General features: G+C 43.8%; 48 protein-coding genes (2 of these 48 cut by a window edge). 30 read left to right on the top strand and 18 right to left on the bottom strand.

Features of this window, described 5'->3' with window-relative positions; all coding sequences use genetic code 11:
* The 3 genes from BSZ04_RS02485 to BSZ04_RS02475 all read left to right on the top strand — a co-directional run.
* Positions 1-196 carry the 3' portion of a DUF6434 domain-containing protein gene (locus BSZ04_RS02485; protein ID WP_088879410.1) on the top strand. It extends 44 nt beyond the left edge of the window, so 196 of the gene's 240 nt are visible here — the last part of the coding sequence; the start codon falls outside the window, past its left edge; it ends in the stop codon at positions 194-196.
* Positions 197-348: 152 nt separating this feature from the next.
* A complete protein-coding gene (locus BSZ04_RS02480) occupies positions 349-804 on the top strand; it encodes a GNAT family N-acetyltransferase (RefSeq protein ID WP_088879409.1) in 456 nt (151 codons plus the stop codon).
* 287 nt (positions 805-1,091) lie between these two features.
* A complete protein-coding gene (locus BSZ04_RS02475) occupies positions 1,092-1,808 on the top strand; it encodes a carbonic anhydrase (protein WP_088879408.1) in 717 nt (238 codons plus the stop codon).
* Between the two features lie 85 nt (positions 1,809-1,893).
* On the opposite strand, the gene BSZ04_RS02470 is transcribed toward BSZ04_RS02475, so the two are convergent.
* The 5 genes from BSZ04_RS02470 to BSZ04_RS02450 all read right to left on the bottom strand — a co-directional run bounded on the left by BSZ04_RS02470 (position 1,894) and on the right by BSZ04_RS02450 (position 6,893).
* Positions 1,894-2,733 (bottom strand): energy-coupling factor transporter transmembrane component T family protein, encoded by an 840-nt coding sequence (locus tag BSZ04_RS02470; RefSeq protein ID WP_088879407.1) that lies wholly within the window; start codon positions 2,731-2,733, stop codon positions 1,894-1,896.
* Positions 2,730-4,511: an ABC transporter ATP-binding protein gene (locus BSZ04_RS02465; protein WP_088879406.1), complete on the bottom strand. Its 1,782-nt coding sequence runs from the start codon at positions 4,509-4,511 to the stop codon at positions 2,730-2,732. The genes BSZ04_RS02470 and BSZ04_RS02465 overlap by 4 nt, the downstream gene beginning before the upstream one ends.
* Positions 4,512-4,517: 6 nt before the next feature.
* A complete protein-coding gene (locus BSZ04_RS02460) occupies positions 4,518-5,066 on the bottom strand; it encodes an ECF-type riboflavin transporter substrate-binding protein (RefSeq protein ID WP_005432209.1) in 549 nt (182 codons plus the stop codon).
* Between the two features lie 310 nt (positions 5,067-5,376).
* A complete protein-coding gene (locus BSZ04_RS02455) occupies positions 5,377-6,507 on the bottom strand; it encodes an HlyD family secretion protein (protein ID WP_088879405.1) in 1,131 nt (376 codons plus the stop codon).
* On the bottom strand, positions 6,507-6,893 hold the full coding sequence (locus BSZ04_RS02450; protein WP_005438987.1) for a DUF3302 domain-containing protein: 387 nt from the start codon (positions 6,891-6,893) through the stop codon (positions 6,507-6,509). The genes BSZ04_RS02455 and BSZ04_RS02450 overlap by 1 nt, the downstream gene beginning before the upstream one ends.
* Positions 6,894-7,039: 146 nt before the next feature.
* Between BSZ04_RS02450 and BSZ04_RS02445 the strand changes: the two genes are divergently transcribed.
* On the top strand, positions 7,040-7,930 hold the full coding sequence (locus BSZ04_RS02445; RefSeq protein ID WP_088879404.1) for a DMT family transporter: 891 nt from the start codon (positions 7,040-7,042) through the stop codon (positions 7,928-7,930).
* Positions 7,931-8,026: 96 nt separating this feature from the next.
* Here BSZ04_RS02445 and BSZ04_RS02440 read toward each other — a convergent pair whose 3' ends face one another.
* The 4 genes from BSZ04_RS02440 to deoD all read right to left on the bottom strand — a co-directional run bounded on the left by BSZ04_RS02440 (position 8,027) and on the right by deoD (position 13,478).
* On the bottom strand, positions 8,027-9,610 hold the full coding sequence (locus BSZ04_RS02440) for a diguanylate cyclase (protein WP_038887443.1): 1,584 nt from the start codon (positions 9,608-9,610) through the stop codon (positions 8,027-8,029).
* On the bottom strand, positions 9,611-11,077 hold the full coding sequence (locus BSZ04_RS02435) for a tetratricopeptide repeat protein (RefSeq protein WP_088880221.1): 1,467 nt from the start codon (positions 11,075-11,077) through the stop codon (positions 9,611-9,613).
* Positions 11,078-11,229: 152 nt separating this feature from the next.
* Positions 11,230-12,699 carry a hypothetical protein gene (locus BSZ04_RS02430; protein WP_010451034.1) on the bottom strand — a complete coding sequence of 490 codons (1,470 nt, stop codon included), beginning with the start codon at positions 12,697-12,699 and terminating at the stop codon, positions 11,230-11,232.
* Between the two features lie 68 nt (positions 12,700-12,767).
* On the bottom strand, positions 12,768-13,478 hold the full coding sequence (gene deoD, locus BSZ04_RS02425; RefSeq protein ID WP_005375140.1) for a purine-nucleoside phosphorylase: 711 nt from the start codon (positions 13,476-13,478) through the stop codon (positions 12,768-12,770).
* A 397-nt stretch (positions 13,479-13,875) separates the two neighbouring features.
* Here deoD and BSZ04_RS02420 point away from each other — a divergent pair, with 397 nt between their 5' ends.
* Genes BSZ04_RS02420 through BSZ04_RS02405 form a run of 4 tightly spaced genes read left to right on the top strand, consistent with a single transcriptional unit; the run spans position 13,876 to position 17,991 of the window.
* Entirely contained in the window at positions 13,876-14,826 is a 951-nt protein-coding gene (locus BSZ04_RS02420; RefSeq protein WP_088879403.1) for a YbgA family protein, read from the top strand.
* Positions 14,816-15,619 (top strand): MerR family transcriptional regulator, encoded by an 804-nt coding sequence (locus BSZ04_RS02415; protein ID WP_038887438.1) that lies wholly within the window; start codon positions 14,816-14,818, stop codon positions 15,617-15,619. The genes BSZ04_RS02420 and BSZ04_RS02415 overlap by 11 nt, the downstream gene beginning before the upstream one ends.
* 23 nt (positions 15,620-15,642) lie before the next feature.
* Positions 15,643-17,058 carry a deoxyribodipyrimidine photo-lyase gene (gene phrB, locus BSZ04_RS02410; RefSeq protein WP_088879402.1) on the top strand — a complete coding sequence of 472 codons (1,416 nt, stop codon included), beginning with the start codon at positions 15,643-15,645 and terminating at the stop codon, positions 17,056-17,058.
* A 6-nt stretch (positions 17,059-17,064) separates the two neighbouring features.
* The gene (locus BSZ04_RS02405; RefSeq protein ID WP_081641259.1) at positions 17,065-17,991 is read left to right on the top strand and encodes a L,D-transpeptidase family protein; all 927 of its coding nucleotides are present in this window, start codon (positions 17,065-17,067) and stop codon (positions 17,989-17,991) included.
* 26 nt (positions 17,992-18,017) lie between these two features.
* On the opposite strand, the gene BSZ04_RS02400 is transcribed toward BSZ04_RS02405, so the two are convergent.
* Entirely contained in the window at positions 18,018-18,272 is a 255-nt protein-coding gene (locus BSZ04_RS02400) for an Lpp/OprI family alanine-zipper lipoprotein (RefSeq protein ID WP_010451046.1), read from the bottom strand.
* A 425-nt stretch (positions 18,273-18,697) separates the two neighbouring features.
* On the opposite strand from BSZ04_RS02400, the gene BSZ04_RS02395 reads away from it, so the two are divergent.
* From BSZ04_RS02395 to BSZ04_RS02365, 6 genes are all read left to right on the top strand, one after another.
* A complete protein-coding gene (locus BSZ04_RS02395) occupies positions 18,698-20,041 on the top strand; it encodes a DEAD/DEAH box helicase (RefSeq protein ID WP_010451048.1) in 1,344 nt (447 codons plus the stop codon).
* Positions 20,042-20,784: 743 nt separating this feature from the next.
* Positions 20,785-22,797, top strand: a complete 2,013-nt coding sequence (locus BSZ04_RS02385; RefSeq protein ID WP_088879400.1) for a prolyl oligopeptidase family serine peptidase — start codon at positions 20,785-20,787, stop codon at positions 22,795-22,797.
* Positions 22,798-24,939, top strand: a complete 2,142-nt coding sequence (locus tag BSZ04_RS02380; RefSeq protein WP_088879399.1) for a TonB-dependent hemoglobin/transferrin/lactoferrin family receptor — start codon at positions 22,798-22,800, stop codon at positions 24,937-24,939.
* 9 nt (positions 24,940-24,948) lie between these two features.
* A complete protein-coding gene (locus BSZ04_RS02375; RefSeq protein WP_088879398.1) occupies positions 24,949-27,201 on the top strand; it encodes a proprotein convertase P-domain-containing protein in 2,253 nt (750 codons plus the stop codon).
* 25 nt (positions 27,202-27,226) lie between these two features.
* Positions 27,227-28,660 carry an Lcl domain-containing protein gene (locus tag BSZ04_RS02370; protein ID WP_088879397.1) on the top strand — a complete coding sequence of 478 codons (1,434 nt, stop codon included), beginning with the start codon at positions 27,227-27,229 and terminating at the stop codon, positions 28,658-28,660.
* A gap of 1 nt (position 28,661) precedes the next feature.
* Positions 28,662-29,231, top strand: a complete 570-nt coding sequence (locus tag BSZ04_RS02365) for an Lcl C-terminal domain-containing protein (RefSeq protein ID WP_088879396.1) — start codon at positions 28,662-28,664, stop codon at positions 29,229-29,231.
* A 93-nt stretch (positions 29,232-29,324) separates the two neighbouring features.
* Here the strand turns inward: BSZ04_RS02365 and BSZ04_RS02360 are convergent, their stop codons facing one another.
* A complete protein-coding gene (locus tag BSZ04_RS02360; RefSeq protein WP_088879395.1) occupies positions 29,325-30,968 on the bottom strand; it encodes a methyl-accepting chemotaxis protein in 1,644 nt (547 codons plus the stop codon).
* A gap of 333 nt (positions 30,969-31,301) precedes the next feature.
* On the opposite strand from BSZ04_RS02360, the gene BSZ04_RS02355 reads away from it, so the two are divergent.
* From BSZ04_RS02355 to BSZ04_RS02335, 5 genes are all read left to right on the top strand, one after another.
* Positions 31,302-32,123 carry a phosphate ABC transporter substrate-binding protein gene (locus BSZ04_RS02355; protein WP_010451068.1) on the top strand — a complete coding sequence of 274 codons (822 nt, stop codon included), beginning with the start codon at positions 31,302-31,304 and terminating at the stop codon, positions 32,121-32,123.
* 98 nt (positions 32,124-32,221) lie between these two features.
* Positions 32,222-33,154 (top strand): phosphate ABC transporter permease subunit PstC, encoded by a 933-nt coding sequence (gene pstC / locus BSZ04_RS02350; RefSeq protein WP_009704934.1) that lies wholly within the window; start codon positions 32,222-32,224, stop codon positions 33,152-33,154.
* Between the two features lie 22 nt (positions 33,155-33,176).
* A complete protein-coding gene (pstA, locus tag BSZ04_RS02345; RefSeq protein WP_005441059.1) occupies positions 33,177-34,040 on the top strand; it encodes a phosphate ABC transporter permease PstA in 864 nt (287 codons plus the stop codon).
* A gap of 60 nt (positions 34,041-34,100) precedes the next feature.
* The gene (gene pstB / locus BSZ04_RS02340; protein ID WP_005432159.1) at positions 34,101-34,850 is read left to right on the top strand and encodes a phosphate ABC transporter ATP-binding protein PstB; all 750 of its coding nucleotides are present in this window, start codon (positions 34,101-34,103) and stop codon (positions 34,848-34,850) included.
* Between the two features lie 370 nt (positions 34,851-35,220).
* Positions 35,221-37,296 carry a sensor domain-containing diguanylate cyclase gene (locus BSZ04_RS02335; RefSeq protein WP_162531044.1) on the top strand — a complete coding sequence of 692 codons (2,076 nt, stop codon included), beginning with the start codon at positions 35,221-35,223 and terminating at the stop codon, positions 37,294-37,296.
* A gap of 186 nt (positions 37,297-37,482) precedes the next feature.
* On the opposite strand, the gene BSZ04_RS02330 is transcribed toward BSZ04_RS02335, so the two are convergent.
* The 6 genes from BSZ04_RS02330 to BSZ04_RS02305 are packed head-to-tail and all read right to left on the bottom strand — an operon-like array spanning position 37,483 to position 44,423.
* Positions 37,483-39,129, bottom strand: a complete 1,647-nt coding sequence (locus BSZ04_RS02330; protein WP_088879393.1) for a BatD family protein — start codon at positions 39,127-39,129, stop codon at positions 37,483-37,485.
* A gap of 4 nt (positions 39,130-39,133) precedes the next feature.
* A complete protein-coding gene (locus tag BSZ04_RS02325; RefSeq protein ID WP_088879392.1) occupies positions 39,134-41,011 on the bottom strand; it encodes a VWA domain-containing protein in 1,878 nt (625 codons plus the stop codon).
* Positions 41,004-42,008, bottom strand: a complete 1,005-nt coding sequence (locus tag BSZ04_RS02320) for a vWA domain-containing protein (protein WP_009704930.1) — start codon at positions 42,006-42,008, stop codon at positions 41,004-41,006. The genes BSZ04_RS02325 and BSZ04_RS02320 overlap by 8 nt, the downstream gene beginning before the upstream one ends.
* Positions 42,001-42,477 (bottom strand): DUF4381 domain-containing protein, encoded by a 477-nt coding sequence (locus BSZ04_RS02315; protein ID WP_088879391.1) that lies wholly within the window; start codon positions 42,475-42,477, stop codon positions 42,001-42,003. The genes BSZ04_RS02320 and BSZ04_RS02315 overlap by 8 nt, the downstream gene beginning before the upstream one ends.
* A gap of 48 nt (positions 42,478-42,525) precedes the next feature.
* Positions 42,526-43,452, bottom strand: a complete 927-nt coding sequence (locus tag BSZ04_RS02310) for a DUF58 domain-containing protein (RefSeq protein WP_088879390.1) — start codon at positions 43,450-43,452, stop codon at positions 42,526-42,528.
* Positions 43,453-43,466: 14 nt separating this feature from the next.
* Positions 43,467-44,423 (bottom strand): AAA family ATPase, encoded by a 957-nt coding sequence (locus tag BSZ04_RS02305; protein WP_005432145.1) that lies wholly within the window; start codon positions 44,421-44,423, stop codon positions 43,467-43,469.
* 319 nt (positions 44,424-44,742) lie between these two features.
* On the opposite strand from BSZ04_RS02305, the gene BSZ04_RS02300 reads away from it, so the two are divergent.
* The 9 genes from BSZ04_RS02300 (at position 44,743) to BSZ04_RS02260 (ending at position 54,054) form a co-directional block, all read left to right on the top strand.
* The gene (locus BSZ04_RS02300) at positions 44,743-46,659 is read left to right on the top strand and encodes a methyl-accepting chemotaxis protein (protein WP_088879389.1); all 1,917 of its coding nucleotides are present in this window, start codon (positions 44,743-44,745) and stop codon (positions 46,657-46,659) included.
* A gap of 55 nt (positions 46,660-46,714) precedes the next feature.
* On the top strand, positions 46,715-46,915 hold the full coding sequence (locus BSZ04_RS02295; RefSeq protein WP_038886694.1) for a restriction endonuclease subunit S domain-containing protein: 201 nt from the start codon (positions 46,715-46,717) through the stop codon (positions 46,913-46,915).
* Between the two features lie 174 nt (positions 46,916-47,089).
* Complete coding sequence (locus BSZ04_RS02290) at positions 47,090-47,761, top strand: LuxR C-terminal-related transcriptional regulator (RefSeq protein WP_088879388.1); 672 nt, start codon at positions 47,090-47,092, stop codon at positions 47,759-47,761.
* 222 nt (positions 47,762-47,983) lie between these two features.
* On the top strand, positions 47,984-48,628 hold the full coding sequence (locus BSZ04_RS02285) for a LuxR C-terminal-related transcriptional regulator (RefSeq protein WP_088879387.1): 645 nt from the start codon (positions 47,984-47,986) through the stop codon (positions 48,626-48,628).
* Between the two features lie 198 nt (positions 48,629-48,826).
* Entirely contained in the window at positions 48,827-49,420 is a 594-nt protein-coding gene (locus BSZ04_RS02280; RefSeq protein ID WP_088879386.1) for a calcium-binding protein, read from the top strand.
* Between the two features lie 43 nt (positions 49,421-49,463).
* Entirely contained in the window at positions 49,464-51,194 is a 1,731-nt protein-coding gene (locus BSZ04_RS02275) for a type I secretion system permease/ATPase (protein WP_088880220.1), read from the top strand.
* On the top strand, positions 51,169-52,509 hold the full coding sequence (locus tag BSZ04_RS02270; protein WP_088879385.1) for an HlyD family type I secretion periplasmic adaptor subunit: 1,341 nt from the start codon (positions 51,169-51,171) through the stop codon (positions 52,507-52,509). The genes BSZ04_RS02275 and BSZ04_RS02270 overlap by 26 nt, the downstream gene beginning before the upstream one ends.
* 126 nt (positions 52,510-52,635) lie before the next feature.
* A complete protein-coding gene (locus tag BSZ04_RS02265) occupies positions 52,636-53,190 on the top strand; it encodes a sugar O-acetyltransferase (protein ID WP_088879384.1) in 555 nt (184 codons plus the stop codon).
* 138 nt (positions 53,191-53,328) lie between these two features.
* Positions 53,329-54,054: an SDR family NAD(P)-dependent oxidoreductase gene (locus BSZ04_RS02260; RefSeq protein ID WP_088880219.1), complete on the top strand. Its 726-nt coding sequence runs from the start codon at positions 53,329-53,331 to the stop codon at positions 54,052-54,054.
* A gap of 73 nt (positions 54,055-54,127) precedes the next feature.
* Here the strand turns inward: BSZ04_RS02260 and BSZ04_RS02255 are convergent, their stop codons facing one another.
* On the bottom strand, positions 54,128-56,266 hold the full coding sequence (locus tag BSZ04_RS02255) for a sensor domain-containing diguanylate cyclase (RefSeq protein ID WP_088879383.1): 2,139 nt from the start codon (positions 56,264-56,266) through the stop codon (positions 54,128-54,130).
* Between the two features lie 233 nt (positions 56,267-56,499).
* On the opposite strand from BSZ04_RS02255, the gene BSZ04_RS02250 reads away from it, so the two are divergent.
* Both BSZ04_RS02250 and BSZ04_RS02245 read left to right on the top strand, forming a co-directional pair.
* Positions 56,500-56,979 (top strand): DM13 domain-containing protein, encoded by a 480-nt coding sequence (locus BSZ04_RS02250; protein WP_088879382.1) that lies wholly within the window; start codon positions 56,500-56,502, stop codon positions 56,977-56,979.
* Between the two features lie 149 nt (positions 56,980-57,128).
* Positions 57,129-57,671 carry the 5' portion of a mechanosensitive ion channel family protein gene (locus tag BSZ04_RS02245; RefSeq protein ID WP_038884694.1) on the top strand. Its footprint extends 306 nt past the window's final position, so only the first 543 of its 849 coding nucleotides appear in the window; it begins with the start codon at positions 57,129-57,131; its stop codon lies beyond the right edge, outside the window.

The following is a 57,671-nucleotide window of genomic DNA, read 5'->3' as shown; positions in this document are numbered from 1 at the left end:
CAAGAATACTATTAACGATGATACTATTATCACGGCAAGCTATAAAAATACACAAAACGTTCGTGCCTATTTTAGAGCTAAGCTTGGACATGACTTTAAGTTCGATCGCGGCTTCATGGAATGGATGAAAGGTGCAATAGGCTTAACGATGAGAGAAGCTTGTAGAGAATGGAAGGTTCGCCAACACTTAAAATAGAAGCTTATTAGGTCATGTGATTGGAAATCAAGAAGCTAAAATACACCGTTCAGAAAGTGCTCTACATTCGCGTCCTGAACCAGAGGCATCTTCCTAGATTATATTTTTACCTGATGACGTGGTTGTACGCCAAATAGTGATTCGGAGGAGAGATGAATATTTCCTATGAAAAGGTAACCTATGAAGATCAAGAATCCGTTTTAGCGCTTGGTGAAGCTGTAAACGAAGAGTTTGTTATTCCTTGTTTGAGTCCTGAGGGGCAAAAGAATATGAGAAAGGCTCGTCAAGTCGATATCAAGCGAGCCATAGATACCGATATTTATACTTCTGTTAAAGCGGTTAAAGATGGCCAAATAGTGGGGTATGTATCTTGGCGGCAAGGAAATTATATTGCGCAGCTCTATGTCAGTTCGAAGTACCAGAAAAAAGGTATTGGTAGAAAACTAGTGTCTGAAATGCGAAGACGTAGCGGATCTTCAAGTATAGAACTGAAAGCATCGGTTAATGCTGTGAGTTTCTACAAGCGCTTAGGCTTTAAGCCGATAGATAAAGAGCAAGTCAAAGATGGAATTCGATACCTGCCGATGCTTTTAATTTCTGATGAGTAACAAAGCGCGCTCCTAGCTGGTATTAGATATAAAGCCTTAAACATCTCCGGTTTAAAGATGGAGGAGCTTTGAATGTTAGTCAGGTCTACTTATACCTAACAATAATATTAGTTTCATATTTAGAGCATTTGCTTCCAATATTTCGCTGAAGTTTATGGTGAAAATAATCCTCTGACAGTCCGATAACATTTGTTTGCTATCAACGCGTTCACTTATCGAAGTATACGGTATGAGTTGATATACCGTTGCATTTTATGCCAACCCTAAAACGATATTAGGAACCCGTTATGAACAAGTCACTGACTGCCATTGGATTATCTTTAGTGCTAGCAGGAACTGCAAATGCAGCAAACTGGGGATATGAAGGAGAGCATGGTCCTGCCCATTGGGGAGAGTTTGCTTCTGAGTGTGCAAAAGGCCAAAACCAAAGTCCAATTAATATTGATTCTACAATTGAGGCAAAGTTAGCTAAGTTACAGTTTAATTATGATGGTAAAGTGATTTCATTGTTAAACAACGGTCACACTTTGCAAACGAGTTTGGAAGGCAACAATACACTGAAGGTTGATGGCAAAGACTTTACTTTGAAACAATTCCACTTCCATACGCCATCGGAAAACCATGTTGATGGCAAAGAGTACCCACTGGAAGCGCACTTTGTACATTCTGACGAAGACGGTAACTTAGCTGTTGTTGCAGTATTCTTTAAAGTTGGTGAAGCAAACCCTGCTCTAGCTAAGCTTTTACAAAATATCCCTGATAATGAGCAAAATGTGGCAATTAAAGCTCCATTTGATGCAGATGCTCTGATCCCAATGGATAAAGAGTACTACCGCTTCAATGGCTCTTTGACGACGCCTCCGTGTTCTGAAGGGGTGCGTTGGTTGGTGCTTAAAGAGGCACAGAGTATCTCACCAGAGCAAGTCAAAGAGTTTGCAAAGGTTATGGGAGCTAATAATCGTCCGATTCAAGCGTTGAACGCGCGTATGGTTCTTGAAAACTAGTGAGAGTTTGAAGAGCAAGCTAGATTTTAGCTGTAGAGAAGTTGAATGAAGCAATTGGCTCCCTAGTGAGCCAATTGCTGTATTTTTAGAATGGATACCAGAACAGGTGAGTGTCTATGACTCGCTTGCTAATCGCAGCTGCAACAATCACGGCAATGCCTGCCATACAAATCATGTCGGCTTTGGTTAACGGTTTTAGGCTGTACCAAGTACGAGATGAGTGGCGACCAAAACCGCGTAATGTCATCGCGTTAGAAATTTGGTCTGCTCGATCTAGGCTAGAGAAAATCAATGGCCCTAAAATCTTAGCGACGTTCTTCATACGCGTAAACAGAGGGGCTTTCTTACTCAGTTCTACCCCGCGAGCTTGTTGAGCGTGCATGATGTTCACGAAGTCTTTCTTCACTTCTGGCAAGTAACGTAAGGTCAAACTGACTGCGTAAGCGATTTTGTAAGGCACACCTAAACGGTTCAAACTTGCTGCAAATTCAGTAGGATGCGTGGTAAACACAAACACTAACGCAATCGGGAACATACTGAAGTATTTCAGTGTCACCGTGACTAGGTAGAACAGGGTCTCTTGGGTAAGTGAGTAATTACCCGGTAACGACAACAACACCGTCGTCGAGCCTATGTATTCAGTGCCTTGCTGCGGCGCTAATGCAAACATAAACAAGGCGTTAATAAGCAATACACTACCAGTACCAATTAGGAGTGGTTTGTAGACACGAAATGGCACCTTGGTCATTTTCAGCAGAGCCAAGCCAACAATGATCAGTAGAGCAATAATGCGCAGGTCAAAGGTCGTAAGCACTACCGTTACCCAAGCGATGAACATCAAAAACTTAGTGATGCCGTTCAACTGGTGCAGTGGTGATTGGGTATCGATGTAGTTGATACCAAACTTCATCTTGTTGTCTTTCATGCCACTACTTTCTCAATGTTTTCAGCATCATTATTTTGTGAATCTTGAGCTTCTGAAGTTTGTACATCGGCTTTGTTTTCACCCTCTCGACGTGCTTTTTCAACGTCAATAAAGTGCTGCATAAAGTCGTTCGTGTTCTCAATGCCTAACTCAGTCGCCAGTTCATATAAGCTAGTTGTCGCCAAGTTCGCTTGGTCTAACAGTGCTGGGGAACTAAACACTTCGGTCATTGGTGCGTCAGCAATCAACTTTCTATCAGCAATCACGATGGAACGAGTGGTGTATTCCAAGACCAAGTGCATGTCATGAGAGATGATCATCACCGTAATGCCAAGTTCACGATTAAGCTTCTCGATAAAACTCAGCATTGATGTGTAGTTACGATAATCTTGACCTGCAGTAGGCTCGTCCAGAATCAAAAGCTCAGGCTCTAAGGCAAGAATTGATGCAATCGTCACACGCTTCTTCTGACCGTAGCTTAAGGCCTCAATCGGCCAATGGCGGTACTTGCTCAAACCACACAGCTCAAGGACTTCCAATACCTTCGCTTCGATTTGGTTCTCTTCAACGCCACGGTTACGCAGGCCGAAAGCCACTTCGTCGAAAATCATGTGATGCGAAATCATATGATTTGGGTTTTGCATTACCACGCCAACCTTTTGGCTGCGCTCGAAAATGGTTAGCTCGTTTAAGTCTTGGCCGTTCAACATCATCGAACCTTGGTCTGGTTCAATCACGCCCATCACAAGCTTAGTGATGGTGGATTTGCCGGAACCGTTTTTACCCAAAACCGAAACGAACTCGCCGCGTTTTACATCGAAGCTAACGTCTTCAAGCGCGTTTTTCTCACCATCGTAGGAATAGGTAAGGTTACGAACAGCCAGAAGAGTCTCGGCTTGCTTTTCAACGTTGGTTGCTTTTGAGGCTTCAAACCATGTGCTGACGGCGGTTTGGTATTGCGTCAATGGCAGTGTGCTCAAGCTCGATGGCTTTGCATCGCCTTCAATCGCGCAGCCCGCTTCTTTCAACGCGGAAAGGTAAAGTGGCTCACGAATACCGTATTCCTCAAGAAGATGGGATGCCAATATCTCATCCGGTGTGGTGTCTGCGATGATTTCACCGCTTTCCATTAGGATGATGCGGTCAACAGAGCGGTGCAGAACATCCTCAAGACGGTGCTCGATAATGATGATGGTTTTACCCGTTTCACGGTGCAGTTCATCGATAATCTCGATGGTCTTCTTACCCGTTTTCGGATCAAGGGCTGCCAATGGTTCGTCGAACAATAAGATGTCAACGTCATCGACTAAAATACCCGCCAAAGAAACGCGCTGCTTTTGACCACCGGATAAATCGTGAGGAGAGCGATCTAACATCTGTTCCAAATCGACCATTTTGGCTGTAGCTTTGACCAAAGGGTACATGTCGATGTTAGACATCAATTGGTTTTCCAACGCGAATGCGATGTCTTCACCAATGCTCAACCCAACAAATTGGCTGTCCGTATCTTGCAGTACGGTACCAACTTGTTCGGTGAATTGGTGCATGTCAAAAGGGGCGGTGTCTTGACCATTGATGGTCAGTTTGCCACTGGTTTCCCCTTTGATAGCGTGTGGGATCAGTCCGTTAAGACATTGGCCAAGGGTAGATTTACCACTACCACTTGGACCGATAATGACGATTTTCTCTCCTTTCTCTATCCTTAGATTGATATTTTTTAGCGTCGGTTTGTCCAGCGACTCATATCTAAAAGAGAAGTTAGAAAATTCGATTGTCATTCGACATTAAGCCTCTGTTAAGTTGCGGCTTTGCTTGTTACGTTTTGCGACAGACTTAAGAATGAAAAAGCCCACAATAGCAATAAGAATAGTGTTACCCAGCGCGATGATCGACAGCTGTGTGAATACCTTAGTGAACGGTTCTGCGTACAAAATGGTGTCTAGGAAGGCTGAACAGCCATAACCGAATACGTTGCCCAACAGAGCAAGCACCACGAACAACGCGAAGTCTTTCATATTGAAGTCACCTTTCTCTAAACGGTTGCGAGTCAGAGAAGGGAAAAGACCGATAATTAAACCAACAATACCTGAACCAAGTACCCAAGTGAGCCATACGCCCCAGCCTGCAAATAGGTCGGTAACCCAGTGGCCGATAAAGCCAACCAAGAAGCCTACCAGAGGGCCGAATAATACTGAGAACAATGCCAATACCGCCATTGCTGGTTTCAGCGTCGTGTTTGCAAACACAGGGATGCCAAACATTGGCAAACCGCCGATGCCGTATAGTGCAGCACCGATTGCAATAACCACCACGGTTTTAGCAGAAAGATTCATAGATAACCTCAGTTCAATTGTCGATTTTAAAGAACGTTCACTTGCTTTGTTTTGCAGCGCTGATTGTGTAACAAAGTTTGGAAACAACCAAGCTGCTTATTGTTTGCTCTATTTTTCTTCAAGAAATGTGTGACTGAATTCACGCACCTCATTGACTGGCTTAGTTTTTCAGCAAGCATCAAAAATAAGGCGCGCATTATACAGAATATTGATAAAAGTGGGAATGCTATCTGTCTGGATGGCTAGAATGAAAACAGGGGCTGACTGTCAGCCCCTGATTACACCTTGTGATGGTTTTTTCACCTATAAATTAATGGTCTAGGTATAGGTAGTTTTGCCAGCTCTTCATACGAATAAGTACTTTGCGCATGATAGATACGTGGGTAAAGCTATCTGAGTAAACGGCGACTTCAACTGCTGTACCCATCGGCAGATGATACTCTTCTAGGTCATCCGTGATTTTTAAAGTCACGAACACGCGACCGCTGGTGCGCAGAGCTTCTGTACCAAGCAGTGAACCTCGCGCTTGGAATTGGCTCTCACCAATCGCTGGTAGCACTTCAACGACCTCGCCTTTAAATACGTTGCCCGGTAGAGCTCGGAACATAAACTCGGCTTCAAATCCCGGCTCAAGACGTTGCAGTGAGTTTTGACGAAATGCTGCTGTATATAACTTTTCTTCTGTATGAACGAAGGTCATTACTGGTGCAAGCGGTAAAGGTACAGCCATCACACCTGGACGCAGTGCCAATTGCGTTACATAGCCATCCGTTGGTGCGGTTACGACGGTTTGCTCTAAATTGAACTCAGCTTTTCTTAACTCGGCCAATAGTGACGCGACTTGCGTGTTTTCTCCGCCAACTTCAGAGTCGAGTGCGATTTGCGCTTGTTCTTGCTTTGATTGCGCAACATCTAAAGCGGCTTGGGCTGCTTTGAATGCTTGGCGACGAGTATCCAATTGTTGCTCAGTGAATGCGCCACGATCGAAACCACGTTGGTAACGATCAAATTCGCGCTGCGCTTTATCACGTTCCGCAAGTGCTTTGAGCACGGCAGCTTGAGCTTCTTGAACGCTAGACTCAAGACCAAGTGCGCCTTGGCTCGCTTCTTTTACTTTCGCTCGTAGTTTGTCTACTTCCGCTTGGAATGGAATTGGGTCTATACGGAAAAGTACATCGCCTTTTTGTAGCGGTTGGTTTGGTTGAACCGGAACTTCAATGACTCGGCCACGAACGCCAGAAACGACAGGGGTGGTTGAGAACACTTGGTTGCCGATCTGGGTAAACGGGTGGTTGTAGTTCATCAATAAGATGAGTGTACCGACCAACACAACACCACCAAGTACGGCTGTTGGCACTGTCCATTTATTGAGTGGTATATTGAAAATTTTGAAAATCGCGATACATAAGGCGGCGTAAGTCAGAACCAGTAGTAAATCCATTATTGTTCCTCCTTACCTTGTTCTTTTTGTGCTGGAGTGCTTGATGCTGGCTTTTCACCTTTCAGCGTAGAGACTTCTTTTTTCAATTCGTTGACTTCATCTATTAACTCTTCGAGGCGATGATGGATATCATGCGTTTCTTGTTCGAGTTGTTTGAAGCCCCAGCCTCGTTCTTTGCGCCATAATGTCGCCCAAATCCAAAGGAAAGGCCAAAGGGCGTGAAGTGTGAAAAGGCTTACCCAGCCAGCGTAATGAATAGCGTCTTGGTGGGGATGCTCGCGCTCTTTTGCTATTTCATAAGGAATATCATGAATCACAATGATTCCGTAGAAGATAACCAAAGCAACGAAAATGAGTAACCCAAGTGCAAAATAGTCTAGAAACATCTTACTTCCCTGTGCTTGTTGCTAAATAGAAAAACTTACGTAAATTAACTGTTTAAGTATTTGATGAAACAATAAGTGAATCAAGTTATTTATAACTCGATGCGCTGTTATTGAGAGATACGGCATGCAATACGAAGGAGTAAGCAGTGCAATATTCAGGTGAGATTGCCGCGATAAGCGCCGCAATCGTTTGGGCATGTGCGACATGGATATACAGTCAATTCAGCCATCGTTTTTCCGCGATGCAGTTGAATATAGTCAAAGGCATTATTGCGTCGGCGATGATGCTGGTGGTTATGCCGTTTTTGCAGCAAGGTATACCAACACAAATTGAACCAATACATCTCGCTGTATTAGCGGTTTCCGGTGTGATTGGTATTGCCATTGGTGATAGTGCTTACTTCGCCGCGTTGAAGCGCATTGGTCCGAATAAAACCTTATTGCTGGAATCTCTTGCTCCACCGTTATCGGGTGTGCTTGCTTTGGTGTTTCTGGGTTCGGAGCTGACATTACAAAGTTGGCTTGGCGTAGTGGTGACAACCGCAGCAGTGACTTTTGTTGTCTTTCAACCTTCTTCTTCAGGCGAAGAAACAAATTGGAGTGGCATTGGGTTTGGACTGTTGGCGAGTGTATGCCAAGCCTCGGGCGTGGTGATTTCTCACTATGCATTGGTGGCAGGGGATCTTCCACCTTTGTTGGGTGCATTAATCAGACTCAGCATTGGTGTGGTTGCGGTTTGCTTGGTAATTAAAGTTGTTGAGCCTGCACCGTTTAAAGGCATCAAGCAACATATTCAAGAGATGGGTAAGAAGGTCATGGGATGGCTGCTATTGGCGATTTTTGTCGGTACCTTCCTTGCGCTTTGGCTACAACAAATCGCTTTGAAATACGCGAACCCAGCGATCGCACAAACCTTAATTGCCACTAGCCCGCTGTTTATCTTGGTGATTTACGCCATGAAAGGCGAAAAGGTAGGAGCGAAGAGCGTGATAGGGACATTAGTCGCGCTCGGTGGTATTTCGCTGTTCTTCCTTTAAGCTTTTCATTAGTAAGTTGAAGAAAGATGCAAAAACGCCCCAGTTATGGTTGGGGCGTTTTTGTTGTTCAGGGATTTTTATCGCTGAGGACTTGGCTTATAGCTCAGTGCACACTTGGTTTCGACCATTCGCTTTGGCGCGGTAGAGTGCTTTATCCGCTCGGTAGAAGGTACGTTGAGTGTTTTCTCCTTCGTGGTGAGTGGTTATGCCAATAGAAACAGTTAAGCCCCGTTCCCCCAAGATCTCGTGCCAGCCAAACTGATAAATACGCTCTCGATAGTTTTCGGCGTGCATTTCGGCCATTTCGAGTTCGTGGTTTTCAAGAATGACCAAGAACTCTTCACCACCGAATCGGACACAAGAGGCTCCCCGGAATTTGAAATAATTTGCTAGTTCTTTTGATACATTTTGAATCGCTTTGTCGCCTACTAAGTGGCTTAGCTCGTCATTGATCGACTTAAAATGGTCGATATCAACCACCAAAAGTGCAAAAGGGGTGTCGTGGAGCAACAAATCCTTCAGCTTCACCTCCAACCAACGACGGTTATGCAGTGATGTGAGTGGGTCGGTAAACACATCTTGTTGAAGCTGAGCCACGGTATTTTTATGTTGCTGTGTTGTCTCTTTTAGCTCTTTGTTCTCGATTTCAGATAAAATGAGTTTAAGCTGTAGCTCAAAACGTGAGAGCCTTCTTAGTTGTGCGGAGCCTAGTTCACTTATAGGAATATGTTTGACCAAATCGGATTCGATTTGGAATGCTTTTTTTTCATATGTGAGGGCATCTTTGAAATAAGATTGAGATGCACACACATTGCTCATAGCGTTATAAAAATACTTCGCCAAAATAGGTGACGATTGAGTGGGAATACGCTTAGCGAGCGATGAAAGCAACATGTTTGCAAGTTGTTTGTGACCAAAATAGCTCAAGCAACTTGCGACCTCCATTTTCACCATTGTAGACAGCCATGGGGTGTGAAGGTTGCCCACTGTGTATTGGATTTTAGCGAGAGCGAGCAGTGCTTTATCATATTCTTGGTTCAAGCGGTGTATTTTGGCCTGATACAAGCGAATTTGTCCTGTTAGGTTTTTATCACTAACAAGAATACTCAGCTCTTCACACTCAACCAAAAGCTCGGCTGCCGCGTTACTCCTACGTAGCTTGATGTAACATGCGAGCATATAAAGCTTGTATCTCAGTCTCAATGAACGACTGCTAATAGCATGATCAATGGCATCGATCTTTTGGTAGTACCGCAATGCTCGGTTGTGATCGCCATACGCATCGCATAAGTTGCCCATTCCGATGACTGCTTTCACGTATTCATCAATAAATCCATAGTCCACCGCAATCGTAGTGGTGGTGGTGTACTCATTGAGCGCTTGAGCATACTCTCCGATTTCTACCATTCTGTTACTCAAACTGGATTTTATTGTTAGGATGTCTTCGGCATCTTCAGGCAGACTCAACAAGTCTAAAGCAAGTTTTAATTCCTGAATGCTCTCTGTTACTTGCTTTATTTCGGCTCGGTATTCAGCACTGATAATATAGCAGTGAGCTTTTTCTCTATTTGTTGATGCAACGTGTTGACGAACGTGAGACCAGAGAATTAAAGCTTCTTCACCATTGACAGAAGTTGGGTCTAGTCCAGCATCGGTGACTTTATTTAATAGTTGTTCCATCTATGATGCCTCTGCACGATTTTCTTCAAGTTGTTCTAATGTGAACGGGAAAGTAAGAATATCCTGTAGATACATAATTGGTTGCTTTACAGCTAGGCCTTTTCTTGCCCAAGGGTAAATTTTTATCATTGATTGGATGACATGGAATATTTGCTCGGCGGCATCACCTTTATCCGCGACTAACATTGCTAAGCGATTGGTGCTCAATCGAGAAATCAGGTCGTTCGTCGTGGTAAGTGAATGAACGAGTTCGGTGCAAATATCAAGGTATGCGGGGTCATCATGTTCAATCATAATGACGGCGTGGTTGGAACGTGCTAACTCGGTCTTAAATAGAACGAGCTTCTCCCACCAGTAAGTCTCTGATACCACGTTCGAAAACTGCTTTTCAGGATTGTATTCATACTGAGCTTGAATTCGATTGATCAATTTGCGAGCCCGTTGCTCCAGTTGTCGTTTTGAGCTGCGCGCTTTGTCCATGCTGAGGCGGTGAGTTTGTTCTTTGAGCATTTTTAACGCGTACTTGCGATATTTTTTGAATGCAAGAAATGCCGCTTGGTGGTCACCTTGTTCCTCTGCTACACGAGACTGCTGGAAACAAATCTGGCTCAGTAACTCACCGTTATCAAAAGCGAGCGCTGACTGCTCAGCAGCTTTAAGCAATTCGCTAGCAGTACATGTATTCTTGCGTAGCAACTGCAATCGCGCTTGGCTTATACAAGAATGCGCTTTCATCCAGACAAGATCATGTTCCATTGCGAGAGTATGAGCGCGTTGAGTTGCTTCTTCTGCGGCATCGAGTCTCTCTAGGCCTAACAGTGCTAGCCCTTTAAAATCCCATATCTCTGCCTGCCATGTTTTGTCGTCGTGATCTTTAAGGACTTCAGAGGCCCCGTCTAAAACGGTGAGCATCTCAACAAATTGGTTAAGAAGGTAGTAATCCCAAGCCAACAGAATACGGGCTTTTCCTTCTAGAGGGGCATTGCGCACACTATTTGCCACTTTGACGGCAAGTTCATGCGTGGAGGCGGCAAGGGCGTGATCATTGGTAATTCGCCATACATTTCCGAGACCAACGAGGGCTTCAATTTGAATTGCGGTGTCGTCAACCAAGGCTGATTGCTCTAACGCGTTGATCCAGTATTGCTGTGCTGAGTAATACTTTGCTTGGCCCCAGTACTGTAGAGCAAAGACATGGAGGATTTCAGGTAGGAAGTCGTCGGTATCGAGTTGGTTTTGTATATTGTAGGCTTGCTTGATGAGCTTTAGACCTTTTCGATACTCCATCACGCACCAGCAACAGTGAGACATGATGAGAAGGGACTGGATTTCGCCTTCTGGAAACAGGATTTGTTCCGCACGCACTCTACATTGCTCTGCAAGCTGCAATGTTGCTGCTGGGCTAGGCTTGATATGCCTTCTTAGCTCATTGAGTTCAGCTTCTAACTGAAACTGGTTTTTATCCAAAGTCCACATCCATGACTATCGAACAGACAACGTGCCTAATGATGTCTACATATATGAGTGTGCATTATGTAAACAGAAAAGGTATCGAATACTGTAATGTATACCTAAACGTTGGGACATTACCACTCATAACTGAGTAATATGTCAAATAATTAGGACAACAGCTGTTTGATAGTGAGTGGCGCATCCGTTACTTCTAATCGCTGCGCCGCTGTCAGTCCTTGTTTATCCTGATAGCACAAATTATGCCAAGCTCTGAAAATATCTAAAAGAGGCAAAAGCCCCCCAGGTCTCAATTTGCGACGTGGCTCGTTGATGAAGCTCTCAAATAACAATTGAAAACGGTTTTGATAAAACTGAATATGCTTCGTCGTTGCAATGTTGAACCACGATTCAGGGGTATTTCTGTCCCCTGCTAAATAGCAAATGCCTTTGTGTGCGCTGTTTTGAGATGAAATAGCCCAACGATCCCGCCACCAGCTCATATATGCAATATCTACTTTGCCAAATGGTGCCGACATGTCCCATTCTGGATCTTCTTCTACGTATAAAAGATCAACATTTTTTTGTTGAATACGTGATAGACAAACGCTCAACGCTGCAGAGCGGAGCAGTGGGTCTTGTGGCATGTAGATAGACACGCGTTTTTCTGAGCTACACATATCCAAAACGTGGAGATAATGTGCGTAAGACGTATAAGGAGGCCTGATCAATGCCCCTTTGGATGGGTAATGGAATACTGAGAAATTACCAAGAGGATCTTCCACATTGCCTCTCGCCAAAATGGTTTGGTATTTTTGGTCGATACGTTCACGTAGCTTTGTTGAAGGCTCTGGTAGTGCTTCGCTGGCCTCTGCTGTGTAATCTTGAGACACAAAACGTGAAATGTCTTCGTAAGGGTTATGATCAATAGAGCCAACAGGCTCTTCATTCGAGGAATAGTTTACGTGTTGACACAGGATGTACCCCGAGTGCGCTTCCCCTGAAACGATCCAATAAACGCCATTGTTGCTTTGTGGCTGAAGAGAGACAAAGTTAGAGGCAAGTTCATAGTGGTCAGCATGATTGACCCAGCGAGCGTCAATAGTCGCAAGCTTACGGCGACAACGACTAGCAATATGATCAACATGATCGTAGAACGTTTTTGGGTTGATACTGAGCTTACGGCAGATTTCACGTACGGAATAACCTGTAAACAACAAACCCATCAGGTTTTCTTGAAACTGTAGCTTCTTGTTAGCACCAGACCATTTATCTACAAAGGTGCTTTGGCATTCTTTACAACGGTAACGCTGACGATCGCCGCTGTAGCCAAAAGCATGGTAAAGGTGTTTGTGGGTGTGGACTGAAAGTCCGAAGTTGTCACATTCATCGTTGCGACATGCAGGCAAGCCATCACTGTGTACGTGACGAAGACGATGAAGTTCATTCACTACATCGCGATTGTTAAGTAAGGGGGGGAAAGCTCCACATTCACGGCAGACCATCGCCGGACGTTTAGGGTTAGCATGTTGCAACACATAACGTTTTGCATCACTCAATCCAAAGTTGTCACACGCCAATGTTTTACAAAAGTTGAGTTGTAACCCATCTGCGTCTTTTGGCAGTTCGCCGTTAGACACAATCGCCCCCTCGGGATAATTCAGGCAGCCGGTCAGGCCCCGGCTGCAAATTACTACTTAAGTATTTCTTAGATGTTGATTGCTGTTTCTAGAGCAACTTTCATCATGTCGTTGAACGACTTTTGACGCTCTTCAGAGCTTAGTTTTTCACCACGGATGATGTGGTCAGAAACTGTTAGGATAGTTAGAGCTTTCGCACCTAGGTCTGCAGCTACGCCGTAGATACCTGCTGCTTCCATATCTACACCTAGGATGCCAAGTTTTTCCATCTTCTCGAAGATGTCAGCTTCTGGTGTGTAGAATAGGTCTGCAGAGAATACGTTACCTACTTTAACTGGTACTTCTTGAGCACGCGCTTGGTTAACAGCTTCTTCTAGAAGGCCGTAATCAGCGATTGCTGCGAAATCGTGGTTGTTGAAACGGATACGGTTAACTTTTGAGTCTGTAGAAGCACCCATACCGATAACAACGTCCATTAGTTTAACATCGTCACGTACTGCACCACAGCTGCCTACGCGGATAACGTTTTTCACGCCGTACTCAGCGATTAGCTCGTGTACGTAGATGCAGCAAGATGGGATACCCATACCGTGACCCATAACAGACACTTTCTTGCCTTTGTATGTGCCAGTAAAGCCGAACATGTTGCGAACGTCACAAACTTGTTTTACATCTTCCAGGAAAGTTTCTGCGATGTATTTAGCGCGCAACGGGTCGCCTGGCATTAGAACTGTTTCAGCGAAATCACCTGGTTGTGCGTTAATGTGTGGGGTTGCCATAAGTGCTCTCCAAAGTCTTGTTCTGATAAATCGCCTTTATTATAGAAGGCTATTACCAATTCTGTTGAACTTGTTCGTTTTCGTTGGGGTAATAATATCGGGACACGCAATACACCCTTGAGAGATAAGTCACAAAATCATGGGTTTTAGTGTTCAATTATTCTGTTGATAACTAAATCTGTTGAAAGCAAAAAGGCAATCGATTTGCTTTTGAGCAGTTTGTCGATTGCGCGCACAAAATCTCGGCTTTAACCACAAAAATTTTTCTTCAAAGTTTCTGATCGATATTCGAGGAGAGTGAGTAAAACGATTAAATTGTACAATTTATTTTCTTGTACAATTTAAATTGACTTGCTATAAGTTATACAACAAAACATTTTGTATAGGATGCTTCGTTATGGAATCTTCAATCAAAGTCGGTATCAGTTCTTGTGTACTTGGACAACGAGTACGTTTCGATTCAGGACATAAAATCAGCAACTTCGTAACGAAGGAATTAGACGGCTACTTCAGCTTTGTGCCAGTTTGCCCTGAAGTAGGTGTAGGCATGTCGGTACCTCGCCCTACTATTCGTTTAGTGAGTAACGAAGAACGAATCGCCTTAGTTGAGACTAAAAATCCAGACAACGACCACACAGACAACATGCTCGCTTATTCAGAAAATAAAGTGAACGAACTACAAGGTGAGCAGCTGTGCGGTTACATCGTTTGCGCTAAGTCGCCGACTTGCGGCATGGAACGTGTAAAGGTGTACAGCAAAAACAACGCGGCAAAAGAAGGTGTTGGCTTGTACACCAAAACGTTAATAGAAAAAATGCCGTGGTTACCAGTAGAAGAAGACGGTCGCCTCAACGATCCGGTACTGAAAGAAAACTTTATTACTCGCGTTTACTGTTTGAATGATTTTTATGAGTCGATGGATGGAGAGCCAACCCGCGGTAAAATTATCGAGTTTCACTCGCGCTACAAGCTGACGCTGATGGCGCATCACCCCGAATCGTACCGTTCTCTTGGGCGCTTAGTGGCCGATGTGGCGAACTATGAAATTGAAGAGTTCTATAACGAATATCGCCTAGGTTTGATGAAAGCACTACAAAACCGCGCGAGCCGTAAAAACAACACCAACGTGTTGATGCATTTACAAGGTTACTTTAAGCGTTCACTGAACAGTGATGAAAAAGCAGAACTAGCGACAGTGATCAGTGATTACCGTACTGGTTTGTTACCATTACTTGCCCCGTTAACGTTAATTAAGCACTATCTCAACGCATACCCAGATGCGTACTTACAAAAACAGAAATACCTAGAACCATACCCACAGGAGATGAGACTTCGTTATGGATTGTAGCCAGGAAGAAAAACTATACGCGATTCGAGATGTATCTGAGTTAACGGGTGTAAAGCCCGTTACTCTGCGCGCTTGGCAAAGACGCTATAACTTGATTCAACCGCAAAGAACGGAAAAAGGGCATCGTTTATACCGCCAACAGGATCTGGACGTAATCCGAGAGATTCAGGGGTGGCTAGCGAAAGGCGTTGCTATCGGTAAGGTGAAAGGGCTACTGGGACAAGAATCAGACGTTGATGTGACAACAGAGAACCAACGCCTAGAAGAAGTTGAAGTGATGCTGAAAGCTTTGTCGGAGCTTAATCGTGGCAAAACAGAAACGCTCTTATCTAACGTATTAAAAGAGTACCCACTTAATATTGTGATTGAACAGCTGATAAATCCAGTATTTGAAGCATTAGATTTAGTGAAGGTCTCGCTGCGTTCACTACAACTTGGTTTGTTCCAAACCTGTTTGATTACTCGTCTCGCGCTAGTGGTTGATTCAGAGAATAAAGCTGCATCAAAAGGAAAATGTCTATTGATAAGCTTTGAACAAGCACGGGAATCAGAAAGTTGGGTACAAGCCGCAATACTGTGCGAGCAGGGCTATCACATTACTTTGATCGATAAAGTCGAAGACGTGTCTGGTTTGGTTGATCACGACGTGCTGTCTCGTTACAAGTTCATTCACTTCTTTTCTAACAAAGCATTGCCTATTAAGCAGGTGGAAGCGTTAACCATGCTGCAAACACAGCTTCCAGAAAAAGTGCAGTTCTCGGAAGTGATAGAAAAGCTGCACTTTGCTGCCTAAAAATACCCTAGTAAGGAGACGACATGATCCTGGTTTGGTTTCGACGTGACCTAAGAACGTTAGACCACACAGCGCTTAAGGCTGCTCTTGATTCTGGGCAGCCTGTTGTTGCCGGTTTTGTTGCAACGCCAGAGCAATGGCAAGAACACCACATGGCACCCATGCAGGCGGACCTTATTGCAAGACGTTTGGTGCATCTTGAAGAAGAGCTAACAGAGCTTAATATCCCACTTCTGTATAAAGAAGTACCCAAATTTTCTGACGTGACTGAGGTCATCAAGGGTTGGGCAATATCATTGAACGCAGAAAGCGTCATGGCGAACATCCATTACGAGGTCAATGAACAAGCGCTAGACCGAGAGGTTTCAGAGGTTCTTGCTAAAAGCGACGTCACGTTCGAAGCTTTCCACGACAAATGTATTCATGCGCCAACCACGGTGTTAAACAAGCAGGGTGACTACTTTAAAGTCTTCACTCCTTTTAAACGTGCTTGGCTGGCGAAGTTCCAAATGCCGATGGTGTGGAAACCAGAACCGCAATTAAAGCTATCTGATGATGCACTTAAGCCAGTTGAAACTGATCGCTATCATGCTGATGTGGCTTTTTCTTATTCACGTGACTCAAGTGAGCAATGGCACGTCTCGACCGGAGAGATCCTCAACCGATTAAGAGAATTTGCTCGAGTGCGCAGTGATGCCTATAAAGCGGAAAGAGATCTTCCTGCTGTTGATGGAACCAGCCAACTATCTCCCTACCTTGCGATTGGTGCGTTATCGCCAAGACAATGTATCGCTAGGCTTTATGCTGAGAGTCCTCATTCTGAGCTTACTGAAGGTAAAGCAACATGGTTGAGCGAAATCATCTGGCGAGAGTTCTACCAGCACTTATTAGTGTTTGAACCAAAGCTAGTAAAAGGAAAAGGCTTTATTCCCTGGGAAGATAAGATTGAATGGTCTTATGATGAAACGGCGTTCGAGCGTTGGAAAAAGGGAACGACTGGCTATCCTATCGTTGACGCTGCCATGCGACAACTCAATGAGACGGGCTGGATGCACAACCGCCTACGCATGATAGTGGCAAGCTTCTTAACTAAAGATCTTCATATCGATTGGCGTTGGGGGGAGGCGTACTTTATGAGTAAGCTGGTGGATGGAGACTTTGCTGCCAACAATGGAGGTTGGCAATGGTCGGCATCTACGGGGTGCGATGGGCAACCTTACTTCCGTATTTTTAACCCAATCAGTCAGGGCGAGAAGTTTGACTCTGATGGCACATTTGTTCGCCATTGGGTGCCGGAAATTAAAGAAGTGCCAAATAAGTTTATTCATAACCCTTGGCTATGGAGCAGTTTTAATTTACTGGATTATCACAAGCCGATGGTTGATCACAAGGTAGAAAGAGAGATAACCTTACGGCTCTTTAAAAACGCCAAGGAATAGAGAGAGATGCCTAGTAAGAAGCGTCTGATGTGTGTCGCTAAACGAACCCTATTGTCTGTATCGTTGTCTTTGGTGAGTGGCTTATCATTCGCAAAGATGTACGAATTGCCGGAAGACGGGGCGAGAGTGATTGGTCGCATGGAGAACCATGTGGTCGAACAGGGCGAAACCATGGCGAACATTGCTAAGCAATATGATGTTGGTATGCTGGCGTTAATGGCAGCCAACAAAGGCGTAGACCCTTTTTTACCAAGAGAAGGGCACGTACTTACAATACCTACTCAGCTCATTCTGCCTGACGTTCCTCACGATGGCATTGTTATTAACCTTGCTGAACTGCGCCTCTACTATTTTCCGCCAAAGGAAAGTGTGGTTCATGTTTTTCCGGTTGGTATTGGTCGAATAGGTCGTGATACGCCCGAAATGACAACGAGTATCAGTCAGAAGCGTCCCAACCCTACTTGGACACCACCTTCTTCCATCCGCGCAGAATATAAAGCGAAGGGCATTGACCTCCCAGCCGTTGTACCTGCTGGACCGGATAACCCGTTAGGTATGTTTGCATTGCGCTTGGCGTATGGTCATGGAGAGTACTTGATCCACGGTACTAACAAAGATTTTGGTATTGGTATGCGCGTTAGTGCGGGTTGCATTCGAATGGACCCTAATGACATCGAATGGTTGTTCGACAAGGTGCGCCGTGGTGAAAAAGTGAAGATCATCAACCAACCGGTAAAAGTAGCACTTGAACCAGACCGCAGTGTATTTGTTGAGGCACATGAACCATTAACTCGCAGTAATGGCGAAAAAGATCACCTACAAATTCCACAAGCGTTGGATTGGTGGTTGGATGAATACGGGATGACGAACGCGAAAGCAAAAGCAGCGATTGCTGCGCAGAATGGTGTACCTGTAGAAATAACCGCGCCTTAACAAACGTTAAAGCGCGGAATCACATCTTACTTAGTGTAAGACTGAGCGATGTTGTCGATACGCTCGTTAGCACGTGCAGCTTCTTCTTGTGCTGCCATAGCTGCTTCACCAGATTTTTGAACGTTAGATTGAAGCGCTTGAACGTCTTGGCTTAGCTGGCTAACTTGGTTGCTTAGTTCGTCTAGTTTTGCTGCGTTAGCTGTTGCTGCATCATCAGATGAAGCACAACCTGCTAGTAGAAGTACTGAAGTTGCAGCAGCTGCGATCAACGTTTTGTTCATGTTAAGAACTCCTTGCTTATAGTTGAATTTACGCTCTATACATTCTCTGTCATATAGTCGCGAATTAAAATGTATGAACATTTTATCAGTACATGATGTAGCAAAAGTCAAAAAAATCCAAGAATTTCATAGGCTACTGAAATAGTGCTCTGACTCTCCACTTACATTGGTAAGTATCTACTCTCACTAGAAGCTCTGCTTCACTTCACTCAGTCAGCATTTTTGCTACTTTCCTGATATCAATAATTTAGACGATATTGACACAAATGAAAGTATTGCGATTGAAACTTTTGTTTTTCTTTTTCATTTATATTGTGTGATCTCTATCTATACTCCTATGATTTGCGGTATTATAGAGGGCTTTTATTTTTTGCTGCGTTAGAGCGGAAATGACACGAAGAAAGCGCTCAGACGATGACTATTTATTGGAGAATACTTTGCAATTTAAAGATCTAGGCCTAGACAACCGATTGTTGAAGAACCTAAAACACTACGATTTCAAAAAAGCGACTGACATTCAAAAGCAGGCGATCCCTGTGGCGATTGCAGGCAAGGATCTATTGGCATCTTCGAAAACGGGTTCGGGTAAGACTTTGGCGTTTGTATTGCCGATGCTTCATAAGTCATTAAAGACGAAGTCGTTTTCAGCGAAAGACCCGCGAGCAGTGATCCTCGCACCAACGCGTGAGCTAGCAAAGCAGGTATATGGTGAACTGCGTTCAATGTTGGCCGGCTTGACGTATGATGCAGCTTTGATTCTTGGCGGTGAAAACTTTAACGATCAAGTTAAAGCGCTGCGTCGTTACCCAAAATTCATCGTAGCAACGCCAGGACGTTTAGCTGACCACTTGGAGCACCGTTCACTTTATTTAGATGGTTTAGAAACCCTCATTCTTGATGAAGCTGACCGAATGCTAGATCTTGGTTTTGCGCCAGAATTGCGTCGTATCCACAACGCAGCTAAGCACCGTCGTCGTCAGACATTGATGTTCTCTGCAACTCTTGATCACGCAGAAGTGAACGGTATCGCTTCTGAGATGTTGAATGCACCAAAACGCATTGCCGTTGGTGTATCAAACGAAGAGCACAAGGACATCACTCAGAAGTTCTACTTGTGCGATCACTTGGATCACAAAGAAGCGATTCTAGAGCGTGTGCTTGAAGAAGCAGAATACCGTCAGGTAATCATCTTTACAGCAACGCGTGATGACACTGAGCGCCTGACTGAAAAACTGAATGAAAAGAAACTTAAAGCGATCGCGCTAAGCGGCAATTTAAACCAGACTCAGCGCAACACCATCATGAGTCAGTTTGAGCGTGCAGTATTTAAGATTCTGGTAACGACAGACGTCGCTTCTCGTGGCCTAGATATCGCTACAGTGACACACGTAATCAACTTTGATATGCCTAAGCATACCGAAGAGTACGTTCACCGTGTTGGTCGTACAGGTCGTGCGGGTAACAAAGGTGATGCTATTTCATTGGTTGGTCCTAAAGACTGGGATAGCTTCAAGCGTGTAGAAACTTACTTACAACAAGATTTGAGTTTCTCTGTATTTGAGGATTTAAAAGGTAAATTCAAAGGCCTGAAACCTCGTAAGCCAGATTTCCGTAACAAGAAAGCGGCTCCAAAGAAAGCGCGTCCTCAAGCGAAGAAAACGGCGAAGAAGCCAGCTAAGCGAGATAAAGGTTTCTACCAAAACGTGGCGGTGGGTGATAACGTATTTATCCCTAAGAAAAAGCCAGCGGAGCCAAGTGCTGAGGATTAATCTTTACCGTATTGCTTAATTGAAATGTTAGGAAAATCCGAGTTTTCAAGCTCGGATTTTTTGTATCTGCCTCTTTTTGTTTACTAACAATGAACGTGTGTTCAAGAGTCTTTGATTTTTCTAAACGGAATTCTTGCTTAGCATGGTTGGAGTGAAGAGGAGAATCAAAGTGCAGCAAGACGAACGATGGTCACAAGAAAAGCAATGGTTAGAACAAGTTGATATGAGTCTAACAGACAAACAGTGTCACGCATTGGGGTGGCAAAGGTGCAGTGTTTTGACCGAAATGTTGTCATTTCTGTGTATGGCATTAGTTAGTTGCACCTTGGTGCTGGTTCGAGGAGGTTCCCATGATCACTGAAGAATCTCAAATGGGCGAATTGATTAAGTCGGTTGTGGTGTCCTCGCTTTATTTTGTTGGGTTTCTTGCTCTACTTTGGGTTGTGACGAGTCACTTTTTTTAGTTTATCTATCTTCCTTGAGTCACTTACTTAAGAAGAAAAGCTACTTTCGTCACCTTGTCGGGTGGCGTTTTCATTTCTAAATTCTTCATTGCATAACAATAGATGACTTATCTAACAATAGACTTCTCTCACAGTGGATTCATCCATGATGTAAACGTTTGGCATAATGAAAACCGATAAAAATATCACGAAAACATGTAAATGATAATTGATCTCATTTTTGTTTAAAGGCAGAATACGCGGCATAATATTAATCCTATAAATAGTTGTGTCATTTATATGAAATTCTGTCATGTTTTTTTGGGGCTCTTGGTGACCTCTTTGCCCAGTGTGGCCGCGGATAACTTTGATTGGCTGAGAGACGATTCCAGACAAGATGAGCGAGTCCTTTCTTACCTCAAACAACAAAACCAAAAGACAGAAGAGTTTCAGCAGAGTTATGCAACCATCACTGAAAGCTTACTTCTTCAATGGGAAACCATGTCGGGTGAGAAAGGTGATAAGCCTTGGGTGATTAAAAATGGACAAGAATGGAACCTAGTACGTCGACAGGGCAACTTCGCTTTGCTGTCACGAGCAGATAAAAATACGCAAGAGAATGTGGTTTATGATTTCTCCTTGCGCCAAGCAGAGCATCAGTATTTCCAAATTGGTCAATGGCATGTTCAAGCTAATTCGTTACTGTTTACTGAAGACATTGATGGCAGCGAGCAATACCGTGCAGTGTTGGTAGACCTTAAGCATGACAAAGCGCTTGATCTGATCAACAACGTAGATAATGGGGTTCTGCTCTCACCAAATGGCAAGTTTGCTTTCGTCGTATCAAAGGAAGCAAAAACACAACGTCCTTACCAAGTCGTGCGAATCAACACTCAGACCAATGAGCAGAAAATAATTTGGCAAGAGGAAAAGACTGATTGGCTGATGTCTTTCTATCCAGCAGCCGATGCTCGTTTCGCTCTTGTGCAAAGCAACAATGAATCGACCACCGAGCAAAAGATCCTGAACCTTGATTCTGGAGAGCTAACGGCTTCGTTACGTAAACCAGAATCCGGTGTGGAGTACTATGCGGATGTTGCTCAAGGCAAAGTCTTCATCAACAGTAATCATAATGGCCGGTTTAACCTGTTTGAAACCGAGATGTCTGAGCAAGATGCGAACACCGTGGAGTCTGATTGGAAGCCTTTCTTAGAATCAGAAGACGGAGTTGAGCAATTTTACTTGTATGACGCGGGACTTGTGGCATTAAGCAAGCAAGGCAACAGCTCGACAATCTCAGTGTATTCTTATGATGGTAAGGCGAAGAAAGCGACCCCTCTAGAGCCTGAAGGTCGCGTTGCTTGGTTAAGTACACTTGGAGACTACAGCTCTAACAAAATCCGCATTCGCAGTATGTCGATGACGACACCTCCATTGTGGGAAGAGTTTGATGTAAAAACACTAACGAAGACCAGCTTATCTCAAGACGTTTACCAAGGTTTTTCCAGCCAAGATTATGTTTCTAAACGCATTATGGTTGAAAGCCATGGTGTTCAAGTACCGGTGTCTCTTGCGTACCGTAAAGACAAACTGAGTGATAACGCTCCTGTCGTTCTGTACGGCTATGGAGCTTATGGCTTTACCATGAAGCCTTACTTCATGCCTCAAACCGTGAGCTTACTTGACCAAGGTGTTATCTACGCGATAGCGCATGTTCGTGGTGGTGGTTTCTTTGGTGCTGACTGGCACGCTCAAGGTCGAGGTGTTCTTAAAGCTAACTCCATCAGTGATTTCACGTCTGCGGCACAAGCACTCAAACACTTTGATGGTGGTGAACGTGATGTCTACGCGATTGGCTCTAGCGCTGGTGGTACTTTGGTTGCTGGCTCTATCAATCAAGACCCAGACTTGTTTGCTGGCGTGGTGATGAAGGTTCCGTTTGTGGATGTCGTTGCCAGTATGTCAGATACGTCACTACCGCTAACTGCGCAGCAATACGGGGAATGGGGGAATCCGACTCTCCCAGAACAACTCAAAGCTATGCAAGCTTATGATCCTATTCTCAATATCCACAAAGTCGATTACCCACCCATGTTGGTTCAAGTCGGATTGAACGATCAACGCGTGCCTTATTGGGAAGGTGCAAAGTACCTTGCTCAAGTTTCGTCGACCAGTGAATCGACAGGTCCTTATTTGTTGCAAACGGACTTTAACTCTGGCCACCGCATGGACCCAAGGCAGGCAAGAGAGCAACAAGCAAAGGAATATGCATTTCTATTATCACTCATTAAAACATCTAAAGCGGAGCAGTAAATGAAGCTTACCCCAGTGTCAGCGGCAGTACTTTCGGTACTTGCTGCCAGTCAAGTACACGCCGAATCTAAGGTTTTCTCAATGGAAGAGGTGGTCGTAACTGCCAATAAAATCGATCAGCCATTGTCAAAAGTAGCAGGTAGTGTAGCGGTAATTACGAATGAGCAAGTCGAAGAGCGTGGTGAAACAGAGCTCTATGATGTGCTGCGTAATGAGCCTGGTGTAAGCGTAACTGGTGGTGCTGGTCGCCCTCAAAACATTACTATCCGCGGTATGACTGGCAATCGAATAGTTATCGTTCGTGACGGTATTCGTTCTGCAGATGGCTTTGGCGCGAATGACATTAATGATGCTGTTGGGCGAGATACCTTCGATTTATCTAATTTTGAATCGCTGCAAATCATTAAAGGGGCAAGTTCTTCGGTGCATGGCTCTGGCGCGATCGGCGGTGTGGTGATTTTAGAATCCAGTCAGCCGGGAGATTTCTTAAAAGACAAAGACTTCTACACCGATGTTTCCGGTACTTACACTGACATCAGTAATAAATACAAGGGTACGAGCAACCTAGCGTTTCGTTCGGGTGATACTGAGAGTTTGTTCAACGCTTCTTACTGGCAAGGCCAAGAAACGCGCAACTTTGATGAAGACTTATATGACCGTGACCTTGATGGTTACAGCGCCTCCTACACTCTCAATCACTTTTTCAGTGAAGAGTTAATGCTGAAAGCAAAAGCAGAACTTTACACACAGAACCAAGAGCGTTTGGAAGGTTCTCCTTCTATCCAACCAGATGGTATATGGCATATCGAAGATTTTGCTGAGGATGAAACCACAGAAGAGTACAGTGCTTACATTGGTGCAGAAGTAACACCGATTAACCCAACTTGGTTTGAAGAGTTGGATACCAAAGTATATTGGCGTCACACCGAAGTCGTAGAAGACACCAACCGCTTGATGCGCCAAGTCGATCATAATGGTTTGATCACCAAACGTCGCGAACTGGAACACAAAGTCTTTATTGACGAAACAATTGGTTTCCGTGGCGATCTCACCAATACAATTTACGCAGCCAATGCGGAGCATCAATTGGCATATGGCGTCGAGCTTTCTACCGACTACTATGAGCGAACGGATAGTGATTCCAAGATTGATTGGAATGGGGTGACGCCTTCGACCAAGCAACCTTTCGCTCCTGCTCGTGCTTACAACATTGGTTTGTACGTTAGAGACATGGTGGAACTGGATAAATGGACCATCACGGGCGGTCTGCGCTTTGATGCGCACCGTCTAACACCGGACGGTGAGGGGCAAGTCGGCGGCTTTCCTCTAAAAGACCTTAATAGTTCAGAATTGTCACCAAGCTTGTCGGTTTCTCGTGAAGTGTTCGCGAACAACATCGCTTACGTTTCTTACAACCACGGTTACCGCGCTCCAGAATACGACAAAGCGTACGGTTTCGTGAACCATGATTTCGTACCGCTAACGCCTTTTGTTATCGCACCGAACTTAGACCTAGAAGCGGAAACGTCGGACTCATTTGAAATTGGTAACAAGTTCGATAACGGTCGTGCGTATGTTTATGCCTCTGTGTTCTACAACAAGTTTGAAAACTTCATCGATGTTGTGACCACTGGCTTTGATTCAAGCACCGGGAATTACATCAAGCAGTACCAAAATCTTGATGGCGTAGAGACATATGGCGCAGAGCTCTCCGCTGGTTATGCACTCACTAAGCAATGGGACATCAGCACCAAGCTTGGCTACGTAGATGGTAAAGATGCGGAAGGTGAATACGTCCGCAGTATCACGCCATTCGAAGGTAACGCTCAATTGAAATACGCCAACCAAGACTTTAGTACTTACGTGACTTGGAACTGGGCTGCGGCAATGGATCGCGTTCCTGAATGTCAGACCATATTAGGTCTTGGTACAGAGTGTGCCCAGACAAGTGCGTGGAATACGTTTGATATTGGTGCCACTTACCACGTTTTCAAAGACCTTCGTGTAAGCGCGAACATCGTCAACCTGTTCAATAAAGAGTACATCCGTTACCAAGACGTGGCAGGTATTGCTGAAGAAAGTAAGCATTACTCAACCGAGCCAGGGCGCTACTTCACGTTGAATGCGAAATACGAATTCTAGGACGAAATTATGAAGTTAAAACCATTAGCGCTTTCGCTGCTTTTTGCCTGTGCCCCAGTGGTGCAGGCTGCTGAGTGGGATTACCCCTCAGTGGACTCTGTGGTGAGTAATGAAGCACAGGCGAAAATTTATCTAGATAATCATTACGCACAAGCGGGTGAGTTTAAGTTTCGCTATAAAACACAGTCTCAGCTTGGTGAGCATTATAACTTTGATGTTTGGATAAGTGGTGAATACCAACCTCAGCGAACTGCCGTGGTAACAACAGACAAAAATCATCACGTTGTGAGAGTGTTTAAGAGCTTTGAAGATACTGTCATCCGTAACGGCGTGCCAACAGTTGCAATGGAATTGGAATCGCCTCGCCAACTGCAAGCGCAAGAACCGCCAGCTTTGAGCTCCGGAAGTCTGGTTGATGTTGAGGTCTCTTTATTCACCCCAGATCTGCGTACCATGCAGCAACAAGCTGGGCCAGAATCGACGTGGTCAGCACTGTCAGACTACCCTCAGCCGATCGAATACGTAACAAAGTCGATTGAGGTTCTAAAGTCTGGCGGAAAGTTCTATCTGTCTAACCCAAGATTAAAGCAAGTGGATGCAACGGGCTTATTTTCAGCCCCAGCACCTGGCGAAGTGCCTGTACTTGATACGTTGGATTTTCTCAGAACAGAAGGGGTTCAAGCCTTTGACAGTGTTGATGAGATGCAAAGCACTAAGTTTGGTGACAATGCGTTTCCACAGTTGATGGCTTTTTATCACCTCGATAGCTCGCTCCAATATCTGACAAGCCTAACTTACGACTTGTTTGACGAACCGCTTCGTTTTGATGCTCGTGGTTTATCAAAAGATAACTCTACGTACTATTACGGTCCGAAAGCACTCATGCTAGGGGTAGGTGGTGTTTCTCCGGATGCAATCGATGCTGATGTTGTGATACATGAGCTTGGGCATGGCATTCATTATCAAATCGTACCGGACTGGGCATATGGTCATACTGGTGCTATCGCAGAAGGTTTTGCGGATTACTGGGCGGGCAGCGCAAGCTACCGTATTCAATATTCGGATGCATCGCGTCGTGGTCAAGAGTTCGAGCTAGATACGGTGTTCAACTGGGACGGCGTGTTCGGGACACGCAAAACGACTCGTAGTCTTTGGAACCAAAGAGCGCGCTACTTTGAGAGCGCAGAATACCCAGCTCATATTAGCGTTGGGGGAGAGAATGGTGATGAGTTGTGGTCAACGCCGCTTTTCCAAGCGCTTAAAGCATCGGTTGAACGATACGGTGATGGTACAGATAAGGTCTTCCGCGAGTTTGATGCCATCGTACTGGAAGGTATGTACGGTATTGGTCGCGGCGTGAAAATGCATGACCTTGCGGAATCGACAGTGTTTGCTGCAAGCACCTTATTCCCTGAGAAAGACTATGCCCAGTTCCTGATGAACAGCTTCAACAAACACAACTTGCTCAAGGCACCATTTCGTGTTCGCTATGACGCTCGATACATCGCACAAGACCAAAATGTGGGAGTTAACCTGAGCCAAACTGGCCGCGAAGCAAGCATCAAAGGGCAATGGCAGCTAAATAACGCATCCGTTTTCGATTTTGATGAAACGCTTTCTGACTCGACCTCAATGAAGGTGGCGTTACCAAGCGGTCTGACGTGTGGCACGCAGTTCGACTCTTCTATTTCATTGGATTACCAATTTAGTGAAGGTTTGAAAGCGCGCCAGTGGGAAGAAAATGTGAAGTTAGTTAACGGTACGCCAAAGCTAGACATTAAACCTCAATCAGTGAATACCGCGCTACCGGAGCAAGGTGACAGACTGTTTGCTCAAACGCTATCAGACAAGTCACATACGATTGATGATTCGTTTGCGGTTTACCTGAACATCGAACATGACTCATTGCAGGATTTGCAAGTAGCGCTTATCTCTCCGCAAGGTAAATCAGTGGTGCTACTCAACCATCAATCAAGCAATACCAATGGATTTAAAGGTTACTTTACAGCTCAGTATGATGAGGAGTTACAAGCTCTTGTCGGTCAACCGAGTTGGGGTACTTGGCGTCTTGAAGTGTCTGACCGCGTGTCAGGGAACTCCGGTGTATTGAAGGAGTGGGGGGTGAGTCACTTCGCTCAGTATCAGTGTAGTGCTGATACCACTAAAGGAAGCAGTAGTGGTGGTTCGGGTGGTAGTGGTTCACCTTTAGCCTTGCTAGGGCTGCTTCTGCTTTCAATGGTGAGAGTGATTCGCTCTCGTTAATCAAAATCAAAAGAAGATAAAATCTATGAAGTTTCAATATTCTTTCGTTGCTATGTCACTAGCCCTTGCTGGCTGTGGCGGTGGTTCTGGTGGCGACACATCGGCACCGACATATGATGTGGCTGGCACCGTCGTTTCCGCAGGTACACTTCTTGATACGCCAGTATGTATCGATTTAAACCAAAACTACGTTTGTGATACGAATGAGCCAAGTGCTAAGACGGATAACGCCGGAAAATTTAGCCTAACATCAAGCGATAAAAATGTATTAACCAGCACTATTCTTGCTCAAGTTGAACAAGGTTCAAACCAAACATTACGAATTGCTGCTCCGGGTCAAAACTTAGCAACGGGCAACACTGTCAATGGTGTAACAACGTTGCTCGCAGGTCTTGTGGTTGACGGTAAAACCGTTGCTCAAGCTGAAGAGATCGTGAAAGCGCAACTCACCGATGCCGGCGTTTCTCTGTCTGGTACGGTGATGTCTAACGTACAAGCCAGCGAGCTAGACAAGCTAGAGCAAAACACGGTTGCGCTATTAGCTGCGATGCAACCACAACAAATGACCAAAGGCGTAGCGTTGCTTGCTCAAAGCCTTAGCTTCCAAGGTAAATCGTTGGCCTCTGATCTTCTGGATGAAGCGGAAGTGAGTGCATTTGCTGAAGAGATTGCAGTGGTTGCTGAACAAACTGTCGGCAGCAACGATACTGGTGTAGTGCTTCACTTTGCAGATGGCGATACAGATGTAGCAGAAGTGCAAACGTCTTACCCAGGTCAAGATGCGGAATACGGTTTCGACAAAGAGGACAAACAAACGTCTACAGGCGCTGGCTTTAAGTTCGTTAAGCTTAATACACAAGGCTCAGTGTTGGCGGAGGATGCTACAGATTGGGCTTGTACTATGGATGAGCGTACTGGCCTTATTTGGGAAAATAAGAGTGCAGACTCGAGTTCAGTTCAATTTAAAGATCGTACATTTGTGTTTGAATCAGCAACATTCAAACCATACTACGAAGATCTGGATGTAGTTGGTTGTGTGGATGCAGCTGATGATATCTGTTCAACAAGCCAATATGTTGAACATATCAACAAGCAATCTCTATGCGGTATTACGGATTGGCGTCTACCGACTTACCAAGAGTTCTATGATGTTCTGGATCTCGGTGAGACAGAGAAAGACGCTGATGACAACGTCTACGGTCTGAGCGTAGCTTACTTCCCCCATCAAGGTAAAGGTAGTCCAGACATTGAAACTGGCGCGATTTGGTTAGATGATTTCACTTTTAACAACTATTCCGTTTACAACTACGAAGGCGCTCTGCAATTCCCTGTTGTTGCAACCAAAGGTGCTGATCGTGGCTACGTTAGCTTTGTTGAAATTTACTCTGACAAGGTTGAGCGTGACACAGGCACTTCTTTCCAATTCCCAATCCGTCTAGTAGCAGTAAAGGGCCAATAAGATGAAGAAATTAATCACCGCGCTATCTCTTTTCTTGGCTTCTCAAGCAGCCATGGCGGCACAAGAATGTTCAACTGATTTTGGAAAAACAGCACCAAACTCCCGTTATACATACTCTGATAACGGAACTGTGACTGACCTTAAGACAGGGCTTACTTGGATGCGCTGTCCTGTAGGTACCACATGGAATGCAGCAAACGAAGCTTGTGATGGTGATGCGACCAAAATGACTTGGCAACTTGCACTAATGACAGCTGACCAAATTCGTAATGAATCGGGTAACCACCTGTTGCATGGCTTTGCGGGTAAGCAAAACTGGCGCTTACCAAACATTAAAGAGTTGGTTGCACTGACAGATCGTGCTTGTCATAGCCCCGCTATGAATGGCACCGCATTTGCGAGTGGCTACACGGTAGAGGTGGGGGATTACGCTGCTTATATCTGGAGTAATACGCCAAACGGAGATGGTTCAAATGTTATGGTGTTTGATTCATTCAATGGTGAGGTTTACAACTGGAACCCAGCAGAGCCAACTAACACTTTCTCAGTTCTGTTGGTGACTGACGAATAATAATCACGTGGTTGATTGCCTAGCCCTGTTATCAAAAAGCTCCGCAGATGCGGAGCTTTTCTTTTTTTGAATGTATTGTGTGGAGCAGAATGTTTAAACTTGGAACTGCTTAAGTTGGTGCTTTTGATTTTCAGCCAAACCAGACAACTCCTGCGCTGCAGCGGCAGATTGAGTGATGCCAGTGACGTTCTGACTCACTAATTCATAGATGGTGCTCAGGTTATTGTTAATGTCTGACGTGACTTGTTTTTGTTCTTCAGATGCCGTAGCTACTTGCGTATTAATTCCGCTCAGATTTTCAATAGCTTGCTGAATGTCGTTTAGCGACTGATTTACTGAACTTGCTAGCACTTGATTATCGTTCAGTAGCTCAAGGCTTGAGTTCATGCTCTCGTTCGCTTGTCCCGACTGTTGCTGCAGCTCCTCAATTATTACTTGGATCTCTTTGGTCGACTCTTGCGTTCTTGCCGCAAGCATTCGAACTTCGTCGGCAACAACCGCAAATCCACGACCGCTCTCACCTGCACGAGCAGCTTCAATTGCTGCGTTTAACGCTAGTAGGTTGGTTTGTTCAGAGATACTTTCAATGACTTCAATTACTTTGCCAATTTGTTCTGATTGGTCTTTGAGTGAGGTCACAACGGTGGCTGCATCGTTAAGTTGTTGCGCCATTTTTTCACTAGCTTGAGTACTCTCTGCAAACATAGATAAGCTTTTAGCTGTGATATCACTTGCTTCGACAGCGGCATTGTCAGCTTGCTGAGCGTTCGATGACACCTCTGCAGCAGTTGATTCTAACTGATTGACTGCTGAAGCGACTTGCTCGACTTCTAGTTTCTCTTGATCTGAGTTAGCACTGCTTTGCGTCATTACGGTTGCAAGTTCGGTAGATGCTGATGCGACATCCTCACTGATTCTAACTAGTGAACCAACTGTGCCACGAAGTTGTTGGATAGTTTGGTTTACGTCATGTGCCAGTTGTGACACTTCATTTTTGCCTACCTCTTCTGCTTCTACCTGTAAATTGCCTTTTGCAACCTCCTTCATGGTTTGCTGAAGACGACGGATAGGTGAAACAATGGCGTTTGCAAGTAACCAACTGATTACAGATGCAGCAATCAGAATGATCGCGAGCGCCACGATGCTCAAATTTAGCGTAGATGAGTGCATTTGACCGTTAAGCTCAACTTCTTGAGAAACGATTAGGTTGAGCTTTTGGGACAAGTTATCGATCGCACCAATCATCGCATCGCCAGCAACACGATAGGCTGCCATTGCGTTATTATATTCCTGATCAAAATTCGGTGGTGCGTAGCTAGCATTGTGCTTTGTTTGTAGCAGAGGAGTCATGGTGTTGCGGGTAAAATCAACGTAATGATTCATCGCTTTTTTCATGGCTTTAACGTCATCTTCGATGCCGCTTAGTTGGCTGATCGAGTTCAAAAATAGTTCGTTCTGATTCTGACGTTGGGCGAGATCTTGATTCAATGTTTTTAGATCATCCGCTCTGAATAAACTGTAGATCGCCTTAATACGCATAGCATAAGTATTATCCACAATAGAACTAAGCTCTTCTTTATGAACGATTAAGTTATTGGTTGATGATGTGACTTTATCAAAAGCGTGTTCAAGCTTACTGATCCCTGTTGTTAGACCAATAACGAGCAATATGATTGTGAAAACAACAGGTGTGAGTACTTGTTGTTTGATGGAAAGCGCGCTGAGTAATTGACGCATGTGTGACCCTCAATAGACAAATAATAATTATCGTTTTAATAAATTAAACTTGATGAGTTTAATGAAGAAAGCCGTCAATTCAATCAGTTATGGTAGTCAAATTGTTATGAGATATATCAAATATGTGTTGGTTAAACGAAGCAAGTTTATAGAATGAGAGGTGAGCCAGTTAGAAAAGTTTTATTTTTAACCAGTAGGCGTAAAAATAAGCAGATGACTTAACGTGTCATAGATGCTTCAACTAAGTGAAACACAACTGTCATATTCAAATTCTAAAGTGAGCACCGTTCAAGTGAAACACAACGGCAATAAAGCCACTTAAAGGAAATTGTGATGAAAAAGACAGTAATCGGTGCAATCGCACTTCTAGGCGCAATGGCAGTGACTCCTGTTTCTGCTAAAGAAACTATCTCTGCAGTGGGTTCTAGCAGCGTAACTCCACTGATGGAAGTTTTCTCTGAAACATACATGAAGACAAACCCGAATGTATTTATCGAAGTTCAAGGCCCGGGTTCATCAGCGGGTGTTAAAGCAGCGAAGAACGGTTCTGCTGACCTAGGTATGTCTTCTCGTAACCTAAAAGATTCTGAAAAAGAGCCAACGCTAAAAGAAGAAGCAGTTGCTCTAGACGGTATCGCAGTTGTTGTAAACCCAAAAAACAAGCTTTCTGGCCTAACTGCTGAACAAGTTACCGCAATCTACAAAGGCGAAGTAACAAACTGGAAAGACGTTGGCGGTGCAGACAAGCCAATCGTTGCAATCACTCGTGATACGGCTTCTGGTACTCGTGGTGCATTCGAAGACATCATGAAGCTAAAAATGAAAATTTCTGGTAAGAAAGTATCGGCAATCTCTCAGCGTGCTCAAGTTGCTAACGGTAACGGCGCATTGAAGACAATGGTAGCTTCTAACCCATACGCAATCGGCTACATCTCTCTAGGTACAGTCGATGGCTCTGTAAACGCACTTCCAATTGATGGCATCCAAGCTTCTGTAGACAACGTGAAGAACGGTTCTTACAAAGTTGCTCGTCCATTCCTTGTTCTTTACAAGGAAGGCAAGCCATCAGCTGAAACTCAAAAATTCCTAGACTGGATGCTAACTGAAGAAGCGCAAGCGCTAGTTGACCAAAAAGGTTACATCTCAGTTAACTAATCCCACCGGGACTCTAAAGTTTGCTCAGCCCAACGTTTCGGGCTGAGCCTTTTCTATCCATTGTGTTCGACGCCATTGCCAAGAACCGTGAGATTTTTATGACCATCGCAACAAATAGTGAAAAGCTTATGACTACTGACGCTAAAGCGATCAGCAAGCCAGGCCTACGCGAAAAACGCCGCGTTGACTGGAAAGAGCGCATCTTCCACGGCTTGTTCCTAACGAGTGCTGTAATCGGCATCGTATCATTAGCAGTTATCGCATACTTCATCGTTCGAGAGAGTATCCCAGCATTCCAAGAAGCGGGCGTCTCGGGCATCGTTCTAGGCCAAAACTGGCTACCACCGGCACTGTACGGTGTTGCAACCATGATTGTTGCTTCTATCGTTTCGACAGCAGGCGCTGTTTTAGTGGGTGTTCCAGTTGGTGTCTTAACCGCTATCTTCATCGCTGAAATCGCACCAAAGCGTTTAGCTGACATCATCCGCCCAGCGGTTGAGCTGCTAGCCGGTATTCCTTCGGTGGTTTACGGTTTCTTCGGTCTGGTTATTATCGTGCCATTGATTCAGAACGTATTTGATGTACCAGCAGGTAACACTATCTTGGCCGGTATCATTGTTCTTGGTGTGATGATTCTACCAACGGTAATTACGGTTTCTGAAACGTCTATCCGTGCGGTTCCTCGTACTTACAAAGAAGGTTCTTTGGCACTGGGTGCATCGAAAATCTACACCATCTTTAAATTGCTCGTTCCAGCGGCTCGCTCAGGCATCATGACAGGTGTGATTCTGGGTATCGGTCGTGCGTTGGGTGAGACTATGGCGATCATCATGGTAATGGGTAACGCACCGGCAATGCCTGAAGGCATCCTTGATTCGGCACGTACGCTAACCGCAAACATCGCTATTGAAATGTCTTACGCAAGTGGTGTTCACGCGAACGCACTTTACGCTACAGGTGTGGTACTTCTGGTCTTCATCATGTCGTTGAACGCTGTACTACTTTACCTAAACCGAGAAAAAGCGAAGTAATCGCTCGTTAAAGGTGACTATTATGGATCGCGCAAAACTGAAAAAAGCACGCCAGTTCAAAGATAATGTCTTTAACGCATTTGTCTGGATCTCGGCAGCACTGACGGTAGGTTTCTTGTTCTGGATTATCTGGTACATCCTATCAAACGGTCTACAACACGTAGATTGGAACTTCATTACTGATAACTACACGCGCACAGGTGAAGAGCACGGTATCTTCCCAATGATTGTGGCGACTATTTACATGGTTATCGCATCTATCGCAGTGGCAGCGCCACTCGGTATCATGACGGCAATCTACTTGACTGAATACGCGAAAGTGGGCAGTCGTTTGGTGAAAATCATCCGATTCTGTACCGAGTCATTGGCGGGTATCCCGTCGATCATCTTCGGCCTGTTTGGTATGACTTTCTTCGTGGCGATTCTTGGCCTTGGCTTCTCGATTCTGTCGGGTGCATTGACGCTAAGTATTCTAATCCTGCCAGTTATCATCCGCACCACGGAAGAAGCGTTGATGGCAGTACCACAAACGTACCGTGAAGGCTCATACGGCCTAGGTGCATCTAAGATTTACACTATCTGGCGTTTGATTCTTCCGAGCGCAATGCCAGGTATCTTAACCTCGGTCATTCTAAGTATTGGTCGTGTCATTGGTGAGTCTGCTCCAGTATTCCTGACAGCAGGTATGGTTGCACGTATTCCAGATTCTCTATTGGATTCAGGTCGTACATTAACCGTTCACTTATACAAACTGACTACCGAACTGTTTACCATTGAAGAATGGAATCAGGCTTACGGTACCGCGACAGTTCTGATTGTTGTTGTCCTATTGATCAACATGTTCACAAAACTGATTGCACGACGTTTTAACACCGCAACTTACTAACAAAACGAATTAAGAACGCACGTTAAAAGACACGAATTCAAGATTTAAGAGATTAAGAAAATGAACAAGTTTGATATTGAAAACCTAGACCTATTCTACGGTGAAAACCAAGCACTGAAATCGATCAACCTGCCAATTCCCGTTCGCCAAGTGACAGCGCTTATCGGTCCTTCTGGTTGCGGTAAATCAACACTACTACGTTGTTTGAACCGCATGAATGATCTAATCGAAGGCGTAAAGATCACGGGTAAGTTGTCAATGGATGGCGAAGACATTTACGGCAACATCGATGTTGCTGACCTTCGCATCAAGGTTGGCATGGTATTCCAAAAGCCAAACCCATTCCCGATGAGCATCTACGAGAACGTGGCTTACGGCCTGCGCGCTCAAGGCATCAAAGATAAGAAACACATTGATGAAGTGGTTGAGAGCTCACTTCGTGGCGCAGCACTTTGGGACGAAGTAAAAGACCGTCTTAAGTCACACGCATTTGGTCTTTCTGGTGGTCAACAGCAGCGTCTTTGTATCGCACGTACCATTGCGATGGAACCAGATGTGATCCTGATGGATGAACCAACATCCGCACTTGACCCAATTGCGACGCACAAAATTGAAGAACTGATGGAAGAGCTAAAGAAGAACTACACCATCGTTATCGTAACGCACTCAATGCAGCAAGCGCGTCGTATCTCAGACCGCACTGCGTTTTTCCTAATGGGCGAATTGGTGGAGCACGATGACACGCAAGTGATTTTTAGCGAACCAAAAGACGACCGCACTCAAGGCTACGTAAACGGTGATTTTGGTTAATTTATTACCCATGCTGGCATGTAAAAAATAACTATAAGCGATGGTACTTTTGCCCCTCTTTAAGAGGGGCTTTTTTATGTCTATTGGTAGGAGCGTTTATATACCAATCCCAAATAACTTATAAATTGCATATTTGTACGTTATGTAACCTGAATGAAACATATATCTAAAAATGTTGAAAGGCTCTCGATTGTGATATTAAGTCCATTTTTTTTGCGAAAGACTTAACAGCTCAACTTGGATTCCATTGATTGCATATCACCGTACGGTTAGTTTTTTGCTGAAAAGAAAAAAGTAAGCAGGCTGGGTTGGTACGGTGAATCTAAAAAGTTTTATAAGAAAAGTCTCTGCTACGCGAGATCACAGGCTTTTGGCTGAAGCCATTTTTGAATATATACAAAACCTTATTGCACCCCAGGCTATAGTTATATTTGACGACCCGCTTACAAAGCCATCGGATAATATTCGATTCTCCATTGGAGAAATCAGTTCATTTTCAAAGTACCCATCAGATTTTTGGACTTGGGCCGAACAGTTTGACACATCTGAAAGCCTTATTCCTTTAGCTATTAACACTTGCAGCTGGTCTTTTGTCGAAGATCACGGTGGAGATAGTTACATAATGATGCTCGATAATGCGCCATTAAAACGAACTTACTTATTGATTCAAGGAGTAAAGTCTGGAACTGCGCATAACATTTACGAAGAAAGTTATGATGTCATGCAACTTGCGGCTTCACGCTGGCAGTGTATTCGGGCTGAGAAAAATGCGTCGCTAGAAGTTAAAAATCGAGATATACGCGAAGCTCAATATGTCGATGAGATAAATCAACGCGAGCGATTTATTGACAATATGAAGCTCGTTCAGCAAGTCGCTCTCGATATATCTAACCCAGACTCCCTTAAAGAACTTTACTTAAAAGCGGTTGAGGCACTTCGAGTGAGGTTAGGGTTTGATCGTTCAACCTTGATGTTGCTCGATATGAAAAAGCGCAGCTTTAGTGGCACGTATGGTACCAATGAGCACTGTAAAACTGTTGATGAATTTAACACTCAATACGACCTTCACCAACTGGGAGAAGAGTACATTGCTGCACTATCAGGTACTGAGCGAAATCTAGTCATCGTGGAAGACACTCCAATATATACGGCAGGTAAAGTGGTCGGGCAAGGCTGGAATGCAATGCTTATCCTACGTGATGGAAACGAGCCTTTTGGATGGTTTGCTCTTGATAATTTTATTCACCGCAAACCCATTACTGCCTATCAAAAACAGATGCTTGAATCTTTTGGTTCGTTGTTTTCTCAAATTTACATTAGAAAGCGTCAAGAGCAGAACGTCCGCATGCTGCATTCAAGTATGGTAGAACTGTCTCGCTGCACAACGGTCAGTGATGTGTGTAAATCTGCAGTGACTTTTGCCATTCAAAATCTAGGTATTGATCGGATGGCAGTTTTCTTAACAGATGAAAGCTGTTCTTACATGCAGGGCACTTGGGGAACTGATATCCAAGGTAATGTGGTCGATGAATCTTATTTTTTTGGTGAAACTCAAGATTTCTCGTTGATTAACCTCGCTCGATCGATGCCAAATGAAGTTGCTTTTGAGGAGTCTGTTCCCATTTATCATGACTGCAATATTGTTGGCTTTGGTTGGGCGGCAATGACGGTTCTGACTTCGAATAGCAGTGGTCCGATAGCCTTTATTTCTGTCGATAACCTCCTTACTCGGGCGCCATTGACTTCACAGCTTCGAGAAGTTATCCGAATGTTTGCCTCAAGTCTTGCTGAAGTACTGCAACGTACTCAAGCCCAAGAAGCGATTAGAGAGCTAAATGAGAACCTAGAGCTAGAAGTTAAAAACAGAACCAAAGAATTAGAGGAAGCGAACCGTCAGCTCGAGATTTTGTCCAAACTTGATCCCCTGACTCGATTAGGTAACCGAAGGATGCTGGAGCATGTTATGGAAAAATACTGTTCCGTTGATACCGAAGAGTATATGAGTTTTGGTGTCATTCTATTGGATATTGACCATTTTGGTTTGTTTAATAACCATTATGGTCATCTAGAGGGCGATATAGCATTAATTCGAATTGGCAATATTCTCGAGCATCACACACACAATGAAGATGAAGTATTTTGTCGCATTGGTGGTGAGGAGTTTGTCTTACTAATGGTTGGTGCAGGATCGGAAAGAGTTGCTAATCGAGCTGAGTGTATTCGAAAGTGTATTGAAGATGAAAACATTCGTCATGCCCACAATCCTGAAGGAGAGTATTTGACGGTTTCTATAGGTTATTCTTGTTCAAAAAGCGTATGTCGAGAATTCAATTTTGATCGTTTATATCAGTTGGCGGACCAAGCTTTGTATGAGGCCAAGCATAACGGTCGAAATTGTGTAAAAGGTGTTGATGAGCAGGCGACCAGTCAAATCGGTGCGAGTTAGTACTATTTCGCTATGAACCAGCTGCTGCAAAATAACCTGATTGTAGCTTCTGTACATATTGAAAGCCCTGTCTTGTTATCAAGTGTATTGCTGTTTCTAAATCAGATTCATAACTTATTGTAATTAGAATAAAAATGGCAGCTCGATGTGAGCTGCCATTTGTCGTCTTAGCATTGAAAGAACTCACTAGAGCTTTTCTAGCTGGTGGCTAGGCTTGCTTTTCTTCTCTTTAGCCAGTTGTTTGACCTTGGCGATCAGAGAATTAGGTCGCCATTCCTGCTGAGTTGAACTAAAGCGAGAGTGATTCATCACATTCAGCTCTTCTTTCACGGCTCTCACTGCTTTAGAGTCATTGCTGAGATGGTGAGTGTTTAAGTAGTCGTTAACTGCTCTTTCAATCTTGACGCTGTCACCTTGTTTGATGATGTTTTCTAGATCTTGCAATGATGAGCTGTGAGTCGACGTCTCAACTTTTTCTGCCTTTGGCGATCCGCGTTGCTTCCAAAGTCCAAACGCAATCGCTGATGAGACAAGCCACAGCAAACCAAATACGAATGTCAGCGTTTTCCAGATAGAATCCACACCACCTTGAACCACAGGGGCAGGCTTTATCGCTGGTTGTGCTGGTAACGCACTTTCTGGCAGCGTGATTAAGCCACTATCGCTTTTCTCGACATTAAGCTTCAGCGATTTAATATCAGCTTGTCTTGCTTGGTCACGGTTACTGTCCCACCAATTTAGGCTGTAACCCGGCAGGGTAAGATCGCCAGCTTCAGTCGGAATCAACACCTGTTTGACTGTCATGGTTACCGTTCCATCGCGGGAGGTTTCAAACTGCGGTTGCTCTGGATAAACACGCAAAGTACTAGGGTAGACGATACCAATGCGAGGTAAATATTCTGCCTGAGTTCCGCGAGCTCGGATGCGGATCGTGCGTGTGATCGATGTGCCCTGTTTTACAGTGTTAACTGTAGTTGCTGATAGTGGATTACCTTGCTCATCTTGCCAGCTTTGTGTCATTTCCAGTGCGGAAGCTGGTAGCCAGTTACCTTTAAAATCCTCCGGAATAGGCTTCACGGTAATAGGCATTTGCTCTGCTTTGATATTGATTGGCATGACCTTGGTAGAGCCAGTTAGGCTGTCGCCGTAGATGTAAGAACCAGTCAAACGAGGGCCTACCAGTGTGTAAGCCCCCGGCTTTTCAGCTGTGATGTTGAAAGCTTGCTCCACGACCGTAACTTCGAGCCCATCCATGATGTGTCGACCTTGCTTTGCATCGCTTGCTGGTTCGATTTTCATTCCCTCAATAGTTGGTGGGATGATTTGAGGGTTATCTAGGCGACGAGGATCTGCTTTGATGACCAGTTGCATGCGTACAGTTGTGGATTGTTGAGGATAAAGCGTACGATTATCTACATCCATATTGAAACTAATCAGTTCATCCATGTCCGGCTCTGCTTGACCTTTAGTGACTTGTATCTTGATAGGCTCTGTTGTCATGCCGTCTGCAGAAAAGCTCGGAATGGTGACGACGCCTTCTTTCATCGGTGCAATCGAAATGCTCCATTCCGTTCGAACGGTTTTATGGCCATTAATGTTATTGCTTGAACGACCGTAACGAGGCTGACCTAAAAAGAAGTCTTGTTTCAATACATCGAAATCAATCGCGTCTGAGCCAAGCTCAGTATCTGCCATGATCCTTAGGTTGATCACTTCGTTCTTCGCCACCTGAGTTTTGTTTACGCTAGCTTGTAGGTTTTGTGCAAAAACTGAAAAGCTAGTCAGTAGGCTGGCCATTAGAACAAAGACCAGTTTTGCGCCTTTTTTCATCATGGACTTACCACTCCTTATTAGATTGTTGTGGACGTTGTTTTTGTTGAGCTTGAAGCTGCATTTGAGCTCGAATCAAGAAACTAGGGTCACGTGCGCTTTCTACCGCTTCGAGGCGGCGGAATTCAGGATCATCCTGAGGCGTTTTTTCTGGTTGAGCTTGCGCCTGTGTAGGTTCACCTTTTTGTTGCTCACCTTGCTTTTCTACTTCTTGTTCGGCCTTTTTCTGCTTAGCTTTTTGCTTGGATTTCTCATCTTCTTTTTTATTTTCAGTATCTTGCTGATTTTGTGACTGCTGTCCTTGCTCTTGTTTAGCGTCATTCTGAGACTTTTGTTGCTGCTGTTGCTGCTGTTGCTGCTGTTGCTGCTGTTGCTGCTGTTGCTGCTGTTGCTGCTGTTGCTGCTGTTGCTGCTGTTGCTGCTGTTGCTGCTGTTGCTGCTGTTGCTGCTGTTGCTGCTGTTGCTGCTGTTGCTGCTGTTGCTGCTGTTGCTGCTGTTGCTGCTGTTGCTGCTGTTGCTGCTGTTGCTGCTGTTGCTGCTGTTGCTGTTGCTTCAGTTTCTCCTCTACAACCGACAGATTCTTTTTCGCAGCCTCAAAGTCTGGTTTCTCTTGAACAAGCTGCTTGTAGAGAGCGGCTGCGTCTTCAAGTTGTCCATTTTGAGCAAGTGCATTGGCTAAGTTGTAACGGCCATCAAGGCTTGGATTATTGGAGAATGCTTCAATCGCGCTTTCGTAATCCCCAGCTTGGTAGCTTGCTGCGCCTTTCCAATTAGGATCAGTAAAGGTATTTTGGGCCTTTTCGTACTCACCTTGTTGATAAAGCTGTTGACCTTGTTGGTTCTGATTCAAGAACGCATTCGCTTCTGCTTTTGGTGCCCAACTCATCGGTAGCACGGTCGCAACCAATACCCAAATCATGCCTCGACGGAAGAGTAGGGCAGCAGGAATCAACAACAGAGGTAGCAACCAGAACCCACCGTTCAAGCGAGAGTCGGTTTTCACGTCTTCACTTTGCTTGGCGGCAAGGTTGTTACTCGCGTTATTAGTAAACGCGGCAATGTTCTCAACATCACGGTTATTGTGTTGAATTGGCACAAATAATCCGCCGGTCTCTTTGGCTAACTTCTGTAAGTTTTTCAGGTTAGTCTTCGCTACCACTGTGTTGCCTTGTCGGCTCTTCATCAAAGAACCATCCGGAAGAGCAATTGGTGCACCAGTTGATGTGCCGATAGCGAGTACTGACACACGAATGTCTTTACCGTTTAGTAACGCTAATGAGCGAGATAGTTCGGAGTCATTCAAATCATCTGTCAGCACGACGATGTCACCTTGATTGACGCCCGCTTGAGTAAACTGACCAAGCGCGGTTTCAATCGCTGATGGTAAGTTGGATCCTTGATAAGGCATTAACTCAGGAGACAAGTTTTCGATGATGCCTGCGAGTGTGTTGGAATCTGTCGTTAGTGGACTTAACGTATAAGCATCGCCCGCGTACGCGACCAAACCTGTTGAGCCTTCTTTCCATTTCGGCAATAAATCCAACGCTTTATAGCGAGTTTGTGACAGGCGATTTGGCTTCACATCGGTTGCGTACATAGAGCGCGACATATCCAGAACTAACACTCGGTTTTGGCTTAGTTCAAAGCTTGGTCGTGTGTTGGATTGCCAACTTGGGCCTGCTAAAGCGATACAAGCGATCGCCCATGTTATTCCCCATATGGCAAAGTAGTGCTTGGTTTTCACTGAATGACCAAGCATTTTTGCCAAATGAGGCGCAATCAACGATGACTTTTTGGTTCTGTATTGGTTGTTAATCGTAAGGACGACAGGAATGACAAGCAAACCCAGCAACCAATAAGGATTTAGGAAAGTAAACTCAGCCATGTTTTCTCCTTAGAACAAACAGGAACACGGAAAGCACAAGGGCAGCACCTAGTGGGTAAGGGAACCATTCCGACTGAGGGCGCCAAGTTTGCGTGTCGCTAGAAACTGGCTCTAGTTGATTAATGGTGTCGTAGATCGTTTCAAGTTCTTTGGCATCACGTGCTCGGAAGTACTTACCACCAGTCATCTCTGCAATCTTTGTCAGCGTTTGCTCATCAAGATCTGAGGCGGTATTGACTTTGCGCGTCATGAAGAAGTCTTTCACCATCATTTCACCAGCGCCCACACCTACGGTGTAGATGGTTGCGTTGTATTTTTTAGCGATTTCAGCGGCTTCAAGCGGATCAAGTACACCTGCTGTATTGCTACCATCGCTGAGTAAGATCATCACACGTTGTGGTGCGTCACTGTCTACAAAGGTTTTGGTGCCTAAGCCGATACCATCACCAATCGCGGTGCGCTGGCCAACCAAGCCAATGACGGTTTGATTGATCTGTTGCATCACAGTTTTACGGTCAGCGGTTAGCGGTGTTTGTAGATAAGCATGATCACCAAATAGAACTACTCCTAAGCGGTCGCCTTGGCGTTTTTCTACAAAATCAGATAAGACTCTTTTAACGGCAGTTAGACGGTCTATGTATTCACCGTTGTCGTTCATGTCTTCTTTCTGCATAGAGCCAGATAAGTCGACCACTAACATCATGTCACGGTATTTCGGTTGGAACTCAACCGGGTCGCCATACCAAACTGGGCGAGCACAAGCGACAACCAACAGAGCCCATACGCCAATAGACAGGAATTTTTGCACGACCTGTTTTGGTTTGTTGCTGTGTTTGTTGTCTGGCAGGTACGCCAGCTTAATTTCAGCTTGCTGAGTCTCTTCAGGGAAGAACTTATAAATCAGCCAAGGTAGGGGCAGTAACAATAATGCCCACCACCAGACAAACTCAATGTTCAACCACTGAGAGAGGCTCGAAACGAGAGTTGCCTCAGTCACGAGTTTTTGCCTTTTTCTTCGGTGGCAATGCGGTTTCAATCCAGAAAGCGCAATCATCAATTAAGGTTTGATGCTGCTCTTGACCAGACTTTTGATACAGCGCCGCTTGCCACTGTTGTTGTTTATCGACAAATCGAGTTTCTTTGGTGTAGCTATCAAGAAACTCGTACCAAGCAGAACCTGTTAATGGCGCGATTTCTTCACGAGGGAAGTAACTCAAAGCCGCTTGACGAAGAACCTCTAATGCAGAAGACGGTGTGTGTGGTGTGATCGGATTGGTCAACAATTTCAATGCGGTCTTCTTAGCAACAAGACGCTTTGTACGCCATCTTAAGTACAGTACGACGATTAAGATGGAGAGAATTACACCGCCCAGAACAGCCCACCATCCCCAAGCAAGTGGGAACCAATCTGGTGCATTTGGTAGGATTAAAGGTTCAAGGTTTAGGCTTTGATTATTCGTTGTCATTATTATTACTACTGCTTGAATGATTTGTATGTTGTTGCTTTGATTAGCTTAACTTAACTGCTGAACCAGCGGTAACCCGCTCGACAGACTGTTAAATGGAATCGCCATCGAATGACACTGCTGTTTGATGGCTTGCTGATGCTTAACGAAGTGAGATTCCAACTCTTGGCGCTGTCCTTTTGAACCGAAATTAAACCACTGACTTCGATGACCATCGGATGCTTTTGCTTGGCCTCGGAAGTCGGTTTCGCCTCGCTCTAGAGGATCATAAAACTGCACTGCACGAACGCTGTTGTGTTGCTTTAATCGACGCAGTTGAACCAGCTCTTTCTCTTCCACTTGAGCAAAGTCGCTCAGCAGAATGAGCTCACTGCCTTTCGGCGTAAGGTTGTGTAGCGTTTCAATTGCGCTCATGTAAGGCAACGAGCGTGTGCTTTCAGCTTGTTGATTCGTAAGCAATTGATTGTGAGTATTCACTATCGCGTCAAGAATTCTCAGCCCTTGCTTTTGTAACGAGGAAGGGCGGAATTCAATGCACTGGGAACCATCATCAATCACCGCGCCGATGCGGTCTTTCTTGGCTAACGTCAGCCAAATCAAGACGCTCGCGAAGTGCGCCAGTTGAACTGACTTCAATACATATTGCGAACCAAAGTGCATGCTTGGGCTCAAGTCGATGTATAAAATCACCGCTTGCTCTTTGTCTTCAGCAAACAACTTGGTGTGCGCTTTTCCCGTTCGAGCCGTGACTCGCCAATCGATGCTGCGAATATCATCACCCGCTTGGTATTGGCGTACTTCCATGAAGTCCATACCACGACCTTTTTGACGGCTGGTATGGTTACCGCTCATTTGCGACCAAATACTCTGTGCTGGTGGCAACCAACGAACCGATTGAGTGCGATATTGAAGCAGCTCTTCAAGGGTTAATGTCACCCCATTCGCATGAGGTGGCAATGCATATGATGCAGACATGTCACCTACCTACGTTATGCGCTACCTACAAGATTAAGAAGCTTGTCGATAACCTGATTTGCTGTAATGCCTTCTGCCTGAGCGTGGTAGCTAAGCAGCAGACGGTGGCGTAGCACAGGGTAAGCCATGGCTTGAACATCTTCTGGTGAGACGAAGTCACGACCTGCCAGCCACGCATGAGCGCGAGCACAACGGTCAAGCGCAATTGTCGCACGTGGACTCACACCCATAGATAGCCATTTCGCAAGCTCTGAGTCGTAATCGCTTGGCTGTCGAGTCGCCATCACAAGACGAACGATGTATTGCTCGATTGCGTCTGCCATGTGGATGTTGAGCACTTCTTTGCGTGCGGTGAAGATGTCTTCTTGGCTCAAGCTTGGGCGTTCAATCGTCGCTTCACCTTTTGCCTCTCCACGGTTGATGCGCAAGATTGCCAACTCGTGCTCTGCATCTGGGTAATCCACATCAAGGTGCAACAAGAAACGGTCAAGCTGCGCTTCTGGTAGTGGGTAAGTACCTTCTTGCTCGATTGGGTTTTGCGTCGCCATCACCAAGAACAGCTCTGGGAGTGCGTATGTGTTTCGTCCTGCGGTCACTTGCTTCTCAGCCATGGCTTCAAGCATTGCGGCTTGCACTTTGGCTGGCGCACGGTTGATCTCGTCAGCAAGGATCAGTGAGTTGAAAATAGGACCCGACTGGAAGGTAAATTCGCCCGTTTCTGGACGGAAGATATCCGTACCCGTCAAATCGGCTGGCAGTAGATCTGGTGTGAACTGAATACGGTGGAAATCACCTTCCACACAATCCGATAGAGATTTCACCGCACGGGTCTTAGCCAATCCTGGAGGGCCTTCAACCAAGATATGCCCATCGGCAAGTAGAGCAATGAGAAGCTGTTTAACGAGATCATGCTGACCAATGATCTGAGACTCTAAGTAGCTTTGAAGAGTTTCGAAGTTTGTTTTGTGCATTTTTTGGACTCTCTGGTATCCATATGATTCTTGTAGTGTGTATTTGTCCTTGGATCGTCGAGAAAAGTTCCGGCTTGGACACGTAATTTATCTTTTCAATATTGGGGTGCATATAGCAATTGCAACCGCTTGTTAGTTGTGTCTTTTGTCACTAAATATTGAGTTGCACAACAATTTCAAAAAAATGTGAGAAAAACCTTTAGTTTTCCGCTGTGATGTCGATATAACCTGCGTGAATATTTGCTTGTAAAGGCAGTCCCCCACAGCTGATTTGATAAAATGTCAGCACATAACGAGTGATTCTATTGAAGGTCCATAAATGCTTAAATTTAATTCATTGAGTATTAAACAAAAGGTTGTACTTGGTATTACGTTTGCTGTACTTGCCTCTACGATTATTGTTGGTGTGATGGCACAACGTCATGCCAAAGAAGTTCTAAGTCATCGACTTATTGATATTGAGTTGCCTGCAATGTTGCAGCAAATTAATACGGAAATTGACCGTGAAGTTGTTCAGATGCAACAGGCAGCCAAACAATTGGCTACGAATGAGTTTGTGGTCGAAGCGGTTTCGACGACTGATCGCAACCCGCAAGTTGAATCGCAATTAGTTCAACAGTTAAACAATGTAAAATCTCAATATAAGCTGAATGATGCATCGGTTGCGAACCGTGATACAGCATATTACTGGAACCAAAATGGTTTCCTACGTCAGCTAAACCGTTCACAAGACGGGTGGTTCTTTGGTTTTACTTCATCTGGTCAAGAAACGTCAGTAAGTGTATTCCAAGAGGCAAATGGCGAAGTAAAAATGTTCGCGAACTATCAGGATCTTTCCGGTACTTCGATGTCAGGTTTATCTAAGTCAATGGATGATATGGTGTCACTGCTGAATGGTTTCAAAATTGAAGATACTGGCTATGTGTTCCTTACAAACAGTAAAGGCGATATCCAAATTCACCGTCAGCAAGGTAAAAACAAGTCTTCTATTAACCAGCTATTCGGTAGTCAGGCATCTCAACTGCTAAACAAAGGTAATTTCAATCTTGTAACTACCGAATTTGAAGGCCAAGAGATGTTTGTGTCTAGCTTGTATGTTCCTTCAATGGACTGGTTTGTTGTTGGTGTTGTACCGGTTAATGAAGTGTTCGCTGATCTAAATGCAACTGGTCAAAAAATGATGCTGACGACGGCAATTGTGGCGCTTATTTTTATTGCTATGGGGGTGTTGCTAGCGAATAGCATTACGAATCCAATTAAATTGATTGCAGACCGATTTACCGATCTTGGACAAGGCGAAGGTGATTTGGCCCAACGTATCGAGATCAAAGGCAATGATGAGATAGCTCAGTTGTCAAAAGGCTTTAATGGCTTTATTGAGAAAATCCATGCAACGATGAAAGAAGTGTCTCTGACAAGCAACTCACTAAGTGAAGCAGCTGAAGGAGTCTCCCATAAAGCGACGACGACTCATGACAATAGCCAAGAACAGCGAGATCAAACGATTCAAGTTGTAACGGCAATTAACCAGATGGGTGCGACGATCAGTGAGATTGCATCCAATGCTGCGACGGCCGCGGACACAGCTAATCAAGCATCGGACAATACCCAAACTGGTAGACAAGTTGTCACTCAGGCAAAAGAAGTAATCAGCCGTCTAGCTGGCGATGTAGAAACCACAAGCATGGTTGTAGCTCAATTGGCAACGACCACAAAAGATATTGGTTCTATTCTTGATGTAATTCGTGATATCTCTGAGCAAACTAACTTACTTGCACTTAACGCAGCGATTGAAGCTGCGCGAGCTGGTGAGCAAGGTCGTGGTTTTGCAGTAGTAGCTGATGAGGTTCGAAACCTAGCTTCACGTACAGCTGACTCGACAGAAGAAATTCAGAAGATGATCAATCAACTTCAAAGTGACGCGCAAGATGCAGTTACCGCAATGGAAGCTGGTAAAGCGGTAACGTTTGAAGGTGTAGCATCGACAGATGAAGCTGTTGAAGTGCTGATGAATATTTCTGAGCGTATTGCAGATATTTCAGACCGAAACACGCAAGTAGCAACGGCAACCGAAGAGCAATCAACAGTTGTTCATACGATCAATCAAAATATCGAAGAAATCAACGCAATTAACGAAGCGACAACAACAACCGCTGAAGAGCTTGCGAATGCTAGTCAGGAATTGCGTGACCTATCTTCTCGTTTGGACAAGATGGTAGGTAGCTTCAAGCTCTAGAGTTGGGTAGAATGTAGCAAGTGCTTTTGATTTTAACTACATTTGGTAAGTATCGATGAACGACTTTGAAAAAGAGCTGGAGATGATTTCTCAAGAAGCAGCTCAAGAGCCTGAAGTTAAACTTCCTTCTCTAGATGAGCAGAAACAAATTGCTGCTGAACTGAAAAAGCTAGAGGCTGAGGGTAAGTTGACACCGGAAGTATTAGAGCAATACTTTGGTAAGTTCAATCAGAAAAACTCAGTGCCAGTGCATTAATAAAGAGGGAGTTTTATACTCCCTTTTTTTATCTTTTTATTTAATTGATACACAGTACTAACTCCTTTCATTTTTCCCGCTTTCAGCCCAACCTTTTTCATACTTGACAATAACCTCGCCCTACCTAAATCTATTGTTTATTTCAACCCAAACTATTAAAGGACTTGAATAGCAATGGAGAGCGAATCTAAAAGTAATGTCATTTTGGTAACGGAAGACAGTTTACAAACATCTTTGCTTAAAGAAATTCTAGAAAATAAATTAAGAATCAACGTATTTTTACTCTCTCCAGATAAGCTGATTGCCTTTAAAGCGATGTCAGGGCATATATCTACAATCATTCTTGATTCCAGTGTGGTAAATGACGAAATGTACACACATTATATGGAGTTGAAAAAGGCAGAGTTTAGTGCTGCCAAGGAAATCTTGATAAATTGTGATAAGAGCATACCAACTGAAGAATTGTTTGTGTGGTCTTGCTTGAGCGGTATTTTTTATAACTCTGATGATATTCATACTTTACAAATTGGCATAGGGAAGATCCTGCAGGGGGAGATGTGGTTTAGCCGGAAGTTCTCTCAGCAGTACATAACCCATCTTCGAAGGCATTTTAAACCCATAAGCAGAAACTCAAATACAGTACTTACTAAGCGCGAACGACAGATAATAACCTTTCTATCTATGGGGGCATCAAATCAGCAAATTGCTGAAAATTTGTTCGTGAGCGAAAATACAGTTAAAACGCACTTGCATAATATTTTTAAGAAAATAGAAGTTAAAAATAGAGTTCAGGCACTAATTTGGGCTAAAGACAATATATCAAACACTCAAGAAGCGTCTTATTAACCTATTTGTTATTTATTTTTGCGAGCCATATCTATTCAATAGTACAAAAACCTGCTAGGTGTTTCTCATTTGAGAAACACTTTTTTTTATTTTGTATTTTGGACTTGCAACCATTTTATTCTTTCTCTATTCAAATTAACCTGTATTAACTAGCACTAAGATACTAATTATACCAATTAAGTGCAGTGGGCAGGGTTCAAATCTAAACGGTAGAGAAGAGACATGGAAAGTATTCGAATTAATCCAGAAGTGCTATTAATTACTCAACAAAGCTTACAAAGTGAAAACTTTAGGGATATGCTTGCATCAAGAGTAGATACGAAAATAACGACGATTAACTTAGATAATCCATATCAAAATCTGTGTCTTGAAAGGTACTATTTATTGGTTGATTTTTCTGCCGATATGTCCGAAGAAATGATGAGCCATTTAAAGTCAGACGATCGTGTTATAGGCACTATTTTACTAAATCTAACGCAGGACTTAGCTATTGAAGAGCTGGCAGATTGGCCCCTATTAAAGGGAATCTTTAAACCAACGGACTCCATTGATACCCTTTGTAAAGCTTTGAAAGGGATATTTGATGGTGATAATTGGTTATCAAGAAGAATGCTGGATCAGCTAGTTTCGTATTATGAAGCTAAGAAATACCACATTGAAGAACCGGAACTTGAAATTGACTTAACAAGGAGGGAGATACAGGTCCTCCAGATGTTAAAAGAAGGTGGTTCTAACATGGAAATTGCGGATTCACTTTTTATCAGTGAGCATACTATTAAGTCTCATCTGTATAATATATTTAGAAAAATTGAAGTTAAGAATAGAAATCAAGCAACAAGGTGGGCGAAGAAAAACCTGAAAGTTTAGCCTTAGCGTTCTGATTATAAATAACTTTATATGTAAAAGTACCAATAGATGGTTATTTCTAGTGAATCGCAACCATTAGAGTTTCATTCCATATTCAAACTTCTTTCCTTTGGCTATTTACTAAGATCAGCAGGTCTGGATCTCAAGTCGTAAGGTGCTGACATTCTAATAACGTAAAGGAAAGTAGAGGAACTCTGTATGAGCGACCCAAATAAATACGAAGATAAAGAACAAGGGACGAATAGTGATGACGTAATCAAGTCCTACGACAATTCCAGTTCTGTGATCGTAGGTTTGGATGGTAATGATAAAATCTATGCAGGAGCCAAAGATGACCTTGTAATTGGAGGAGATGGCAACGATTTGATTGTTGGTGGCAAAGGAAATGATGTCTTGAAAGGAGGTCATGGAAACGACACGATGCGAGGGGGAACAGGTGATGATGTGTTACTGGCTTCTCACGGTGATAACCGTATGCATGGTGGTGCCGACAACGACCGTTTGATCATTGGCTCAGGCAAGAACGTCGTCAGTGGTGGTAGCGGAGAAGACAAGTTTGTGTTCACAGACAAGTTTGGCGGACATGGTAACTCAACGGTTTTAGACTTCAACGCTGACGAAGACATGTTGATGTTTAGTAGTGAATCTATTCAGTCATTTTCAGACCTTGAGATAAGCTACGATGCGCGTGGTAATGCTGTACTTAGTAACGGTGAAGATTTTACTGTTAAGGTCAAGGGGCTAACTCAAGAAGAAATTGAAGCTCACAGTAGCGATTTGTTTGTTTTCTAATTCATCTAAATAGCGCCAGTTCATCTGGCGCTATATGATTTTAATGGTCTCTTCTGTGCCAAGTTCAATTTTCAAAGTAGTAAAAAATAAGTTAGTTGTGCTTATTTGGAGCTTGATGTTTTTTAGCTTCTTTATCAACTTATTGGTGTTATCCATACCTTTGTATATGCTTCAAGTATACAACAGAGTCATATCTTCATATTCAACGGATACCCTATTCCTTCTCACGATTATTGTCATATCTGCAATGTTCACGATGGCTTTACTTGATATTGCTAGGGCAAAAGTGAGTCAGTCTTTCGGTAATTGGATGGAAGCGAAAATCTCAGTATTTATGTTGCGTCGAAGCATTCAGTTTCAGGCTTATACTGGGAAAGGTTATACCTCCCAGGTTTTAAAAGACATCCAGACGATAAAAGTCTTTCTGAGCAGTCAAGCTCCATATCCTTTGTTAGATGCAATGTGGACTCCAATTTTTATTGTATTTGTTTATCTGCTACATCCAATGCTTGGTCATATATCGCTTGCGGGTTCACTTATTCTATTTGGTTTAGGGCTGCTTAATGAAGTGGTCACTAGGGCATCCTTGCGAGAAGCAGAGGTACAGTCTGTTTCACATATTTCTCAAGCGGAAATAGCGACGCAGAATGCAAATTCGATACTTGCTATGGGAATGATGAATGCCTTTTTAGAGAGGTGGTTTCAAGGTGTTAGTAGTACAAAGAAGTCCGAAGAATCTTCATTAGATAAATCTATTTATTTGACAAACTTTTCAAAGTTCATAAGAGGGTCATTGCAGATAGCGTTGTTGGCTGGGGGAGCGTGGCTTGTCATATCACACGAAATAACGGCTGGTGCAATGATAGCCAGTTCAATATTGATGAGTAGAGCATTGTCCCCAATGGAACAAGCTATTACTACATGGCGAAGTGCAGTATCAACGCATAACGCTTTCTCTCGGCTAAAGGAAATAGACTTAAGAGCTACTATGGCGGAAACCGATATGCCTCTCCCACCTCCAAAGGGAAACTTTGAACTCAAAAACTTAGCGTACCATCTTCCAGAAAACGCAGGTCTACTCTTTTCTCAAATTACGTTATCAATACCTCAAGGTACTTCCGTAGGAGTTATCGGACCCTCAGGAACAGGGAAGTCAACACTTGCGCGTCTACTTCTTGGCATCATACCGCCCACAGCAGGAAAGGTGACCTTGGATGGAATGGAAGTCTCTGCTTGGCCTTCAGAAGATTTAGGGGAGCATATCGGTTACTTAGCTCAAGAAGTAGAGCTTTTTCCGGGAAGCATCCGTCAGAATATTTCTCGATTTAAGGAAGAAGATCCATCAAAAGTTATAGAGGCCGCTAAGTTAGCCGGATGCCACGAGCTAATTTTGAAAAAAAGTGGCGGATACGATTTTTCTATTGGCGTCAATGGCAGAGGTCTTTCTGGAGGTGAGCGTCAGCGAATTGCTCTCGCTAGAGCCGTTTATGGGCAACCTTCGGTCGTTATTTTTGATGAAGCGAACGCTAACCTTGATGGTGAGGGAGAGTCTGCGTATCAACGGTTGATAGCTCACTTAAAGGCTAAAGAGACGACTGTGATCATCATTGCTCATAACGCTAGTACTTTGAGGCAGATGGACCGTTTGCTATATCTGTCTGATGGCAAAGCTCAACTCTACGGTCCTAGAGAGGAAGTTTTGAAGCGATTGATGGGAAATGACAATATCGAAATACCGAGAGTGAGAGATGAAAGAGCAACTGCCCATCGCTGAACAAACGAAGCGTGACAGAATATTCAGGTACACACCTCCTAGCCATTTGCATTGGAAGAAACCAATATTATTTGGCCTCACTTCATTAAGTGCATTTTTGATGGGATTTGTTTATTGGGGCGCAACAGCACAATTGGAAAGTGCGGCTATTGCTTATGGTGATTTGTCGGTAATAAGCAAGCGTCAAAAAGTACAACATTTAGAAGGGGGGATCATCGCATCAATACATGTGAATGAAGGTGATCGAGTCGAAGAAGGGCAACTACTTATTAAGCTTTCAGGGCAGCATGCTAGCGTTAGATGGGATTCCATGAATGGTTTATTTATACATACTATTGCAAAAGAGGATCGGTTGTCAGCCGAGTTAGACAACTTAGGTGAAATTTCATGGTCACCGGATTTAGAGAACCTCTCTAGTGAAGAGATACTTAGAGAAGCCAAGTTAGTCCAAAGTAAAATTTTTGAGGCTAGGAAACGTTTTTTTGACAGCAAACTAAATATCATCGCTCAAAGTATGTCTGGAGCTAATTTAGAGCTAGACAACTTGACCAACACCAAAAAGATTGAGAGAGAACGCTTACAGCTAATTGAAGAAGAAATACGTAGCAATCAGTCGCTGGTGCAAAGAGGATATGCAGGAAAGTCAGCTCTCCTCCAACTTAAGCGTATGGCTACAGAAGTAAAAAGTACACTTAGTCAACTCGATCGACAATCATTAACGGTGCAAAAGCGATTAGATGAGAATCAAGCGAGAATCGAAGAACTGCGCTTGGAGCGTCTCAATGAAATTGTTGCAGAACTAAGAGAAACCCAAAAAGATATTGTTACTGTGCGCGAAGAACTGCGTCTAGCAAAGGATATGTTAGATCGAACAAATATAGCGGCACCAATATCGGGTAGAGTTGTAAACATGCAGGTGTTTACCGAAAAAGGCGTTATAAACTCAGGCGATACGTTGCTCGAACTTGTACCTCTCGATGATGAATTGTTGGTTGAAGCACAAGTTAACCCTGAAGATATTGACTTAGTAAGTACTGGACAGTCTGCACATGTTCGTCTAACCGCACTTAATGCCAGGACATTGGCTCCTTTAAATGGGACCGTTCTTACCGTTTCAGCAGATAAGCTGACCAATCAACAGGAGCAAGATTACTATTTAGCTAGAATTGCTTTGAACCAAGAAGACGTGGATAGCTACAAGCTAACATCTGGGATGAATGCGGAGGTACTCATTTTATCTGAACCAAGGACACCGCTAAGCTATCTTCTAAAACCATTAACAGAGAGTATGAATCGTGCATTCCGAGAAGATTGATGGATAGGTCCTATTTGAAATCTCGTCATAGCGCTCACCCAAATAAATAATCCATTACGTCAGTCACATTTTGTGGTGTTGTGATGTGTTTTGATGCGTTTTTATTTTTTGTGAGGTGGTGTAAGGATGAGAACCGAGAAAGAAAAAATGCTAGCAGGTGAGCCATACGATGCTTGGGATAAAGAGCTATATCAAGCGCGAATTGAATGCCGAAAAGTGCTACAAAAGCTAAATAGTAGCATTCCTGATACAAACGAGTGGCGCGGTGCAATTGATGAATTGATCCCTGATTCAGAAGGTGCGTACCTAGAGCCACCATTTCGATGCGATTACGGCTCAAACATTAAGCTGGGTAAAAACTTCTATGCAAATTTCAACTGCGTTGTATTAGACGTAGCGGAAGTGCATATAGGCGATAACGTTTTGTTCGCTCCTAATGTGCAAATCTATACGGCAGGTCACCCACTCGATGTTAAAGGACGAGTCGAAGAAGGCGTTGAGTTCGGAACTCCGATTACAATTGGAGACAACGTATGGTTAGGGGGAGGCGTGATTGTTTGCCCGGGCGTGACTATAGGTGAAAACTCGGTGATTGGTGCAGGCAGTGTGGTTACGAAAGATGTTCCACCTAACGTAGTAGCAGCGGGTAATCCCTGCAAAGTGATTCGCCCAATAGACTAGATGATCGAAAGCCGACATGTCGTCGGCTTTTTCTTTTATATAGTTAGAAAAGCAATGACCAAGCTGTGCTTTTGCTATCCATTGTCATTACCAAACCTTAAAATAATTGCTGCAAAAAATAGATTCAGAGGGTTATGTATGTACCAAAATAAAGTTGTGGTCATAACTGGGGGGAGTCAGGGGATTGGTCAATATCTGACCCAAGCTTACCTTGATTTGCAAGCTAAAGTTATTGTGTTCGATATTGCACCAAACAAAAATCCAGAAGCAGAGTTTTATCAAGTAGATTTGGGGCAAACCGATCAAATAGAACAAGCTTTTGACAAGATACAAACCCAGCACAGCAAGGTAGATATTCTGATAAACAATGGTGCGATTGCTAACTTCAATAGGCCTCTTCAAGAACTTACTTTTGAAGAGTTTTCTCGTGTTATTGATGTAAACCTCAAAGGTTCTTTTGCTTGTTCTCGCCGATTTATAGGATTGAACAATCATCAGCCTTATGGACGCATCATAAATATTGCGTCAACTCGTTGGAATCAGAACGAATCTGGATGGGATGCTTATGGAGCCTCAAAAGGTGGTGTGGTATCGATGACCCAGTCGATGGCCATTTCCCTGTCAGATACGCCTATTACAGTTAATGCCATCAGCCCAGGATGGATTCAAGTTGAAGGATATGAAAAGCTGAACCGTCTGGATCACGAGCAACATCCTTCAGGCCGAGTTGGGAAAGCGCAAGATATCGTTAATGCATGCTTATTTCTAACTCATCCCGAAAACGACTTTATTAATGGCCATAACTTAGTCGTTGACGGAGGGATGAGTAAGAAAATGATCTATCAAGATAGTTTAATAGGCTAGAGCCTCTCGAGCGTTTTTACTTGACGACTTAAAGTACTTTTCTTCAATCTAAATTTTAACCAAAATTCTTTGATTAAACAGACTCTAAGTCAAATGAATGGGCAGCAAAACTAATAGCGTTACGTCCCTTTTCTTTTGCCCGATATAGTTGTTTATCAGTAATGGTAAACAACTCTTCAAAGCAGCAACTATCAAGGCTATGAAAATTCACCGCCCCCACAGATAAGGTCAATATTTCTGAACATTTGGAAAGAGGGTTACTTAGGTTTAGATCTTCTATTTGCTCTTGGAGTAAAGAGAGCTTTGACATCAGCCGAGCCCCATTGAGATTTTCACATATGATTAGAAACTCATCTCCACCATAACGAAAAATATGAGTCCCAAACTGATCAAATACGTTTTTTAAAACATAGGAAACCAACTTTAGTGCCTGATCGCCTTTATGGTGACCATGAAAATCGTTGTAGCCTTTGTAGTAGTCAATATCAATGATCACCAAAGCTAATGAATTGCCGCTAATTTGAGCATTTGAAATCAATGAAGGGGTTAGAGAGTCAAGCTGATAGCGATTATATAAACCTGTAAGTGGATCGGTGCGAGACAATGTTTCTAGCAGTATGTTGGCTTGCTGTAGATTTTGTCGTTGTTCAAAGTTTTCCAATGAAATAGCGATAAAATTCGCAAGCTGCTCAAAAAGATGAACATGATGTTGTTGGTATTGATCAGGCCGATGATGCTGGACCGACAAGACTCCTAATATTCGTTTAGCCAGTTTTATTGGAGTCAAAATGATTGATCGGGCTGTTTTATTGTTGTCGAATACCACGAGATCGTGGTCTTCCCTAACTTCAAGAGGCACGTAACTACTGATCGATTCGTCGTTAACATTGTTAATATGTACAGTCTGCGCGGTACGAACGACATAACTACCAATATTTTTATCTTGATCGCAGTTGATGACCAGTCTCTCAACCGGTCCATCGCTATCAAAGAAGTAGCGGTAATCAAGCTCGTGGGTGCTCTGATCGTATAGGGCGATGCCAAATTCGTCAGTAGGAAAGACGGAACCAACTTTTTCGTAGATAAAGGCTAAGCCATTCTCCAAGTTATCGGATGTAGCGATGCTTTGACCTATATCTGTCAGGGTTCCAATTTGTTCCCGGATTTTTTTCATCACAAGATGCTCTTGATCTTGAGTTAAGTGACTTATCTGCCCCCTTAACTGTTCGGCATCATTCTGTTTCTGTTCGTTTGACTGATTTTCGAGATGGGATAAGAACATCATCTGAAAGCCAGCAAGCGCTTTCCAGTCGTTGCCTTTTTCATATATTGTCATTTGGGCATGGCAATACTTTGAATAGAAGCCAAAGTTGCTTTTTAAGTCATCATCTTGAGCTAGCTGATCACATAGATCCTGAGCTTGAGCATATTTTAAATGCTGGACTAGAAATTCTAGATACGCAGTTAAGTTTTCTTGTTGATTATGTTTGTCTTTGACTAGGCGGAAAAGCTGGTGAGCGGCAACAAAATGTTGCTCAATGTCGTCAAAATTATATGAAGCGCAATTAAGTTTCGTTTGAGCAAGGTAACTATGAGAGATCGCCTCGATTCTAGTATCATTGATTTCAACCGCAATATTTAGGGCTCGTTCTATAGACACCAAGGCATTTTCAATGTTCTGAAGTTTACCAAGTCCGAGGCCAATATTAAGCTGACATATGGCTTGATTTACAAGGTTGCAAACCTTTTCGGAAGCTTGTGAACCTAATTCTGCTAGCTCTACAGCCTGTTGGTATTTTTCTAGTGAAAGGTATAGGTCACTAACATTTGTATATAACAGTGAAAGAGCATTAGTGTCTAATAAGTGTGTATGAAGAAGCACCTCTTGATAAAGAGAATATGCCGCTTGGTATTGCTCTCGGTCGGCATAAATAGACGCTAACAATATGTGTGCTTGGAAGCGCAAAGCGTTTTTACGAGACGGGCTCGCATCAATAGATGTTTGATAGAACTCTATTGCTTGCTCTAGCTGATCGTTGCGATCGCAAGTAAAACCTCTAACAAAGTTATCAACTTGTTGGCAGCGTTGGTAATCATGTTGTGTACATATAGCGTCAACGCGATCCAAAATATATGCTAGCCCTGATAAGCCTGGATAGTTCTGAATTCGCGTCAGCAACGCCACGATTTGTAAGTAAGCCGGATGGTCCATCAAGTCCCCTTTTTATATTTATATACTTGATTTGCGATGGACGCAGTGAAGTTATGTAATCATTTTAATATGTCGTTCTGTAAAGGGCGAGCTAGATTCAATAAATATTGAACACTATTATGTAATCTATTTGTAATTTGTGATCTCACCTAGAAAATGCTAATAACAGCGGTGATGGATCGTGATGAGTTTATAAATTATCATCAGTAAGTAGAAGAGAATAAGGAGTACGAATGAGGGTTATATTACTGTTTTTTACACACGCGAGTTGTGTAGCGCTAGGGTTTGCTTTAGGTATTTACGCGTTGCCGATTCTTACTCAACCTGAATCGCCAGAAATTCCATCTGTGTCATCGAAAAACCAAAAAGAACTGCAACAAGGAAAGTTCGATAAGAATAGAGAAGACAGTGATTTCTTCCATTGGGGGGAGGGAGTGATTACGGCGACTGAATCTCAGATTTTTTTTGAAGGAGAGCTTGCTCCTGGTCCTGATTACAAACTCTATTTATCGCCCCAATACGTAGAGACTGAATCAGACTTTATTCAATGGAAATCACAGATGGTAAACCTTGGAGATATAAAAACGTTTGATCGTTTTGTGCTTCCTCTCAGTCAGCCTATCGATACAGAAAAATATAACTCTGTCATTGTGTGGTGTGAAAGCTTTGGTGAGTTTATTACTTCAACTAAGTTAGTTCCAGTCAGCGAGTAAGTGGTTTTCTAGAGAATGTTTCATCCAAGTTGTCCCATTTGAGCCCTTCAAACTAGGACAATTGGTTAAGAAATTGATAAGGTTACTTTCTTACAACAGGACCTCTAACCTAAGAGGTCAAATAATCTAGGCCATACAGGGAGCGAGGAATGGAGAAAGTACAGTTAGTCGTCGATTTTCTTCTCACTCACAAGATTTTATTTACTGCATTAATCCTGCTGTTCATCATTCTTCTGCGTCGTTTGATTCTGTCTCGAATCCGAGGTGACGATGCATTCATTACAGAAGAGCAACGCAGTTGGATGTCGAGAACCAAAAATGGCACCTTTGCCATCACGCTGATTATTTTGTTCATCTTATGGCAATCCGAAATCAGCGAGTTTGCTCTCAGCGTGACGGCCATCGCCGTGGCGATAGTTGTTGCTTCTAAAGAGATTATTTTGTGTTTTACAGGTTCAATTCAACGTGCTAGCTCGCGCTCGTTTCGGATTGGTGATTGGATTGAAGTGGGTAAGTTATGCGGAGAAGTGATTGAGCACAACATGATGGCGACGGTTATCCAAGAAATCGACCTGCATCATGGGCAATATCACTACACAGGTAAAACCGCAACACTGCCAAATAGCATGTTTTTCACTTACCCAGTGAAAAACCTTAACTTTATGAAGCGCTACGTCTACCACAACTTTTCA

It is taken from the genome of Vibrio rotiferianus (assembly GCF_002214395.1).
In the GTDB taxonomy this organism is placed as follows: Bacteria; Pseudomonadota; Gammaproteobacteria; order Enterobacterales; family Vibrionaceae; genus Vibrio; species Vibrio rotiferianus.
Note: the sequence above shows the minus strand (reverse complement) of the source record. Positions and strands in the feature narration are given on the sequence as shown.

Coding starts and splice junctions, on each gene's coding strand:
- BSZ04_RS02480 (WP_088879409.1), top strand. CDS start 349: ATGAATATTTCCTATGAAAAGGTAACCTATGAAGATCAAGAATCCGTT.
- BSZ04_RS02475 (WP_088879408.1), top strand. CDS start 1,092: ATGAACAAGTCACTGACTGCCATTGGATTATCTTTAGTGCTAGCAGGA.
- BSZ04_RS02470 (WP_088879407.1), bottom strand. CDS start 2,733: ATGAAAGACAACAAGATGAAGTTTGGTATCAACTACATCGATACCCAA.
- BSZ04_RS02465 (WP_088879406.1), bottom strand. CDS start 4,511: ATGACAATCGAATTTTCTAACTTCTCTTTTAGATATGAGTCGCTGGAC.
- BSZ04_RS02460 (WP_005432209.1), bottom strand. CDS start 5,066: ATGAATCTTTCTGCTAAAACCGTGGTGGTTATTGCAATCGGTGCTGCA.
- BSZ04_RS02455 (WP_088879405.1), bottom strand. CDS start 6,507: ATGGATTTACTACTGGTTCTGACTTACGCCGCCTTATGTATCGCGATT.
- BSZ04_RS02450 (WP_005438987.1), bottom strand. CDS start 6,893: ATGTTTCTAGACTATTTTGCACTTGGGTTACTCATTTTCGTTGCTTTG.
- BSZ04_RS02440 (WP_038887443.1), bottom strand. CDS start 9,610: ATGGAACAACTATTAAATAAAGTCACCGATGCTGGACTAGACCCAACT.
- deoD (WP_005375140.1), bottom strand. CDS start 13,478: ATGGCAACCCCACACATTAACGCACAACCAGGTGATTTCGCTGAAACA.
- BSZ04_RS02420 (WP_088879403.1), top strand. CDS start 13,876: ATGGAATCTTCAATCAAAGTCGGTATCAGTTCTTGTGTACTTGGACAA.
- BSZ04_RS02415 (WP_038887438.1), top strand. CDS start 14,816: ATGGATTGTAGCCAGGAAGAAAAACTATACGCGATTCGAGATGTATCT.
- phrB (WP_088879402.1), top strand. CDS start 15,643: ATGATCCTGGTTTGGTTTCGACGTGACCTAAGAACGTTAGACCACACA.
- BSZ04_RS02405 (WP_081641259.1), top strand. CDS start 17,065: ATGCCTAGTAAGAAGCGTCTGATGTGTGTCGCTAAACGAACCCTATTG.
- BSZ04_RS02400 (WP_010451046.1), bottom strand. CDS start 18,272: ATGAACAAAACGTTGATCGCAGCTGCTGCAACTTCAGTACTTCTACTA.
- BSZ04_RS02385 (WP_088879400.1), top strand. CDS start 20,785: ATGAAATTCTGTCATGTTTTTTTGGGGCTCTTGGTGACCTCTTTGCCC.
- BSZ04_RS02380 (WP_088879399.1), top strand. CDS start 22,798: ATGAAGCTTACCCCAGTGTCAGCGGCAGTACTTTCGGTACTTGCTGCC.
- BSZ04_RS02375 (WP_088879398.1), top strand. CDS start 24,949: ATGAAGTTAAAACCATTAGCGCTTTCGCTGCTTTTTGCCTGTGCCCCA.
- BSZ04_RS02370 (WP_088879397.1), top strand. CDS start 27,227: ATGAAGTTTCAATATTCTTTCGTTGCTATGTCACTAGCCCTTGCTGGC.
- BSZ04_RS02365 (WP_088879396.1), top strand. CDS start 28,662: ATGAAGAAATTAATCACCGCGCTATCTCTTTTCTTGGCTTCTCAAGCA.
- BSZ04_RS02360 (WP_088879395.1), bottom strand. CDS start 30,968: ATGCGTCAATTACTCAGCGCGCTTTCCATCAAACAACAAGTACTCACA.
- BSZ04_RS02355 (WP_010451068.1), top strand. CDS start 31,302: ATGAAAAAGACAGTAATCGGTGCAATCGCACTTCTAGGCGCAATGGCA.
- pstC (WP_009704934.1), top strand. CDS start 32,222: ATGACCATCGCAACAAATAGTGAAAAGCTTATGACTACTGACGCTAAA.
- pstA (WP_005441059.1), top strand. CDS start 33,177: ATGGATCGCGCAAAACTGAAAAAAGCACGCCAGTTCAAAGATAATGTC.
- pstB (WP_005432159.1), top strand. CDS start 34,101: ATGAACAAGTTTGATATTGAAAACCTAGACCTATTCTACGGTGAAAAC.
- BSZ04_RS02330 (WP_088879393.1), bottom strand. CDS start 39,129: ATGATGAAAAAAGGCGCAAAACTGGTCTTTGTTCTAATGGCCAGCCTA.
- BSZ04_RS02325 (WP_088879392.1), bottom strand. CDS start 41,011: ATGGCTGAGTTTACTTTCCTAAATCCTTATTGGTTGCTGGGTTTGCTT.
- BSZ04_RS02315 (WP_088879391.1), bottom strand. CDS start 42,477: ATGACAACGAATAATCAAAGCCTAAACCTTGAACCTTTAATCCTACCA.
- BSZ04_RS02310 (WP_088879390.1), bottom strand. CDS start 43,452: ATGTCTGCATCATATGCATTGCCACCTCATGCGAATGGGGTGACATTA.
- BSZ04_RS02305 (WP_005432145.1), bottom strand. CDS start 44,423: ATGCACAAAACAAACTTCGAAACTCTTCAAAGCTACTTAGAGTCTCAG.
- BSZ04_RS02300 (WP_088879389.1), top strand. CDS start 44,743: ATGCTTAAATTTAATTCATTGAGTATTAAACAAAAGGTTGTACTTGGT.
- BSZ04_RS02295 (WP_038886694.1), top strand. CDS start 46,715: ATGAACGACTTTGAAAAAGAGCTGGAGATGATTTCTCAAGAAGCAGCT.
- BSZ04_RS02290 (WP_088879388.1), top strand. CDS start 47,090: ATGGAGAGCGAATCTAAAAGTAATGTCATTTTGGTAACGGAAGACAGT.
- BSZ04_RS02285 (WP_088879387.1), top strand. CDS start 47,984: ATGGAAAGTATTCGAATTAATCCAGAAGTGCTATTAATTACTCAACAA.
- BSZ04_RS02280 (WP_088879386.1), top strand. CDS start 48,827: ATGAGCGACCCAAATAAATACGAAGATAAAGAACAAGGGACGAATAGT.
- BSZ04_RS02275 (WP_088880220.1), top strand. CDS start 49,464: ATGGTCTCTTCTGTGCCAAGTTCAATTTTCAAAGTAGTAAAAAATAAG.
- BSZ04_RS02270 (WP_088879385.1), top strand. CDS start 51,169: ATGAAAGAGCAACTGCCCATCGCTGAACAAACGAAGCGTGACAGAATA.
- BSZ04_RS02265 (WP_088879384.1), top strand. CDS start 52,636: ATGAGAACCGAGAAAGAAAAAATGCTAGCAGGTGAGCCATACGATGCT.
- BSZ04_RS02260 (WP_088880219.1), top strand. CDS start 53,329: ATGTACCAAAATAAAGTTGTGGTCATAACTGGGGGGAGTCAGGGGATT.
- BSZ04_RS02255 (WP_088879383.1), bottom strand. CDS start 56,266: ATGGACCATCCGGCTTACTTACAAATCGTGGCGTTGCTGACGCGAATT.
- BSZ04_RS02250 (WP_088879382.1), top strand. CDS start 56,500: ATGAGGGTTATATTACTGTTTTTTACACACGCGAGTTGTGTAGCGCTA.